The organism is Baekduia sp. (assembly GCF_035685985.1).
In the GTDB taxonomy this organism is placed as follows: domain Bacteria; phylum Actinomycetota; class Thermoleophilia; order Solirubrobacterales; family Solirubrobacteraceae; genus Baekduia.
In genome coordinates, this window is sequence record NZ_DASRZV010000012.1 from 54,191 (window position 1) to 110,605 (window position 56,415).

52 protein-coding genes and 1 pseudogene (2 of these 53 only partly in view) are annotated in these 56,415 nt (G+C 74.1%); 24 read left to right on the plus strand and 29 right to left on the minus strand.

Features of this window, described 5'->3' with window-relative positions; all coding sequences use genetic code 11:
• The 3 genes in view from VFG42_RS04720 to VFG42_RS04730 are tightly spaced (each overlapping or abutting the next) and all read right to left on the minus strand, a layout consistent with a single transcriptional unit that may run on beyond the window.
• Positions 1–642 carry the 5' portion of a cytochrome c oxidase subunit I gene (locus VFG42_RS04720; RefSeq protein WP_324905779.1) on the minus strand. Its footprint begins 948 nt before the window's first position, so the window shows 642 of its 1,590 coding nt (coding positions 1–642); the start codon lies at positions 640–642; its stop codon lies beyond the left edge, outside the window.
• The gene (locus VFG42_RS04725; protein WP_324905781.1) at positions 639–1,325 is read right to left on the minus strand and encodes a cytochrome c oxidase subunit II; all 687 of its coding nucleotides are present in this window, start codon (positions 1,323–1,325) and stop codon (positions 639–641) included. Before VFG42_RS04725 ends, VFG42_RS04720 begins: the two co-directional genes overlap by 4 nt.
• Positions 1,322–1,699, minus strand: a complete 378-nt coding sequence (locus VFG42_RS04730; protein WP_324905783.1) for a hypothetical protein — start codon at positions 1,697–1,699, stop codon at positions 1,322–1,324. The genes VFG42_RS04725 and VFG42_RS04730 overlap by 4 nt, the downstream gene beginning before the upstream one ends.
• Before the next feature lie 180 nt (positions 1,700–1,879).
• Between VFG42_RS04730 and VFG42_RS04735 the strand changes: the two genes are divergently transcribed.
• From VFG42_RS04735 to VFG42_RS04740, 3 genes and pseudogenes are all read left to right on the plus strand, one after another.
• Positions 1,880–2,080 carry a hypothetical protein gene (locus tag VFG42_RS04735; RefSeq protein ID WP_324905785.1) on the plus strand — a complete coding sequence of 67 codons (201 nt, stop codon included), beginning with the start codon at positions 1,880–1,882 and terminating at the stop codon, positions 2,078–2,080.
• 95 nt (positions 2,081–2,175) lie between these two features.
• Positions 2,176–2,495 (plus strand): annotated as a pseudogene (locus VFG42_RS27400) (alcohol dehydrogenase catalytic domain-containing protein); the annotation flags it as partial.
• Between the two features lie 174 nt (positions 2,496–2,669).
• Positions 2,670–2,921: a hypothetical protein gene (locus VFG42_RS04740; protein ID WP_324905787.1), complete on the plus strand. Its 252-nt coding sequence runs from the start codon at positions 2,670–2,672 to the stop codon at positions 2,919–2,921.
• On the opposite strand, the gene VFG42_RS04745 is transcribed toward VFG42_RS04740, so the two are convergent.
• On the minus strand, positions 2,908–3,489 hold the full coding sequence (locus VFG42_RS04745; protein ID WP_324905789.1) for an HD domain-containing protein: 582 nt from the start codon (positions 3,487–3,489) through the stop codon (positions 2,908–2,910). The two genes, VFG42_RS04740 and VFG42_RS04745, sit on opposite strands and share 14 nt — an antisense overlap.
• Before the next feature lie 10 nt (positions 3,490–3,499).
• Entirely contained in the window at positions 3,500–5,731 is a 2,232-nt protein-coding gene (locus VFG42_RS04750; protein ID WP_324905791.1) for a bifunctional diguanylate cyclase/phosphodiesterase, read from the minus strand.
• Between the two features lie 123 nt (positions 5,732–5,854).
• Between VFG42_RS04750 and VFG42_RS04755 the strand changes: the two genes are divergently transcribed.
• The 6 genes from VFG42_RS04755 (at position 5,855) to VFG42_RS04780 (ending at position 13,095) form a co-directional block, all read left to right on the plus strand.
• Positions 5,855–6,232, plus strand: coding sequence for a PRC-barrel domain-containing protein (locus tag VFG42_RS04755; protein ID WP_324905793.1), 378 nt, complete (start codon positions 5,855–5,857; stop codon positions 6,230–6,232).
• A 40-nt stretch (positions 6,233–6,272) separates the two neighbouring features.
• On the plus strand, positions 6,273–6,923 hold the full coding sequence (locus VFG42_RS04760) for a response regulator transcription factor (protein ID WP_324905795.1): 651 nt from the start codon (positions 6,273–6,275) through the stop codon (positions 6,921–6,923).
• A gap of 89 nt (positions 6,924–7,012) precedes the next feature.
• The gene (locus VFG42_RS04765) at positions 7,013–7,891 is read left to right on the plus strand and encodes a universal stress protein (protein ID WP_324905798.1); all 879 of its coding nucleotides are present in this window, start codon (positions 7,013–7,015) and stop codon (positions 7,889–7,891) included.
• 36 nt (positions 7,892–7,927) lie between these two features.
• Positions 7,928–10,309, plus strand: coding sequence for a phosphoketolase family protein (locus tag VFG42_RS04770; RefSeq protein ID WP_324905800.1), 2,382 nt, complete (start codon positions 7,928–7,930; stop codon positions 10,307–10,309).
• On the plus strand, positions 10,306–11,361 hold the full coding sequence (locus VFG42_RS04775; protein ID WP_349260388.1) for an acetate/propionate family kinase: 1,056 nt from the start codon (positions 10,306–10,308) through the stop codon (positions 11,359–11,361). Before VFG42_RS04770 ends, VFG42_RS04775 begins: the two co-directional genes overlap by 4 nt.
• Positions 11,362–11,373: 12 nt before the next feature.
• Positions 11,374–13,095 carry a GAF domain-containing protein gene (locus tag VFG42_RS04780; RefSeq protein WP_324905804.1) on the plus strand — a complete coding sequence of 574 codons (1,722 nt, stop codon included), beginning with the start codon at positions 11,374–11,376 and terminating at the stop codon, positions 13,093–13,095.
• A gap of 91 nt (positions 13,096–13,186) precedes the next feature.
• On the opposite strand, the gene VFG42_RS04785 is transcribed toward VFG42_RS04780, so the two are convergent.
• Complete coding sequence (locus VFG42_RS04785) at positions 13,187–14,581, minus strand: hypothetical protein (RefSeq protein WP_324905806.1); 1,395 nt, start codon at positions 14,579–14,581, stop codon at positions 13,187–13,189.
• Between the two features lie 47 nt (positions 14,582–14,628).
• Positions 14,629–15,018, minus strand: coding sequence for an arsenate reductase family protein (locus VFG42_RS04790; protein WP_324905808.1), 390 nt, complete (start codon positions 15,016–15,018; stop codon positions 14,629–14,631).
• 38 nt (positions 15,019–15,056) lie between these two features.
• On the opposite strand from VFG42_RS04790, the gene VFG42_RS04795 reads away from it, so the two are divergent.
• Positions 15,057–15,716, plus strand: coding sequence for a DUF3159 domain-containing protein (locus VFG42_RS04795; protein WP_324905810.1), 660 nt, complete (start codon positions 15,057–15,059; stop codon positions 15,714–15,716).
• Here the strand turns inward: VFG42_RS04795 and VFG42_RS04800 are convergent.
• The 3 genes from VFG42_RS04800 to VFG42_RS04810 are packed head-to-tail and all read right to left on the minus strand — an operon-like array spanning position 15,695 to position 17,539.
• A complete protein-coding gene (locus VFG42_RS04800; protein WP_324905812.1) occupies positions 15,695–16,453 on the minus strand; it encodes an SDR family NAD(P)-dependent oxidoreductase in 759 nt (252 codons plus the stop codon). The genes VFG42_RS04795 and VFG42_RS04800 overlap by 22 nt on opposite strands.
• Positions 16,454–16,473: 20 nt before the next feature.
• Positions 16,474–17,208, minus strand: coding sequence for an SDR family oxidoreductase (locus VFG42_RS04805; protein ID WP_324905814.1), 735 nt, complete (start codon positions 17,206–17,208; stop codon positions 16,474–16,476).
• The gene (locus VFG42_RS04810) at positions 17,201–17,539 is read right to left on the minus strand and encodes a cupin domain-containing protein (protein ID WP_324905816.1); all 339 of its coding nucleotides are present in this window, start codon (positions 17,537–17,539) and stop codon (positions 17,201–17,203) included. Before VFG42_RS04810 ends, VFG42_RS04805 begins: the two co-directional genes overlap by 8 nt.
• 30 nt (positions 17,540–17,569) lie before the next feature.
• Here VFG42_RS04810 and VFG42_RS04815 point away from each other — a divergent pair, with 30 nt between their 5' ends.
• The 5 genes from VFG42_RS04815 to VFG42_RS04835 are packed head-to-tail and all read left to right on the plus strand — an operon-like array spanning position 17,570 to position 22,767.
• Positions 17,570–19,345 (plus strand): thiamine pyrophosphate-binding protein, encoded by a 1,776-nt coding sequence (locus VFG42_RS04815; RefSeq protein ID WP_324905818.1) that lies wholly within the window; start codon positions 17,570–17,572, stop codon positions 19,343–19,345.
• Positions 19,342–20,151, plus strand: a complete 810-nt coding sequence (locus tag VFG42_RS04820; RefSeq protein WP_324905820.1) for a class I SAM-dependent methyltransferase — start codon at positions 19,342–19,344, stop codon at positions 20,149–20,151. The genes VFG42_RS04815 and VFG42_RS04820 overlap by 4 nt, the downstream gene beginning before the upstream one ends.
• Positions 20,148–20,660 (plus strand): VOC family protein, encoded by a 513-nt coding sequence (locus VFG42_RS04825; RefSeq protein ID WP_324905822.1) that lies wholly within the window; start codon positions 20,148–20,150, stop codon positions 20,658–20,660. The genes VFG42_RS04820 and VFG42_RS04825 overlap by 4 nt, the downstream gene beginning before the upstream one ends.
• Positions 20,657–22,093, plus strand: coding sequence for an FAD-binding protein (locus VFG42_RS04830; protein WP_324905824.1), 1,437 nt, complete (start codon positions 20,657–20,659; stop codon positions 22,091–22,093). The genes VFG42_RS04825 and VFG42_RS04830 overlap by 4 nt, the downstream gene beginning before the upstream one ends.
• On the plus strand, positions 22,090–22,767 hold the full coding sequence (locus tag VFG42_RS04835; RefSeq protein ID WP_324905826.1) for an SDR family oxidoreductase: 678 nt from the start codon (positions 22,090–22,092) through the stop codon (positions 22,765–22,767). The genes VFG42_RS04830 and VFG42_RS04835 overlap by 4 nt, the downstream gene beginning before the upstream one ends.
• On the opposite strand, the gene VFG42_RS04840 is transcribed toward VFG42_RS04835, so the two are convergent.
• The 8 genes from VFG42_RS04840 to VFG42_RS04875 all read right to left on the minus strand — a co-directional run bounded on the left by VFG42_RS04840 (position 22,754) and on the right by VFG42_RS04875 (position 31,789).
• Positions 22,754–24,127, minus strand: a complete 1,374-nt coding sequence (locus VFG42_RS04840; RefSeq protein ID WP_324905828.1) for an FAD-binding oxidoreductase — start codon at positions 24,125–24,127, stop codon at positions 22,754–22,756. The two genes, VFG42_RS04835 and VFG42_RS04840, sit on opposite strands and share 14 nt — an antisense overlap.
• Positions 24,124–24,876 carry an SDR family oxidoreductase gene (locus tag VFG42_RS04845; protein WP_324905830.1) on the minus strand — a complete coding sequence of 251 codons (753 nt, stop codon included), beginning with the start codon at positions 24,874–24,876 and terminating at the stop codon, positions 24,124–24,126. The genes VFG42_RS04840 and VFG42_RS04845 overlap by 4 nt, the downstream gene beginning before the upstream one ends.
• Positions 24,873–25,289 (minus strand): VOC family protein, encoded by a 417-nt coding sequence (locus VFG42_RS04850; protein WP_324905832.1) that lies wholly within the window; start codon positions 25,287–25,289, stop codon positions 24,873–24,875. Before VFG42_RS04850 ends, VFG42_RS04845 begins: the two co-directional genes overlap by 4 nt.
• Entirely contained in the window at positions 25,286–27,331 is a 2,046-nt protein-coding gene (locus VFG42_RS04855; RefSeq protein ID WP_324905834.1) for an ABC transporter permease, read from the minus strand. Before VFG42_RS04855 ends, VFG42_RS04850 begins: the two co-directional genes overlap by 4 nt.
• A gap of 4 nt (positions 27,332–27,335) precedes the next feature.
• Complete coding sequence (locus tag VFG42_RS04860) at positions 27,336–28,604, minus strand: ABC transporter substrate-binding protein (RefSeq protein ID WP_324905836.1); 1,269 nt, start codon at positions 28,602–28,604, stop codon at positions 27,336–27,338.
• 74 nt (positions 28,605–28,678) lie between these two features.
• Positions 28,679–29,407 (minus strand): ABC transporter ATP-binding protein, encoded by a 729-nt coding sequence (locus tag VFG42_RS04865; RefSeq protein ID WP_324905838.1) that lies wholly within the window; start codon positions 29,405–29,407, stop codon positions 28,679–28,681.
• Positions 29,400–30,167 (minus strand): ABC transporter ATP-binding protein, encoded by a 768-nt coding sequence (locus tag VFG42_RS04870; protein WP_324905841.1) that lies wholly within the window; start codon positions 30,165–30,167, stop codon positions 29,400–29,402. Before VFG42_RS04870 ends, VFG42_RS04865 begins: the two co-directional genes overlap by 8 nt.
• Positions 30,168–30,307: 140 nt before the next feature.
• Positions 30,308–31,789: a carboxylesterase family protein gene (locus VFG42_RS04875; protein WP_324905844.1), complete on the minus strand. Its 1,482-nt coding sequence runs from the start codon at positions 31,787–31,789 to the stop codon at positions 30,308–30,310.
• 138 nt (positions 31,790–31,927) lie between these two features.
• On the opposite strand from VFG42_RS04875, the gene VFG42_RS04880 reads away from it, so the two are divergent.
• A complete protein-coding gene (locus VFG42_RS04880; protein WP_324905846.1) occupies positions 31,928–32,704 on the plus strand; it encodes a GntR family transcriptional regulator in 777 nt (258 codons plus the stop codon).
• A gap of 278 nt (positions 32,705–32,982) precedes the next feature.
• Here VFG42_RS04880 and VFG42_RS04885 read toward each other — a convergent pair whose 3' ends face one another.
• Positions 32,983–33,855 carry a fumarylacetoacetate hydrolase family protein gene (locus tag VFG42_RS04885; protein WP_324905848.1) on the minus strand — a complete coding sequence of 291 codons (873 nt, stop codon included), beginning with the start codon at positions 33,853–33,855 and terminating at the stop codon, positions 32,983–32,985.
• A gap of 156 nt (positions 33,856–34,011) precedes the next feature.
• On the opposite strand from VFG42_RS04885, the gene VFG42_RS04890 reads away from it, so the two are divergent.
• The 3 genes from VFG42_RS04890 to VFG42_RS04900 are packed head-to-tail and all read left to right on the plus strand — an operon-like array spanning position 34,012 to position 36,952.
• A complete protein-coding gene (locus tag VFG42_RS04890; RefSeq protein ID WP_324905850.1) occupies positions 34,012–35,058 on the plus strand; it encodes a quercetin 2,3-dioxygenase in 1,047 nt (348 codons plus the stop codon).
• Positions 35,058–36,011, plus strand: coding sequence for a fumarylacetoacetate hydrolase family protein (locus VFG42_RS04895; RefSeq protein WP_324905852.1), 954 nt, complete (start codon positions 35,058–35,060; stop codon positions 36,009–36,011). The genes VFG42_RS04890 and VFG42_RS04895 overlap by 1 nt, the downstream gene beginning before the upstream one ends.
• Positions 36,008–36,952, plus strand: a complete 945-nt coding sequence (locus VFG42_RS04900) for a flavodoxin family protein (protein ID WP_324905854.1) — start codon at positions 36,008–36,010, stop codon at positions 36,950–36,952. Before VFG42_RS04895 ends, VFG42_RS04900 begins: the two co-directional genes overlap by 4 nt.
• On the opposite strand, the gene VFG42_RS04905 is transcribed toward VFG42_RS04900, so the two are convergent.
• Positions 36,906–38,333, minus strand: coding sequence for an FAD-binding oxidoreductase (locus VFG42_RS04905; RefSeq protein WP_324905856.1), 1,428 nt, complete (start codon positions 38,331–38,333; stop codon positions 36,906–36,908). The two genes, VFG42_RS04900 and VFG42_RS04905, sit on opposite strands and share 47 nt — an antisense overlap.
• 67 nt (positions 38,334–38,400) lie before the next feature.
• On the opposite strand from VFG42_RS04905, the gene VFG42_RS04910 reads away from it, so the two are divergent.
• Positions 38,401–38,844 (plus strand): MarR family winged helix-turn-helix transcriptional regulator, encoded by a 444-nt coding sequence (locus VFG42_RS04910; RefSeq protein WP_324905858.1) that lies wholly within the window; start codon positions 38,401–38,403, stop codon positions 38,842–38,844.
• A 6-nt stretch (positions 38,845–38,850) separates the two neighbouring features.
• On the opposite strand, the gene VFG42_RS04915 is transcribed toward VFG42_RS04910, so the two are convergent.
• Together VFG42_RS04915 and VFG42_RS04920 are read right to left on the minus strand one after the other, a co-directional pair.
• Positions 38,851–39,375 carry an FMN-binding protein gene (locus tag VFG42_RS04915; RefSeq protein ID WP_324905860.1) on the minus strand — a complete coding sequence of 175 codons (525 nt, stop codon included), beginning with the start codon at positions 39,373–39,375 and terminating at the stop codon, positions 38,851–38,853.
• 18 nt (positions 39,376–39,393) lie between these two features.
• Positions 39,394–40,854: a ferredoxin reductase family protein gene (locus tag VFG42_RS04920; protein WP_324905863.1), complete on the minus strand. Its 1,461-nt coding sequence runs from the start codon at positions 40,852–40,854 to the stop codon at positions 39,394–39,396.
• A gap of 98 nt (positions 40,855–40,952) precedes the next feature.
• Here VFG42_RS04920 and lhgO point away from each other — a divergent pair, with 98 nt between their 5' ends.
• A complete protein-coding gene (lhgO, locus tag VFG42_RS04925; RefSeq protein ID WP_324905865.1) occupies positions 40,953–42,155 on the plus strand; it encodes an L-2-hydroxyglutarate oxidase in 1,203 nt (400 codons plus the stop codon).
• Here lhgO and purU read toward each other — a convergent pair.
• On the minus strand, positions 42,152–43,015 hold the full coding sequence (gene purU / locus VFG42_RS04930) for a formyltetrahydrofolate deformylase (RefSeq protein ID WP_324905867.1): 864 nt from the start codon (positions 43,013–43,015) through the stop codon (positions 42,152–42,154). The two genes, lhgO and purU, sit on opposite strands and share 4 nt — an antisense overlap.
• A 93-nt stretch (positions 43,016–43,108) precedes the next feature.
• Here purU and VFG42_RS04935 point away from each other — a divergent pair, with 93 nt between their 5' ends.
• On the plus strand, positions 43,109–43,870 hold the full coding sequence (locus tag VFG42_RS04935; protein ID WP_324905869.1) for an FAD:protein FMN transferase: 762 nt from the start codon (positions 43,109–43,111) through the stop codon (positions 43,868–43,870).
• Positions 43,871–43,881: 11 nt separating this feature from the next.
• Entirely contained in the window at positions 43,882–45,348 is a 1,467-nt protein-coding gene (locus tag VFG42_RS04940; RefSeq protein WP_324905871.1) for a DHA2 family efflux MFS transporter permease subunit, read from the plus strand.
• Between the two features lie 863 nt (positions 45,349–46,211).
• Here the strand turns inward: VFG42_RS04940 and VFG42_RS04945 are convergent.
• Genes VFG42_RS04945 through VFG42_RS04955 form a run of 3 tightly spaced genes read right to left on the minus strand, consistent with a single transcriptional unit; the run spans position 46,212 to position 49,055 of the window.
• Positions 46,212–47,045 (minus strand): p-hydroxycinnamoyl CoA hydratase/lyase, encoded by an 834-nt coding sequence (locus VFG42_RS04945; protein ID WP_324905873.1) that lies wholly within the window; start codon positions 47,043–47,045, stop codon positions 46,212–46,214.
• An 18-nt stretch (positions 47,046–47,063) separates the two neighbouring features.
• Positions 47,064–48,587, minus strand: a complete 1,524-nt coding sequence (locus VFG42_RS04950) for a class I adenylate-forming enzyme family protein (protein WP_324905876.1) — start codon at positions 48,585–48,587, stop codon at positions 47,064–47,066.
• Positions 48,588–48,611: 24 nt separating this feature from the next.
• Positions 48,612–49,055: a MarR family transcriptional regulator gene (locus tag VFG42_RS04955; RefSeq protein ID WP_324905878.1), complete on the minus strand. Its 444-nt coding sequence runs from the start codon at positions 49,053–49,055 to the stop codon at positions 48,612–48,614.
• A gap of 40 nt (positions 49,056–49,095) precedes the next feature.
• On the opposite strand from VFG42_RS04955, the gene VFG42_RS04960 reads away from it, so the two are divergent.
• Positions 49,096–49,638: a TetR/AcrR family transcriptional regulator gene (locus VFG42_RS04960; protein WP_324905880.1), complete on the plus strand. Its 543-nt coding sequence runs from the start codon at positions 49,096–49,098 to the stop codon at positions 49,636–49,638.
• A 9-nt stretch (positions 49,639–49,647) separates the two neighbouring features.
• Here VFG42_RS04960 and VFG42_RS04965 read toward each other — a convergent pair whose 3' ends face one another.
• The 3 genes in view from VFG42_RS04965 to VFG42_RS04975 are tightly spaced (each overlapping or abutting the next) and all read right to left on the minus strand, a layout consistent with a single transcriptional unit that may run on beyond the window.
• On the minus strand, positions 49,648–50,457 hold the full coding sequence (locus tag VFG42_RS04965) for a hypothetical protein (RefSeq protein ID WP_324905882.1): 810 nt from the start codon (positions 50,455–50,457) through the stop codon (positions 49,648–49,650).
• Positions 50,454–55,076 (minus strand): hypothetical protein, encoded by a 4,623-nt coding sequence (locus tag VFG42_RS04970; RefSeq protein ID WP_324905884.1) that lies wholly within the window; start codon positions 55,074–55,076, stop codon positions 50,454–50,456. Before VFG42_RS04970 ends, VFG42_RS04965 begins: the two co-directional genes overlap by 4 nt.
• On the minus strand, positions 55,073–56,415 hold the 3' portion of the coding sequence (locus tag VFG42_RS04975) for a hypothetical protein (protein WP_324905886.1). Its footprint extends 331 nt past the window's final position; only the last 1,343 of its 1,674 coding nucleotides appear in the window; the start codon falls outside the window, past its right edge; it ends in the stop codon at positions 55,073–55,075. The genes VFG42_RS04970 and VFG42_RS04975 overlap by 4 nt, the downstream gene beginning before the upstream one ends.

The window sequence follows — 56,415 nt, forward strand, 5'->3', positions numbered from 1 at the left end:
CATCAACACGATCAGCACGGGGAACGCGAAGATCATCATCAACGTGGTGCCGATCATCGTCCACGTGAACGGCGGCATCCGCATCAGCGTCATCCCGGGCGCGCGGCGCCGCAGCGCGGTCGTCAGCACGCACATCCCGATCAGCCACTCGCCGAGCGTCGCCAGCAGCACGCCGACGATCCAGAAGTCCTGGCCGCTGCCCGGCGTGCGCTGCAGCTCCGACAGCGGCGCGACGCCGATCCATGTCGCGCGGCCGGGTCCGCCGACCGTCAGCCACCCCGACTGCATGATGATCCCGCCGAGCACGAACAGCCACAGGCCGGCGAGCGCGACGCGCGGCCACGCGACGCTCTTGGCCCCGACCTGCAAGGGCACCATGTAGAGCCCGAGGGCCAGCGCCAGCGGCGTGATGACCAGGTAGATCATCGTCGAGCCGTGCATGGTGAACAGCGCGTTGTAGGTCTCGGTCGAGACGACCTGCAGGCCCGGCTCGGCCAGCTCGGTGCGCATCAGCAGCGCCATCACGCCGCCGCCGAGGAAGAAGAGCAGCGAGAACGCCAGCAGCCGCCGCGCGATCGACTTGTGGTCGACCGAGATCAGCGAGTCGACCAGCGGCGCGGGCGCGGGCAGCGTGGCGCTCACGACCGCGCCTCCGCCCGCCGCCGTGCCAGCCAGCGGTCGAACTGCGCCACCGGCACGACGTGCGCCACGAAGTGCATGTTCTGGTGGTAGAGCCCGCAGAACCAGGCGCAGACGCCGGTGAACCAGCCGGTCTTCGGGAACGTGAGCGCCCAGCGCTCGGTGTGGTCGGGCCAGACCTGGCGCTGGAACTTCAGGTCGGGCAGCCAGAAGTCGTGCAGCACGTCCTGGGAGCGGCCGGTGAACAGGACCGGCCGCCCCACCGGCACGACGAGCTGCGTCGGCGTGCCCTCGGGCGCGACCTGCTCGACGGTCGGCTCGCCGGGGCGGGTGGGCGGATAGCGGAAGCGCCACAGCCACTGCGCGCCGATGACGTCCACGCGCAGGGCCCGCGGGTCGCGCGCGGCGGCGGGCGTGAGGCCGTTGACCGAGCTGAGGCTGTGGAACGTCAGCGTGAGCAGGACGGCGGCGACGACCGCCAGGCCGACGGCGTAGATCCCCTCGGTGCGCTCGGCGTCGACCCTCTCGCCGGGCGCGCGCTCCGGGTCGCGCCCGGAGCGGTAGCGCACCGAGATGTACAGGATGATCAGCGCGACGATCGCGAAGACGATGCCCGCGACCCAGAGGTAGATCGCCGCCAGCGAGTCGTAGAGCGAGCGGGTGTCGGAGGCCGCGACGAGGCTCACGAGGGCCCCTCGATCTGCCACCCGTTGGAGACCTGGGTCACCGCCACCCGCGCCGGGAGCGTGCCGCCGCTCGCGGGCCGGACCACGAAGCGCGCGGTGGACCCGTCGAACGCGGTGAGGCGCACGCGCGCGGCGCGCAGCGCGCTCGCGGTCCACGCCTCCGGGGACGCCCCGAGCACCGTCGAGCATCCGCGCGGCGCGCCGCCGGCGTCGATCAGCGTCGTGCGCGCCGACGGGTTGAGCGTCTCGATCACGCGCGTCCCGCGCCCGGCGGCGCACTGCGCGAGGAACGTCTCGACGGTCCCGCGCGCGGTGTCCTGGTCGGAGATCTTCCCGTTGGCGCAACCACCGAGCGCCGCACTCAGCACAGCCACGACCGCGCATCGGCGACGGGACGTCATGCGCCACCCCTTACCCCGGTTGACAGGCAACCCAGTCGCAACTTCTGAAACCTGTCGCAGTCAGCTCCCGGACCGCGCATGCGGGCCGAACGGACATAGGGCGTTAAGGTCGGCGACGTTCACCGGGGATTCCGGATCGGGGAGGACTGGCAGTTGGCTCCGAAGGACGAGCAGCGCTTCATCCCGGGCTCGCGCCCGCGCAACGACCCGCAGTCCGAGCTGGTGCGCCGGTACGCGCGCATCCTCCGCTCGGCGCCCGCCGAGGCCTGGCGGCCTCGCGCGCCCGACGGGTCGGTCATCCCGCCGCGCTTCGGGCGGCCTGGGCCGCGGGACCAGCCCGCGACCGACCACTAGCACTTCAGATCGCGGCCCGCGCGTCGCGGATCTCGGCGCGCATGTCGATCTCCATCATCCGCAGCGCGGCCTCGGCGAGGCACGGCAGGCGCGACGTGCGCGTCGACGCCGTCGACGACCCCAAGCTCCAGCCGCCGACCGACGCGATCGTCCGCGTCCCCCGAGGTGAAGCACATCGCCCCGGGCGACCGCGTCGTCATCCCCTTCAACATCTCCCGCGGCCGCTGCCACATGTGCGACCTGGGCCTGCAGACGCAGTGCGAGACCACCCAGAGCCGCGACCAGGGGATGGGCGTCGCTGTTCGGCTACACCAAGTTGTACGGGCAGGTCGCGGGCGGTCAGGCCGAGTACCTGCGCGTGCCGCAGGCCCAGTACGGGCCGATCAAGGTACGAGATGTTCCAGAAGAAGGACGACGGCAGGTTCAAGGTGGTGTTCAAGCCGTAGTCGATGGCCTCAGACGCCCGTGCGGGCGCCGACGCCGGTCCGGATCGCGTGCCGGCGGAAGCGTCCGCCGGCGTCGGGATCTCCGCGGCCGCGTCGCGCTGGAAGATCAGCCCCGGCCGCAGCCGCACGATCCGCATGTGCCCGTGGCCCCGACGATCGCGGCCTTCATGGTGGCCGGCCTGCCCGTGTGGGCGGCGCGGCCGTCGTGGGTGGCGCTTCGGAGCGAGGGCGGTGCGCCGCGGCGGATGTCCCGCCCGCCGCGACGCGCCCTCGAAGCCCGTGGTGGAGGAGAAGGTTGCACCGACGGGGTTCTTGTCGGCGGCGAGAGGGTCAAGCTCGACCGCGCGTCACCAAGGGAAGCGAACGCCGGCCGGATCGCCGTCAAGATCCTGTGAAAGCGGGCGGCAGCAGCGCCAGGGCCTCCAGCTCGAAGCGCAGTTGGCGCACCAGCGGTACCTGACCCAGCCGCTCCTCGAGCAGCGTCAGGCAGGCCCAGTAGTGGTCGAGCTTGTCGGTGTCGATCGCGCCGTGGCCGCCGTCGCGGACCAGCCCCAGGCGGAACTCGCGGGCCTTGGCGACCTTGTCGGCCGCGAAGACCGCGGCGGCGTCGGCCGACGCGCAGGCGACCCGATCGCGCAGGCGTGCCTTGCGCTCCGCGTAGGTGCCCTCACCGTCGGGCTCGGAGACCGACTCCACCAACTCGGCGACCCTGGCGCCGAAGCGCTCGCGCAGCTCGTCCCCGCCGACGTCGGTGTCCTCGATCACGTCGTGCAGGACCCCGGCGGCGACCACCTCGTCGGGGTAGTCACGACCGCGCAGCAGCTGCGCCACCTCCAACGGGTGCAGGATGAACGGCGCCCCGTCGGTGTCGCGGCGCTGGCCGGCGTGGTGCTCGGCCGCGAAGTCCAGCGCGGCGCGCGTGATCGGGAGGTCGGCGACGAACGTCGGGAAGCTCGGGGACACGCCGTCCACGCTACCCGCGCGCCGCCGCGCCGTCTGTGACGATCCAGAGCCGGGCCTGCTCGACCGGCCCCGGCCGCCCGAAGCGCCAGCCCTGCGCCAGGTCGCAGCCCGCGTCGCGCAGGAAGCGCTCCTGCACCGCGTCCTCGACACCCTCGGCGACCATCGTCAGCCCGAGCGCGTGGCCCAGCTCGACGATCGACCGCACGAGCGCGGCGTCGCGGGCCTGCTCCCCCAGCCCGGCCACGAACGAGCGGTCGATCTTCACGCTGTCGACGTCGAGGTTGCGCAGGTAGCTCAGCGACGAGTAGCCGGTCCCGAAGTCGTCGACCGACAGCGCGACGCCGAGCGCCCGCAGCGACCGCAGCGCGACCGCGACCTGCTCGCCGCCGGCGAAGACCGACTCGGTCAGCTCCAGCACGACGTCGCCCGCCGCCGCGCCGGTGCGCTCCAGGATCGCGGCGACCTGCGCCGGGAAGCCGGGCTCGCGCAGCTGCACGGCCGACACGTTGACGCTGACGCGCACGTCCGGCGCCGGCGCCTTCAGCGCGGCCAGGTCGCGGCACGCGCGCTCCAGCACCCACGCGCCGAGGCCGACGATCATCCCCGACTCCTCGGCCACCGGGATGAAGCGCGCCGGCGACACCGAGCCCAGCTCCGGATGCGTCCAGCGCAGCAGCGCCTCGACCGCCGTCGGCCGCCCGTCGCCGAGCCCGACGATCGGCTGGTAGTGCACCGACAGCTCGCCGCGCTCCAGCGCGCCGCGCAGGTGCTCGCGCAGGTCGAGCCGCTCGCGCGCCTGGTCGAGCATCCGCGGCTCGAAGGCGACCAGGTCGTCGCCGCCGCGGCCCTTGGCCTCGTACATCGCGATGTCGGCGTTGCGCACGACGTCCAGCGGCGAGACCGTCGGATCCTCGGCGACCGCGACGCCGACCGACGCCGCGACGTGCAGCTCGCGCCCCTCGATCGGAAACGGCCGGTCCAGCGCGACGCGCAGCCGCTCGGCGACCTCGGCCGCCACCGCGCCCACGTCGCCGCGGTCCTCGACCAGGACCGCGAACTCGTCGCCGCCCAGCCGCGCCGCCGTGTCGGTCGCGCGCACCAGCGCGTCGAAGCGCCGCGCGCACGCGATCAGCAGCTCGTCGCCCGCCGCGTGCCCGAGCGAGTCGTTGACCGCCTTGAAGTCGTCGAGGTCGACGAGCACGACCGCGACCTGCCCGTCGCCGCGCCGCGCGCGGGCCAGCGCCTGGGCGAGGCGGTCGTCGAACAGCGTGCGGTTGGGCAGGCCGGTGAGCCCGTCGTGGAAGGCCTGGTGGCGCAGCGCGTCCTCCATCGCGCGCCGCTCGCTGACGTCGCGCAGCGTGAGGACCAGGCCGCCGACCGCGGGCAGGTCCAGCAGGTTGTTGCCGACGGCCTCCAGGTGGACGACGCCGCCGTGCACGTCGCGGAGCGCGACCTCGAAGCCGGGGCGCGGGGTGGCGCCGCGCAGGAGCCGCTCCAGCGCGGCGCGCACGCGCGGCGCGTCGGCGGCCTCGACGAGCTGGTCGACGCGCCGGCCGAGCAGCGGCGCGGCCTCCCAGCCGAGCGTCCGCCGCACGGCGGCAGCCGTGACGTCGGTGATGCGCCCGGCGTCGTCCAGCACCAACAGGATCTCTCCGGACTGCTCGACCAGCGCGCGGAAGCGCTCGTCGCCGCGGCGGCGCACGCGGCGGATCACCAGCAGGAAGACGGCGGTGAGCACGGCGGCGACGCCGACGACCACCAGCCCGCCGCGCAGCAGCCGGGCGTTGGCCGCCGCGGTGCGGGCGATCGCGTGGCGCTCGGCGACGTCCAGCGCGGCGTCGAGCAGGTCGCTGGTGCCCTGCAGCGTGGTCGAGGCCTGGAGGTCCTGCAGCTCGCCGTCGACGGCGACCAGCAGCTCGCGGACCAGCCGCTCGACGCGCTCGCGCTCGTCGGGGCCGCCGGGCGGCGTCGGCAGCGCCGCCGCCTCGTCCTCCACGCGCGCGCGAAGCGTCCGGGCCTGCGTGGCGATCGTGAAGTCGGGCGCGCCGAGCGCCAGGCCGTGCCACCCGAGCGCCTGCACGCGCACGAGGTCGGATCGCAGCCGCTGGATCCGCGTGCGCTCGTCGACGCGGCGGTGGGCCTCGCGGCTCAAGGCCAGCAGGCCGATCGCGGACGCCAGCAGCGCCAGGGCGACGATCGCGGGGAAGGCGGCGCGGGGCAGCGCCGAAGCGGGACGGGGCACATCCGGTTCGGTCGGCCGCGCCCTCGGCCCAGTTGTTACCCGCCTGTGAAGTCGACCGGAACGGCCCATTTCCCATCGCATCAGTGCAGTTCATGGCGAGGCGTGGGCGGGGAGCCCGTGGTCATGGCATCGTTCCGCGTCACCACGATCGCCGTCGAGGACGTCAAGGACTGGTGCGGCCAGGACGTCCTGGACCCCACCAGCGACAAGCTCGGCAAGCTCGACGACGTCTACTACGACGTCGAGACCGACCGCCCGGCGTTCGCCGCCGTCCGCAGCGGGACGCTGTCCAAGCACCTGACGCTCGTGCCCCTGGACGGGGCGACCGTCGGCCGCGACTACGTCCGCGTCGCGATCGCCAAGGACCGCTTCAAGGGCGCGCCGAGCTTCTCGCCCGACATGGAGATGATCGCCGACGAGGAGGCCAAGGCCTACGAGTACTACGGGCTGGACTACGCGCCGGGCGGCCTGGGCTCCGCGCGGCGCCTCGCCCGGCACTGAGCCCCGTCGCCTCCGCCGCGACGGGTAGCATCGCCGCGCCATGGCCGACGCCGACGACACCATCTCGATCGTCCTCGCCGACGACCACGCGGTCGTCCGCCGCGGGCTGCGCCTGGTCCTCGACGGCGAGGACGACCTGGAGGTGCTCGCCGAGGCGGGCACGATCGACGACGCCGTCCGCCTCGTGAAGGCCCACCGACCCGACGTCGTGGTGTTGGACCTCAACATGCCCGGCTCGGTCGCGTCGAGCCTCGACGTCCTCCCCACCCTGGCGTCCGAGGCCCCGGACACGCGCGTCGTCGTGCTCACCATGCAGGAGGACCCGCAGTACGCGCGCACCGCGCTGGCCGCGGGCGCCAACGCCTACGTGTTGAAGGAGGGCGCCGACACCGAGCTGGTGGAGGCGATCCGCCACGCGGCCGCCGGCCAGGTCTACCTGCACCCGCAGCTGGGCGCCCGGATCGCCGCCGCGCCGGCCGAGCCCTCCGGCCCGCCCGACGACCTCACCGAGCGCGAGGTCGAGGTCCTGCGCCTGATCGCGCTCGGCCACACCAACGCCGAGATCGGCAAGCAGCTGTTCCTCTCGGTCCGCACCGTCGAGTCCCACCGCGCGCACATCCAGCAGAAGCTGCGCCGCACCACGCGCGCCGAGCTCGTGCGCTACGCGCTCGACCACGGCCTGGTGGGCTAGACCATTTGCCGCGGGTTCCGTAGAAATCCGCAATGTTGATGGGCCGCTGACCGGATGACGGGCGCCCGGCCGGGGCGTACGGTTGGAGCATGAGCACGTTCACGAAGGTCATCGTCGGCGACGACCGGCAGGACGGCGGCGCGGATGCGCTCGCGCTCGCCCGCGCGCTGGCCCCCGGCGCGGAGCTGATCCTCGCGACCACGCACCCCGGCGACCCGGTCCTGAGCCGGGCGCGGCAGCCCGCCTACGACGCGCTGCTGCACGACGACGCCGAGGCCGCGCTGGCCCGTCGCCGCGACGAGGCCGGGCTGCCCGCCGACACGCGCTTGCTCGTGCGGGCCGACTCCTCGCCCGCCCGCGGCCTGCACCGCCTCGCCGCGGCCGAGGAGGCCGGGCTCATCGTCGTCGGCTCGGCGCGCCACGGCGCCGTCGGCCGCCTCCTGCTCGGCAGCGTCGGCCGCGCCGTCCTCTACGGCGCGCCGTGCCCGGTCGCCGTGGCGCCGCGCGGCTTCGCCGCCCGGGCCGCCGCGCCGCGCACGATCGGCGTGGCCTACGACCACGGTCCCGAGGCGCGCCACGCCCTGGACGTCGCGATCGACGTCGCGCGCGACGTCGGCGCCGCGGTCACGATCCGCGAGGTCGTCGCGGCCGACCTCCTGCCCGCGGTCGCCGGCTACCCGATGATGAACGTCGCGGAGATCTCCCGCGACCTGCTCGACAACGCGCGCACGCGGCTCGACGCGGTGGTCGCCGAGCTTCCCGCCGACGGCGTGGAGGTCACCTCCGAGGCCGTGCTCGGCACGTCCGCCGAGCGCCTGGAGGAGCTCGCGGACGAGACGGACCTGATGATCACCGGCTCACGCGGCTACGGCCCCGTCCGGCGCGTGATGCTCGGCAGCACCGCCGATCGCCTGATCCACCACGCGCCGTGCCCGGTGCTCGTGGTGCCGCGCGGCGCCGACGACTGAGGGGACGTGCGGACCGCGCGCGGGTAGCGTCGGATCATGGCGACCCACCCCACCCCGCTGGACGCCGAGGAGCTGGCGCTGATCGACGCCTACTGGCGCGCGGCCAACTACCTCTCGGTCGGCCAGATCTACCTGTTGGACAACCCGCTGCTGCGCGAGCCGCTGAAGCTCGAGCACGTCAAGCCGCGGCTGCTGGGCCACTGGGGCACGACGCCCGGGCTGAACCTGCTCTACGCCCATCTCAACCGGCTGATCCGCCGGCGCGACCTCGACGCGATCTTCGTCACCGGCCCGGGCCACGGAGGCCCGGGCCTGGTCGCCAACACCTACCTCGAGGGCACCTACTCCGAGGTCTACCCGCACATCGGCCCCGACGCCGAGGGCCTGCGGCGCCTGTTCCGCCAGTTCTCGTTCCCCGGCGGGATCCCCAGCCACGTCGCGCCCGAGACGCCCGGCTCGATCCACGAGGGCGGTGAGCTGGGCTACGCGCTCGTCCACGCCTACGGCGCCGCGTTCGACAACCCCAACCTGCTCGTGCTGTGCGTCGTCGGCGACGGCGAGGCCGAGACCGGCCCGCTGGCCGCGTCGTGGCACGCCGACAAGCTGCTGAACCCCGCGCGCGACGGCGCGGTCCTCCCCGTCCTGCATCTCAACGGCTACAAGATCGCCAACCCCACCATCTTGGCCCGGATCCCCGAGGACGAGCTGCGGGCGCTGATGGTCGGCTACGGCCACGACCCGATCTTCGTCACCGGCGACGACCCGGCCGACGTCCACCAGCAGCTCGCCGCCGCGATGGAGCGCGCCGCGGACAAGATCGCCGAGATCCAGCGCGCCGCGCGCGGCGACGGCCTGGCCGAGCGCCCGGCGTGGCCGATGATCGTCCTGCGCACGCCCAAGGGCTGGACCGGCCCCAAGGAGGTCGACGGCCTGAAGACCGAGGGCACGTTCCGCTCCCACCAGGTCCCGCTGGCCGGGCTGCGCGACAACCCCGAGCATCTCCACCAACTCGAGCGGTGGCTGAAGTCCTACAGGCCCGAGGAGCTGTTCGACGACGCCGGGACGCTGCGCGCGGACCTCGCCGCGCTGGCGCCGGAGGGCGACCGCCGCATGGGCGCCAACCCGCACGCCAACGGCGGCCTGCTGCTGCGCGACCTGGAGCTGCCGGACTTCCGCGCCTACGGCGTCGACGTGCCCGCGCCCGCGGCGACCTCCAGCGAGGCCACGCGCGTGCTCGGCACGTGGCTGCGCGACGTCGTCGCCGCCAACCCGGACCGCTTCCGGATCATGGGTCCCGACGAGACGGCGTCCAACCGGCTCAGCGCGGTCTTCGAGGTCACCGACCGCGCCTGGATGGCCCAGCGCGTCGAGGGCGACGACCACCTCGCGCCCGACGGCCGCGTCATGGAGGTGTTGAGCGAGCACCTCTGCCAGGGCTGGCTGGAGGGCTACCTGCTGACCGGCCGGCACGGGCTGTTCAACTGCTACGAGGCGTTCATCCACATCGTCGACTCGATGTTCAACCAGCACGCCAAGTGGCTGAAGGTCACCAACGACATCCCGTGGCGGCGGCCGATCGCGTCGCTGAACTACCTGCTCTCCAGCCACGTCTGGCGCCAGGACCACAACGGCTTCTCCCACCAGGACCCGGGCTTCATCGACCACGTCATCAACAAGAAGCCCGAGATCGTCCGCGTCTACCTGCCGCCGGACGCCAACTGCCTGCTGTCGGTCGCCGACCACTGCCTGCGCTCGCGCCAGTACGTCAACGTGATCGTCGCCGGCAAGCAGCCCGCGCTCGACTACCTGACGATGGACGAGGCGGTCGCGCACTGCACGCGCGGCATCGGGATCTGGCCGTGGGCGTCCTCCGACGAGGGCGTCGAGCCCGACGTCGTCCTGGCCTGCGCGGGCGACATCCCCACCTTGGAGGCCGTCGCGGCCTCGGCGCTGCTGCGCGAGCACCTGCCCGACCTGAGGGTCCGGGTCGTCAACGTGGTGGACCTGATGCGGCTGATGGACGCGTCCGAGCACCCGCACGGCCTGGGCGACGCCCAGTTCGACGCGCTCTTCACGACGTCCGCCCCGGTGATCTTCGCCTACCACGGCTACCCGTGGCTGATCCACCGCCTCACCTACCGCCGCGCCAACCACCCCAACATCCACGTGCGCGGCTACAAGGAGGAGGGCACGACGACGACGCCGTTCGACATGGTGATGTTGAACGACCTCGACCGCTATCACCTGGTCATGGACGTCATCGACCGCGTCCCGGGCCTGGCCGAGCGCCACGCGGGGCTGCGCCAGGCGATGTCCGACACGCGCCTGCGGCTGCGCGCCTACACGCGCGAGGTCGGCGACGACGCGCCCGAGGTGCGCGACTGGACGTGGCCGCCGGCCTCCGCGCCGGCGTCATGAGGGTCCTGGTCGTCAACGCCGGGTCCAGCAGCCTGAAGCTGTCGCTGCTGGACGGCGACGACGAGGACGCGGTCCTGGCCTCCGCGAGCATCGACCCGGACGACGACGTCGCCGCCGCGCTCGACGCGCACGGCCTGTGCCGCGACGCCGAGGCGGTCGGGCACCGGATCGTCCACGGCGGGACGCGCTTCACCGCGGCGGCGCGGATCGACGCGGACGTCGAGGCGGGGCTGCGCGCGCTGACCGACCTGGCGCCGCTGCACCAGCCCAAGTCGCTGGCCGCGCTGGACGCGGTGAGCGCCGCGCTGCCGGCGCTGCCCGCCGTCGCGTGCTTCGACACCGCCTTCCACGCGACGCTGCCGCCCGCGGCGGCGACCTACGCGCTGCCGCGCGCGTGGCGCGAGCGCTGGGAGCTGCGCCGCTACGGCTTCCACGGGCTCTCCCACGCCTGGATCGCCCGGACCGTGCGGGCGCCGCGCGTCGTCTCCTGCCACCTCGGCGCGGGCGCGTCGCTGTGCGCGATCCGCGACGGCCGCTCGGTCGACACGACGATGGGCTTCACGCCGCTGGAGGGGCTGGTGATGGCGACGCGCTCGGGCTCGGTGGATCCGGGGCTGGTGCTGTGGCTGCAGCGGCACGAAGGCCTCGACGCGGACACGATCGCGGAGGCGCTGGAGCACGAGTCGGGGCTGCAGGGGCTGGCGGGCACCGCCGACCTGCGCGAGATCCTCGGCCGCGACGACGAGGACGCGGTGCTGGCGCTCGACGCCTACGTGCACCGCCTGCGCGGATCGATCGCCGCGATGGCCGCCGCGCTCGGCGGGCTCGACGCGCTGGTCTTCACCGGCGGCGTCGGCGAGCACGCGCCGGAGATCCGCCGCCGCGCCGCCGAGGGCCTGGCGTTCCTTGGTGTGGCGATCGACCCCACCAAGAACGCCGGCGCGGACACCGACCTGGAGATCAGCGCGCCCGGCGCCGCGGTCGCCACGCACGTGGTCGCCGCGCGCGAGGACCGCGAGATCGCCCGGCAGGTCCGGGCCGTCCTCGGTTGATACGTTGCGCGCGTGTCGCAGCGCGACGGTGTGCAGGGCGTCCTGGAGCTGGCCCGCAGCGTCCTCGAGGACCTCGACGTCGAGGTCGTCCTGGAGCGCGTCCTGGTCGCCGCGCGCGAGCTGACCGGCGCGCGCTACGCGGCGATCGGGATCCTCGACGAGGAGCGCACCGGCCTGGCGCGGTTCGTCACGCTCGGGCTGGAGCCCGGCGGGCGGGCGAAGATCGGCGCGCCGCCGCGCGGGCACGGCGTGCTCGGCGAGCTGATCACGCACCCGGTGCCGCTGCGCCTGACCGAGGTCGCCGACCACCCGCGCTCCTACGGCTTCCCGCACGGCCATCCCGAGATGCACTCGTTCCTCGGCGTGCCGGTGCTGGCGGCCGGCGAGCCCTACGGGAACCTGTACCTGACCGACAAGGCCGAGGGCGCGCCGTTCACCGCCGACGACGAGGCCGCGCTGACGCGGCTGGCGGACTTCGCGGGCGTGGCGATCGACCACGCGCGGCGCTTCACGGGCTCCGAGCACGAGCGCCTCCAGCTCAGCCGCACGGTCGCCGCGCTGGACGCGACCGTCCAGATCGCGCTCGCGCTCGGCGGCCAGACCGACCTGGACAAGATCCTCCAGCTGGTGGCCAAGCGCGGCCGCGCGCTGGTCTCGGCGCGGGCGCTGGCGATCGAGCTGCTCGACGGCGACGAGCTGGTCGTCGCCGCGACCGCCGGCGAGGTCCCGGCCGCGCTGCTGGGCCGGCGCGTGCCGGTCGTCGACACGGTCGCCGACGCCGCGCTGCGCTCGCAGACCACGCAGCGGCTGGAGGACGAGCCCAACCGCGAGCGCCTGAAGCACCGCGGGATCGGCCGGCTGGGCTTCAAGGCCGGCGCGGGCCTGGCGGTCCCGCTGGTCTTCCGCGGCCACGCCTACGGCGTGCTGCTGGTCGCCGACCGGCTCGACGACGGCCCGCAGTTCGGCGAGGACGACCAGCGGCTGCTGGAGTCCTTCGCGGCCAGCGCGGCGACCGCGGTGGCGACCGCGCAGAACGTGGCGCTGGAGCAGCGTCGGATGCGGCTGGCCGCCACCGAGGAGGAGCGGCGCCGCTGGGCGCGCGAGCTGCACGACGAGACGCTGCAGTCGCTGGCCGCGCTGCGGCTCGGCCTGTCGGCGGCGCGGCGCGCCAAGGACGACCCGGCGGCGCTGGACGGCCTGCTCGGCGACGCGGTGTCCCAGCTCGACGGCGAGATCGCCACGCTGCGCGCGCTGATCACCGAGCTGCGCCCGCCCGCGCTGGACGAGCTGGGCCTGGCGGCCGCGGTCGCCGCGCTGGCCGAGCGCTCCGGGCAGCTCGGCCTGGAGGTCGACGTCGACGTGGACCTCGGATCCGACGACGGCGACGACGGCGCCGGACGCGATCCCGAGGGCGAGATCGTGGTCTACCGGATCATCCAGGAGGCCTTGAACAACGCGCGCAAGCACGGCGCGGCACGGCGCGCGGTGGCGACGGTCGCGCGGGACGGCCGCAGCGTCGTCGTGACCGTGCGCGACGACGGGTGCGGCTTCGACCCGGCGACCGCGCCGAGCGGGTTCGGGCTCGTGGGGATGCGCGAGCGCGCGGAGCTGCTCGGCGGCTCGTTGGCGGTGCAGTCGCGCGTCGGCGAGGGCACGACGATCGTCGCGACGCTGCCCTTTCGGGCCGACGGCGCATCCCCGGTAGCGGGGATGCGCGACTCGACCACCCGCTGAGGCTCCGGCTCCGCGCTGACGCCGGCCGGGTCGGGCGCCCGATGCGGGTCGCGTGGTGACTGCTATGCAGCCACCAGGCGACCCGGACCGCCTACTTCGCGATCCCCTTCAGCCAGGGCACGAGCTTCTTGAGGAAGTCGTTCTTCGCCGGCGCCGCGGTGTTGGGGTCGTTGTGGGCGTAGGTGGTGTGCCGGTCCACGAGCGTCAGGTTCTTCGAGGGCACGTGCGACTGCTTGGCCAGGGCCTTGGCCGCGTCGAGGATCCGCTTGCCGCCCAGCGACGCGCCGAAGGCGTAGATCTTGATCCCCTTCGGCAGGTCCTTGCCGTGCGTCGCGTGCACGCCCAGGATCTTCTGCGCGGGGTTCGCGTTGCCCGCCGCCACGGCGCCGGCGTCGATCGTCAGGCGCAGCGGGTGGTACCAGGCGGTGCCGTCCAGGCCCTTCAGGCCCCAGCCCGAGAACGCCTGCGCGTAGCGCTTCAGCGGCGTCAGCGCGCCGGAGTCGTCCCAGCCGCGCGGGTCGCCGGAGGCGGCGAGCTGCCCCAGGTGCGCCTGCGCGGCGACGAGCCCGGACGGCGACGTCTTGACGTCCAGCGCGTAGCCGTACTGGCCCGCGTTGGTGACCGGGATCGGCGGCACGAGGTTCTCCGGCAACAGCCCCGAGGCCTGGCCGACCGAGGGCGAGTCGGGATCCATCAGCACGCCGAGCGACCCGGTGGAGTTGAACAGGCCCGTGAACGGCGCGGCGATCCCGCCGAACTGCAGCCACGGCGAGCCGTTGTTCACCGTGTCGAGGTTCTTCTGGGCATCGGCGGTCGAGACCGGCGTCGGGCCGCTGCCGCCGTCGATCAGCAGCAGGCCGTCCAGGCCCTTGGCGCCCGCGGTGCCGTGGAAGTCCCAGGTCGCGTAGGCGGTCGTGATCGTCCCGCCGAGCGAGTGCCCGCCGACGACGACCTTGCCGCCGAGCTTCTTGGCCCGCAGCACGACGCGGCGCAGGTCCTGGATCTCGGTGTTCATCCCCCAGCCGCGCGCGAACGTGACCTCGGAGTCCGGGATGAGCCGGACGTGCTGGGCGATCGACGGGTCCTTGATCCAGCCCAGGTAGTAGTTGAAGACCTGCAATGGCGTCGCCTTGCCCGCCTTGGCCTGGTCGAGCATCGTGTGGTCCTCGAGCAGGTTCTCGCGGCGCTCGACCGACCAGACCTGCCAGTCCTTGTCCTTGGCGACCAGCGACTCGGCCACGGGCGCGAAGTAGGCGGCGCTGGCCGACGTGCCCGGGTTGAGCACGAGCACGTTCTTGGCCTTGGCCGAGCCGATCTTGAGGATGCCGACCTTGTCGTACTTGGCCGGCGTGCCCGGCGAGGCGTAGCCGGCGATGCGCTCGAAGCGCGGCGCGGCGGTGGCGGCGTTGGCGGTGGCGGGCAGCGCGCAGGCGGCCGCGAGGGCGGTCGCCGCGAGCGCGCGACGACGATGGACCTGATGGGACATGGCGCGGGAGCCTACCCCCGTCAGGCAACGCTTTGGATTTTTGTTGCCTAGGACGCGTCCACGACGCGGCCCGCCTCCGCCCACGCGGCGGCGCGGGCGCGCGGACGGCCGATCATCGCCGCCGTGCCGTCGTCCAGGATCGGGCGCTGCAGCAGCGCGGGATGCTCGACGAGGATCGCCACGACCTCCTCGACGCCGAGGCCGTCGGCCTCCAGCCCGAGCGCCCGGTACTTCGCGTCGCGACGGATCAGCGCGTCCACCGGATCGCCCTGCAGCCGCTGGGCCAGCGACCGCAGCTCGTCCGCGTCCAGCCGCTCCTTGACCAGCAGGTACTTGCGGACCTCGACCTCGCGGCCGGCGGCCTCCAGCGCGTCCAGCGCGTGGACCGAGGTCGAGCAGTGCGGGTTGTGCAGGAGCGTCAGCGTGGGTGCGGGCACGGCGCGGATCCTACGAGGTGCGCCACAATCTGCCGTCCGTGGCCGCCGCCGACGCCGACGACATCCGACACGACGAGCCGCCGAGCATGATGGAGGCGCTCGGCGGGCCGCTCGGCATCGCCGAGACCTCGCTGCCCGCCGTCGCCTACGCGGCCGTCTATCCGTTCACCGACACGAACACGGCCGCGATCGTCGCGGTCGCCGTGGCGGTCGTCTTCGGCGCGGCGCGCCTCGTCCGCCGTCAGACGCCGCGCCACGCGCTCTCGGGCATCGTCGGCGTCGGCTTCGCCGCGTTCGTCGCCGCCCGCTCGGGCAAGGCCGAGAACTTCTTCCTCCCCGGCCTGCTGCTGAACGCGGCCTACGCGGCCGTGTTCTTCGTCAGCGCCTCGATCCGCCGGCCGCTGGTCGGCTACATCGTCGGCCAGCTCGACGGCGAGGGCACGGCCTGGCGCGAGGACCCGCCCCGCCTGCGCGCGTTCACGCGCGCGTCGTTCCTGTGGTCGGGCCTGTTCGGCCTGCGCCTCGCCGTGCAGCTGCCGCTCTACGTCGCGGGCGCGGTCGTCGCGCTCGGCGTCGCCCGCACCGCCATGGGCATCCCGCTGTTCGCGCTGGGGCTGTACCTCACGTACCGCCTCGTCCAGCGCCACCGCGCGACGCCCACGGCGCAGCCAGGGCCTCAGGCCCCCAGCATCGAGTAGCCGCCGTCGCAGATCATGTAGGACCCGGTGATGTGGATCGCGTCGTCGGTGCCGAGGAACAGCGCCGCGGCGGTCAGGTCCTCGGGCGGCGGGATGCGCCCCATCGGCGTGTCGCGCGTGATCTGCTCGCCGCGGCCGGCCTGGAAGTCCGGGCGGGTCAGGACGGCCTCGGTGGCCATGAAGCCCGGCGCGAAGGTGTTGACGCGGACCTCCGGCGCCAGCGCCTTGGCGTAGGACTTGGTGATGCCGAGCAGCCCGTACTTGCCGGCGGCGTAGATCGGCGCGCGCGGGCTGCCGCGCACGATGACCGTCGAGCCGATGTTGACGATCGCGCCGCGGCCGCGGGCCTTCATCGCCTTGCCGAACTCGTGAACCATCAACATGGTGCCCTTGATGTCCACCGCGAGGCAGTGGTCGATGACCTCCTCGCTGAGGTCGTCCCAGCCGTTCTGGTCGGAGGCCATGTCGCCGACGTTGTTGACCAGGACGTCGACGGCGCCGGCCTCGCTCACCATGCGCTTGATCTCCTCCCAGGAGGAGATGTCGCCCTGGACGAGGCGCGTGCTCGCGCCGAGCGCCTCGACGCGCCGCGCCGTGTCCTCCGCGCCGTCCTTGGACGAGCGGTAGTGGACGACCACCGTCGCCGCGCCCTCCTCCGCGGCCTTGACCGCCAGCTCGGCGCCGAAGCCCGTGCCCGCGCCGGTGACCATCACCGTCTTGCCGTCGAACCGACCCATCTCGCTCCCTTGGATTGACGTCAGACGACCGTGCGGCCGCCGTCGATGTACAGCACCTGCCCGTTGACGAAGCTCGCCTGGCGCGAGGCCAGGAAGAGCACCGGGCCGACGACCTCCTGGAGTTGCCCGAAGCGCCGGGCCGGGATGAGGTCGATCAAGGCCTTGCGCTTCTCCGGGTGGGCCTCCAGGTAGGCCTGGGTCAGCGCGGTGTCCATGTACCCGGGCGCGACCGCGTTGACCGTCACGCCGTGCTCGGCGTACTCGTGGGCCATGACGCGCATCAGCTGGTTGATCGCGCCCTTGGTCGCCGCGTAGGGCCCGTGCAGCTTGTGGCCGCTGCGCCCGGCGACGCTGGAGAAGAACACGATCCGCCCGTGGCCCTGCTCGCGCATGCCGGGCAGCGCGGCCTGCGCGGTCGCGAAGGCCGACGTCAGGTTGATGGCCACGAACCGCTCCCAGTCGGCGGCCGAGTAGTCCTCGATCGGGCGGCGGTCGTTGATGCCGACCGCGTGGACGAAGACATCGACGCCGCCGAGGCCCTCGCGCGCCCGCGCCATCGCGTCCGCGCCCGCCCGCACGCCGCTCAGGTCGGCCGTGACGCGCACCGCGCCGTGCTCGGGCCGTAGGTCGATGTTCGCGACCCGCGCGCCCGCCTCCTCGAAGCCCGCGACCAGCGCGGCGCCGATCGTCCCGCTGCCGCCCGCGACGACGACGCGCGCGCCGTCGAGGCCCAGCCAGCCGTCGGGCTCAGGCACGCGGCGCCTGCTCCCGGTGCGTCAGCACGTTGATGGTGATCGCCATGCCGCCGGCGGGCACCGTCGCGCTGTGCGGCGTGCCGCCGGGCAGCGTCGCGGTCTGGCCGGCGGTGAGGCGGACGGGCTGCCCGTCGACGACGAAGTCGACGGCGCCCATCATCACGGTCGTCACCTGGTCCTGCGGGTGCTGGTGCTCCTCCCAGGCCGAGCCCGGGCCGTAGCGGTAGAGCGTCGCGGTCAGCTGGGGTGTGTGCACCGTGGCGCCGAAGATCCCCGGCCGCACCTCGGTGAACTCCTGCGCGTCCCAGTCGACCTTCCGCGAGTTGCCCATGGGACGGACTATCGCATACAGTCCGTCCTAGTGCATCCAACTCTGGAATCCGTCGCGGGATCGCCGACGGTCCGCCTCGGGATCGGCGCGGCGCTGACCCGGCTGCTGGTCGCCGCCGGCGTGCGCGAGGTCTTCGGGATCCCCGCGGGCAAGCTCGCGCCGTGGCTGCGGTCGGTCGGCGAGGAGCCGTCGCTGCGCCACGTCGGCGTCCGCCACGAGGCCGCCGCGTCGTGGATGGCCGCGGCGATCCACGCGTCGACCGGCCGGGTCGCGGTCGCCTACTCCGAGAGCGGGCCGGGCTCGCACAACCTCGTCAGCGGCCTCGGCTCCGCGTACGCGGACAACCTCGCCGTGCTGGTCGTCACCTCCGGCGTTCCGACGCACGTCGCCTACCCGTTCGACGGGCTGGTGATGGAGACCGACAACACCAAGCTGTTCGCCGCCTCCACGAAGTGGGGCGCGGTCGTGCGCGACCCGGCGCGGCTGCCCGCGCTCGTGCACCGCGCGCTGCGCGAGGCGCTCGCCGGACGGCCCGGCCCGGTGCACCTGGAGATCCCGGCCGATGTGCTCACGATGGAGGCCGAGTACGCGGTCGCCGAGTTGGATGCACCGCTGGATCATGTGCTCCCCGCGCCGCCTGCATCCGACGTCGGCGCGATCGCCCGCGCCGCCGATCTGCTCGCGGGCGCGCGGCGCCCGCTGGTGATCGCGGGCGGTGGCGTCGCCCGCGCGCAGGCCGAGGACGAGGTCCGGGCGCTGGGCCTGCCCACGACCGCCACGCAGATGGGCCTCGGCGTCGTCTCGACCGAGGACCCGCGCTTCTTCGGCCACGGCGGCTTGATCGGCGGCGACGCCGTGCTGCGCGCCGTGCGCGAGGCCGACGTCGTGCTCGCGGTCGGGTGTCGGCTGTCGTCCTGGTGGTGGGAGGGCAGCGCGCCGCCGATCGCCGGGGCTCTCATCCACGTCGACGTCGACCCGCAGGCGATCGGCCGCCTCGTCACGCCGGAGGTCGGGATCGTCGCCGACGCGCGCGGCGCGCTGCGCGACCTCGTCGCGGCGCTCGCCGGCCGATCCGCCGCCGACCCGGCGTGGCTCGACGGCCTGGTCGCCGAGCACCGCGCCGCGCGCGCGGCGTACCTCGAGGCGGCGGCCGCCGGCGGCGGCGCGCGAGACGGCGACGCCATGCGAAACGACGGCACCGACGGCGACGGTGACCGGCTCGCCGGCGCCGCGCCGCTCCACCCCGCCACGCTGGCCGACGCGATCGGCCGCGCGTTGCCCGACGACGCGCTGGTCGTCTACGACGGCGCGCACACGTCGTTCTTCTCCAACGACCTCACGCCCGCGACCGCGCCGCGTACGCGCTTCCACGAGCCGGGGATGGGCCACCTCGGCTTCGGCCTCCCCTACGCCAACGCGCTGGCGCTCGCCCACCCGGGTCGGCCGGTCATCAACATCACCGGCGACGGCGCGTTCGGCTTCACGCTGACCGAGCTGGACACCGCGCGCCGCCACGGGCTGCCGACGGTCACGATCATCCACAACAACTCGGCGTGGGGCGTCATCCGCCTCGGCCAGGAGCGCGGCGGCTTCGAGCTCGGCACCGACCTGGAGGGCACCGACCACGTCGCGATCGCCCGCGCGTTCGGCTGCCACGCCGAGCGGATCGAGCGCGCCGACGAGGTCGCGCCCGCGCTGCGGCGCGCGCTGGCCTCCGGCCGGCCCGCCGTCATCGACGTCCCGACCCGTCTCGTCCCCCACCCCGGCCTGCCGCGCTTCGGCGCGGCGGGATCGAGGACATCATGAACGCCACGGCCGCCGCCACCGCCGCCGCCACGCAGGCCGCCCTCTGGGGCCGCCGTCCCGCCGACTGGGCCCGCCTGGCCGAGCCCCAGAACGTCCCGCTCTTCTCCGCCGTCCTGGACGCGCTGGACGTCGGGCGCGGCACGCGCCTGGTCGACCTCGGCTGCGGCTCCGGGCTGGCCGCCCGGATGGCCGCCGAGCGCGGCGCGACGGTCGCCGGGATCGACGCGACGCCCGAGCTGCTGGAGATCGCCCGCGAGCGCGTGCCCGACGGCGCCTTCCACGTGGCCGCGCTGGAGGAGACGCCGTTGCACGACGGCGCGTTCGACGCCGCCACCGGCTTCAACGCCTTCCAGTTCGCCGCCGACCCGGTCGCCGCCGTGCGCGAGGCCGCGCGGATCGTCCGCGGCGACGGCGGACTGGTCGCCGCGTCGGCGTTCGCCGAGCCCGAGCGCTGCGAGTCCACCGCCCTGCACCTCGCGATGAAGGCGGCGGTCGGCGCGCGCGACGACGGCTACGCGCCCTACGCGCTGTCCGGACCGGAAGGCCTACAACAGCTGCTCGCCGACGCCGGCCTGGAGCCCGTGGCCTCCGGCGAGGTCTCGCTGGCCTGGGCTCACGGGTCGGTGCAGGACACCATCTTGTCCGTGCTCTGCTCGGCGGGCGGCGCTCGCGCGATGGAGGCCGTCGGCGAGGCCGCGGTCCGCGCGGCGCTGGAGCCCGCGATCGCGCCGTTCGCCCGGCCCGACGGCAGCGTCTCCATGGACAACGTGTTCCGCTACGCCATCGGGAGGGTCACGGTCGCATGAGCGACATCCATCACATCGGCTACGTCGTCGAGGGCGACCTGCGCGACGCGCTGCCCGGGTTCATCATGGCCTTGGACACCGGCCCGTTCTTCCTCATCGAGCACCTGCGGTTCGACGAGACGACCTACCGCGGCGCGCCCGCCGAGTACGACCACTCCTCGGCCTTCGCGGCGACCGCGAGCGGGATGCTCGTCGAGGTCAGCCAGGTGCATTCGGCCTCGCCGCCGGAGCTGCGGGACCTGCTCGGTCGACCGGGCTTCGGCCACGTCGGATGGCTGGCCGACGACCTCGAGGACGAGACCGCGCGCCTGCGCGCCCGCGGCCTGGAGCCGTTCCACACCGGGCGCACCGGCCCGGCCGACGCGGTCTGGTTCGACGCGCGCGCGACGCTCGGCCACCACGTCGAGGTCCTGCGGTCGGCGCCGCCGTTGTTGGGGTTCTACGAGAGCGTCCGCGCGGCCGGTGCCGAGTGGGACGGCGTCACCGACCCGATCCGCACGCGCGGATGACCGACGTCCTGGTCGTCGGGTACGGCCCCGCGGGTGCGGCCGCCGCGATCGCCGCGCACGACGCGGGCGCCGAAGTGCTGGTGGTCGAGAAGACCGCGGCGGGCGGCGGCAACGCCCGGTACTCCGGCGGCTTCCTCTTCGACGCGCCCGACCCCGACGCCGCCGAGCACGTCGACGCGCTCTGCTTCGGACGCACGCCGCGCGACGTGATCGACGCCTACGTCAACGGCCTGCACGACCTGCAGCCGTGGCTGACCGCGCTGGGCGGGACGATCGAGGCGTTCGGGCCGGACGGAGTCGGGTTCGGCGGGCGCTTCCCCGCCTCGTTCCCGTCGTGGCCGTCGTTCCCGGCGGGCAAGTCCATCAGGTACGCCGTCGTCGGCGGCGGCGAGGGTCGCCGCGGCGAGGCGCTGTGGCGCCTGCTCGACGCGGCGGTCCGCGAGCGCGGGATCCGCGTGGAGCACGAGACGCGCGCGGTCGCGCTGCTCCACGGGAGCGACACGCCCGCGCCGAGCGACCCACCCGCGCCCGGCGACACGCCCGCCCCTCCCGCGGTCACCGGCGCGATCGTCGAGCGCGACGGCGAGCGACGGCGGATCGCCGCGCCCGGCGGCGTCATCCTCGCCTGCGGCGGCTTCGAGGGCGACCCGGGCCTGGCCGACGCGCACCTCCCGCTCGGCCCCACGACGCCGGTCGGCCACGCCGCCAACACCGGCGACGGCCTGCGGATGGCGCAGGACGCCGGCGCCGCGCTGTGGCACATGTACGGGTTCTTCGGGTGGTTCGCCTTCCACGCGCCCGGCTTCGCCGCGCCGTTCGCCATCGACTTCTACGCGCCGGGCCACATCCTCGTCGACGCCGACGGCCGCCGCTTCGCCGACGAGACCGGCTTCGAGGTCCACGACCGCCTGCGGTCGCTGTCGACCTACCTCCCGCACCACGCCAACCGCCCGCGCCTGCCGACGTGGGCGATCTTCGACGACGCCACGCGCCGCGCAGGCCCGCTCAACGGCCTGCTCGGCACGCCCAACGACCACGTCTGGTCGGCCGACAACCAGGCCGAGATCGACGCCGGGTGGATCGTCGACGCGCGCGACGCCGGCCTCCCCCACCTCGCCCAGACGATCGAGACCTACAACTCCTACGCGCGCGCGGGCTCCGACCCCGACTTCCACCGCGACCCCGAGACGCTCACGCCGCTGGAAGACAAGCTGTACGCCATCCCGACCTGGCCCGGCGTCGCCGGCACGACCGGCGGCCCGCGCCACGACGCGCGCGCCCGCGTCCTCGACCACGACGGCGCGCCGATCCCCGGCCTCTACGCCGCGGGCGCGGTCTCGCTGATCTGGGGCCACCTGATCGACCACGGCGGCGGGCTGACCGACGCCATGGTCTTCGGCCGGATCGCGGGCGAGCAGGCGGCGGCGCGATGAGCGGCGCGCCCGGGCGGACCGCGGTCGTCACCGGCGGCGCGGGCGCGATCGGCGCGGCGATCGCCGACGCGCTGCGCGCCGGCGGGCACGAGGTGGTGGTGTTGGACCGCGGCGAGGTCGACCTCGCCGACGCCGACGCCGTCCGCCGCGCCGCGGCCGCCATCCCGCGCTGCGACGTGCTCGTCCACGCCGCCGCCGCGTTCGACCGCTTCACGCTCGCCGGCCTCGACCTCGACGCGCTGCGCCGCGTGCTCGCCGTCAACGTCGAGGCCGGCCTGCTGCTCGCCCACGCGTTCGCGCCCGGCATGGCGCGGCGCGGCTTCGGCCGGATCGTCTTCGTCGTCTCCGACACCTTCTACGGACCGCCCGCGCCCGACCTGCTGCCCTACGTCGCCTCCAAGGCCGCGCTGATCGGGATCACGCGCACGCTCGCGCACGAGCTGGGCCCGGCCGGGATCGCCGTGACCGCCGTCGCGCCCGGCCTCACCGACACGCCCGCCGCGCGCGAGGGGATGCCGTCAGCCGCCTTCGACGCCGTCCGCGCACGGCAGGCGCTCCCGCGCACGCTCACGCCCGACGACGTCGCCCAGACCGTCGCGTTCCTGGCCACCGACGGCGCCGCCGCGCTGACGGGTCAGACGCTCGTGCCCGACGGCGGGCTCATGCCGCGTTGAGCGGCACGCCCTCGGCGACCAAGTACCCGCAGATGCGGCCGTCCGGGTCGCGCGCGGCCCGGATCGCCTCCAGGCGCGCGTAGTTGTCATCCGTCATGAAGCGGTCGCAGCGCCGCGTGAAGTCCGTGTCGCCGAGGTAGACGCCGCGGCCGCCGTCGCCCGCGGCCGACAACGCGGCGGTGCGCTCGTGCACCCAGGACCGATGACGCTCGTCGTCGTCCGGATCGGTGTAGATCACGTACGTCGCGCAGTAGACGTTGGCCTCGATCGAGAACGCCATGTCGGGCAGCGCGCGCGTCGGCGCCCAGCCGTACCAGATCGAGAACGAGTGCTCGGTCGGCAGCCCGCCCCACAGCTCGCGCAGCGCGGGCGCCAACTCCTCCGCGGTCGCGTCGGTCCACGTGCAGTCGACCGCGTAGCGATGGTCCTCGGGGTTCTGGATCGCCTGCGCCGCGTTCTCCTCGGCGATCGTCGTGAGGCCCCGGACGTGTCCCAGGGCGTGGCCGGCCAGCCCTGCCGGCGGCGTCAAGGGCTTCAACAACTCGTCGGCCAGCGCCTCGCTGTCGCACATCGCGGTCGTGTGCAACAACAACACCGGGCCGTCCGGCCGGACCGCCCACTCGTACAGCGGCACGCCGGGCAGCCGCGTCGCGGCGACGACCGGCTCGACGATCACGTCCAGCCGCGGCAGCGCGTCGTGCAACCACGACAACAGCTCCTCGAGGTCGTCCAGCGCGAACGTCCAGGTGTCCTGCACCATCGCGCGCGGGCGCTCATAGGTCTTGAGGTGGAAGCGCACCACGACGCCCGGGAAGCCTGGGCCCGACCCGCGCGCCGCCCAGTACAGGTCGGCGTTCCGCTCGGCGTCGCAGCGCACCAGCTCGCCCGCCGCGGTCACGACGTCGACCGCCACCACGTTCTCGCAGCCCCAGCCCCAGCGCCGCGAGTTCCAGCCCTGGCCGCCCTGCAGCAGGAAGCCGCCGATCCCGACGCTCTCGCAGTGCCCGCCGGGGAACATCCGGCCGTGGCGCTCCAGGAACGGGTCGAGGTCCATCCCGCCGCGCACCGCCGGGCTCGCCGTGGCGATCTCCGTGACCGGGTCGTAGGTGATGTCCTTCATCGACCCGAGGTCGATCAGCAGCGCGTCGTCGCGGACCGACCACACCGCCCACGAGTGGCCGCCGGAGCGGACCGCGACCTGCCATCCCTCCTCGCGCGCGAGCCGGACGCCCGCGACCACGTCGTCGACCGACTCCGCGAGCAGCACCGCCGCCGGATGTCGCTCCGGCCGCCGCGCGTTGAAGACGCGCCCGACGCGCGCCTCCTCGTAGCCCTCGTCGCCCCGCCGATGCAGCCTCACACGATCACCGATTGCCCGCCGTCGACCACGATGTCGATGGCATTGAGATACGCGGCGTCGTCCGACGCCAGGAACAACGCGACCTTGGCCACGTCCTCGGGTTGCCCGAGGCGCTTGAGCGGGTGCGCGGCCTCCATCCCGTGCATGGGATGCGACGGGTCGTCCAGGAACGCCTGGATCTGCGGCGTCACGGTCAGCCCGGGCGAGACCGAGTTGGCGCGGACGCCGTGCCTGGCGCCCGACGCCGCGAGATGGCGCGTGAGCGCGAGCACCCCGCCCTTGGCCGCGCCGTGGGCGGCCTGCTCGGTGAACGTCGCGCCGCGCCAGGCGGAGACCGACGCCGTGTTGACGACCAGCCCGCGCGCCGCGACCAGATGCGGCCAGGCCGCGCGCGTCACCGTGAAGATGAGGTCCAGCTCGTTGTGCAGGGTGAAGCGCCAGTCGTCCCAGGTGACGTCCTCGAACGGGCCCACGCGCGGCGCCGACGCGTTGTTGTACAGGACGTCGATGCCGCCCAGGACGCCGACCGCGTCGGCCACCCAGCGCGCCGCGCCGTCCGGGTCGGCGAGGTCGACCGGCGCGAAGGCCGTGATCCCGGCCTTCTCCGCGACCGCCCGCGCGCGCTCGGCGTCGAGGTCGCACCCGACGACGCGCGCGCCCTCGGCCGCGAACAGCCGCGCGGCCGCCGCCCCCTGCCCGCCCGCGGTCCCGGTGATCAGGACGCGCTTGCCCTCCAGGCGTCCGCTCACGCCGGCCGTCCGACCAACTCGATCAGGTTGCCTTCGGGATCCGCGACGAACGCGAAGCGGATCCCGGGCTCCGGCGACGGCCGCGGCGAGACGCGCTCGACCGCGCCCGCCCGCACCGCGCCCGCGTACACGTCGTCCAACCGGGTCGCCGGCACCGTCAGCGCGAAGTGCCCGTAGCCGCGGAAGGCGATGGTCTCGATCGGCGTCCGCCCGCGCTGCGCGCCGCCGTCGGCGCCCGGCCGCGAGAACAGCTCCAGCCGCGCGCCCTCGGGGTGCTTGAGCATGACCCCGCGGATCCCGTCCACGCCCAGCTCGAACGGGAACTCCGCGACGAAGCCGAAGGCGCGCGCGTAGAAGGCGGCCGCGCCGTCGAGGTCCTCGACGGTCAGCCCCGCGTGGTCCAGCGCGATCACGACTTCACCGCGGCGCGCGCGGGCGGCGTCGATGTCGCCGCCGGCGCGGCGGGCGGCGACGCCGCGCCGTTCCCACGCCCGGGATGGCGGGTGTTCCACTTCCCGTCGATCCAGTGCCACAGCTTGACCAGCGGGGGCGGCGGCGTCGCCGCGATCCCGTCGGGCTGCTTGATCGCCGTCAGCGTCAGCGCGACGCCCGCGACCAACAGCTGGTACTTGCCTACGCCGAAGGCCTTGTCCATCGCCGAGACGAACAGGCCGGTCGAGGACAGCATCACGCCCGCGACGACCGCGCCCGCGATCCGCCCGACGCCCGCGACGTAGGTCACGGCCAACAGCGACAGCGAGGCGAACGTCGCGAACGACGGCGAGGACACCGTCTGCTGCTGGTAGGCCAGCAGCCCGCCGCCCAGGCCCGCGATGAACGCCGACAGCCCGAAGGCCATCAGCTTGGTCCGCGCGACGTCGATGCCGATCGCCGCCGCCGCGCGCTCGTTGGAGCGCACCGCGATGAACATGCGCCCGGCCGAGCCGTTGCGCAGCCGCGCGACGAGCACGCCGACCGCGCAGACGATCGCCAGCGCGACGACGCCGAAGATCACGCGCGGGTAGGCGTCGCCGCTCGCGATCCCGACGTTCAGGCCGAACAGCTTCGGCGTCGGGACGTCGCGGCCCGCCAGGCCGCCGCTGTAGCTGTCGCTGTTGAAGACCAGCGCGTCGAGCGCGAACGCCGCGGCGAGCGTCACCACCGCGAGGTTCACGCCGCGCAGGCGCAGCGCGGGCAGGCCGATCAGCAGCCCGAGCGGCACCGCGACCAGCGCGGAGACCAGCAACGTGATGATGAACGGCGTGCTCGGCCCGAAGAGGTGCGTGACCTCGAACGCGCCGATGCCCGCGAACGACATCTGCGCCAGCGACACCTGGCCGACGTAGCCGGTCAGCACGACCAAGGACATGGCCATGCACGTCGTGCAGATCGACGCGGTCAGCGCGACGCGCAGCGACCCGTTGAGCAGGATCAGCGCGACCGTGCCGACGACGAAGCACATGACCGCCGTCGGCACCGGCCGCGTCGGCCGACCCAAGGACGGGTTCTTCAGCTCGGAGACCGTGCCGCGCGCGCCGACGCCGCGCGAGAACAGCGTCATCGCCAGCACGATCAGCAGGAACGGCAGCGCCTGCGGCAAGCCCTCCTGCGGCAGCCACGAGGCGACCGAGATCAACTTGGTGATCTCGCTCTGCAGCATGCCGAGCACCAGGCCGGCGCCCGCGGCGACCGCGAAGGACTGGAAGCGCGCCAGCAGCGCGCAGCCCAGCGCCGGCACGATGAACAAGGTGTAGGACGTGGGATCGACCGTCGAGACCGGCGCGATCAGGATGCCCGCGATGCCGGCGAGCACGGTCGCGATGATCCAGTTGCCCGCGGCGATCCGATCCGCGTTGAGGCCGACGAGCGCGGCGCCCTGCTCGTTCTCGGCGGACGCGCGCGTGGCCAGGCCGAAGCGCGTGAAGCGGTAGGTGGCGGCCAGCGCGGCGGCCAGGACGATGACGATGCCCGCGAACCAGAGGCGGTCGACCGGCACCGTGATGTCGCCGATCTTGAAGGGCCTGTCGGGCAGGATCGCCGGGGTCGACTGGGCGGTCGTGCCGAAGTTGAGGACGGCGATCGCCTGCAGCGCGAGCATCGTGCCGACCGAGGCGCACACGCGCGTGAGCGCGGTCGCCGTGCGCAGCGGGCGGTAGATCAACACGTACAGGATCGCGCCGAAGATCGCGGCGTAGACGAGCGAGACGGCGATCGCGGGCCACGTGCCCATCGCGCCGCCGAGGTCGATCGCGTGCGGGAGCCACAGCCACGGGAGCTGCAGCGTGCCGGTCTGGCGCAGCCCCAGGTAGACGTAGGCGATGAACATCGCGACGGCGCCGTGACCGAAGTCCACGACGCCGCCGCTGCGGTGCTTGAGCACCAGGCCCAGGGCCAGCATGCCGTAGACGGCACCCGACCCCAGGCCCAGCAGGAGGAACAGGATGTAGGAGGACACTGCCCTAGCTCTTGGGCTTGTACAGGGCGGCGCCCGTGACCCACTGGCCGTCCACGGTCGTCACCTTGCCGCCCTTGATCTGCTTGATCAACTGGTAGGCGTTGCAGACCGCCGTGTTGCCGGCCAGCTGCTTGCCGTCGCAGGTGTAGGGGTGGGCAAGGAAGTTGTCATGGGACTTGCCGTCCTTGAACGCCGCGAGGATGTTCTTCTCGTTGAGGTCCGAGACGCCGTTCAGCGCGGCCTGGACGTTCATCACCGAGCTGAAGCCGGCCTGCGCGATCGAGTCCAGCGCGATGTCGCTGCCGCCGTACTTGTTGATCGCCGCCATCATCAGGTTCGCGCCGGGCGTGCCGCTGTCCAGCGACTCGAACGGCTGGGCGAAGTACAGGCCCTCGGCCGAGCTGCCCGCCGCCTTCAGCGCCTGCGGCGAGGTGCACGGGTCGATGCCCATGAGCTTGCCCGAGTAGCCGACGGCCTTCAGGGCCTTCAGCACGGCCGGGCACGCGTTGGGCGTGTTGACGTAGACGGCGTCCGGCGAGCTGGAGATCGCCGCGGCGGCCGCCGAGGAGAGATCCGCCGCGCTCGGCGCGACCGGGATCGCCTTGACCTCGGAGCCGGCCGCCTTGAAGGCCGGGACGATCACGCCCAGGCCGGTGGCCTTGCCCTGCGAGTCGTCGGTGTAGATGACCGACGCCTTCTTGACGCCGAGCTTCTCGGTCGCGTACTGGACCATCGCGGCGTTGTCGCCGACCGACACGGAGTAGAACTGCACCGCGTTGGGGGCGTTGGACTCGACCGGCGTGAACGGGATGCCGCCCATGTAGGCCAGGTGCTTGCGCTCCCACACGGGGAACGCGCCGGGCGCGCCGGTGTCGGCGCCGCCGAGGATCGCCGTCGGATGGTCGTCGGCGATCTGGTTGGCGCAGCGGCCGGACGTGGCGGGCTGGCCGTCGGTGGCGCACGTCACGAGCTTGACCGGACGACCGCCGATGCCGCCCTCGTACTCGTTGATGTACTTGACCGCGAGCTGCGCGGCCTGGCGGTACTCGGGGAACGTGACCGGCCCGGACTCGAGGTTCAGGAGGCCGAGCGTGATCGGCTTCCCGGTGGCCTTGTCCGGCGTGCCGAGGACGTCGGCGCTGGGCGCCGCGGCCTGCGTGGACGCCGTGGTCGACGCGGCGGCGGCCGTCGTCTTGGCCGAGGCGGTGTCCGATGACGAGTTGTTGCTGCTTCCACAGCCTGTGGCGGCGACCGCCGTCAGCGAGAGCGCCACGAGCGCTCCCGACCATCTACGACCCGACATGTACCTCTTCTCCTCTGTGCGTGCTGAACGTGCGTGCTTGCGTGCTAGGCAACTGCCACCTCGCCGAGGTAGCTGGACTTCAAGAGATCGGGGCGCTCGCGCAGTTGCCGCGCGGTCCCCTCCAGGACCAGGCGCCCGTGGTTCAGGACGTAGGCCCGGTCGGCGACCTTCAGCGCGCTGGCCACGTGCTGCTCGACGAACAGGACGCCCGCGCCGAGGTCGGCGGCGACGCGGCGCAGGATCGGCAGCAGCCGCTCCACGATGACCGGCGCGAGCCCGAGGCTCATCTCGTCGACGAGCAGCAGGCGCGGACGGCTGACCAGCGCGCGCCCGACCGCGAGCATCTGCTGCTCGCCGCCCGACAGCACGCCGGCCTTGCGGTCCAGGCACTTCTCCAGCTCCGGGAGCATGTCCATCAACTCGGCCCGGGCCGGCTTCTGGCGGCCCTCGGCGAGCTTCAGGTGCTCCCGGACGGTCAGGTTGAAGAACAACGAGCGCCCCTCGGGCACGAGCGCGACGCCCTCGCGCGCCAGCCGGTGCGCGGGGCGGCCGGCGATCGGCTCGCCGTCGACGGAGATCGCGCCGTCGATCGGCGGCTGCAGGCCGGCGACGGTGTTCAAGGTGGTGGTCTTGCCGGCGCCGTTGGGGCCGAGCAGCGCGACGACCTCGCCGGGCGCGACGGTCAGGTGCAGGTCGCGGACGACCGGGATGCCGTCGTAGCCCGCGGCCAGCGCGTCGAGCCGGAGCCGGTGCGCGATGTCCGCGTCAGGCATGCGCCGGCTCCTCGGTGCCGAGGTAGGCGGCCAGGACGGCGGGGTCGCGGCGGATCCGCTCGGGCGTGTCGTGCGCGATCAGCTTGCCGAAGTCCAAGACGTAGATGTCGTCGCAGATGCCGAGGACGAGGCCCATGTCGTGGTCGACGAGCAGGACGCTGACGCCCTCGCCCGGCATCGCCTTGAGGCGGCGGCCGAGCTCCAACGACTCCTCGGTGTCGAGGCCCGCGGCGGGCTCGTCGAGCAGGACCAGGCGCGGGCGGCGGGCCAGCGCGCGGGCGACGCCGACGAGCTTGCGGCGGCCGTGGGAGATCTCGGTCGGCCGCGCGGCGGCGATGTCCTCCAGGCCGCAGACGTGCAGCGCCCAGGCGACGTCGTCGCGCCGGGCGCGGGCGCGCGCGGCGGGCAGGAAGACGTCGCGCAGCGCGCGGGTGACGCCGACGTCGTCGGCGGCGACCTGCAGGTTCTCCTCGACCGTGAGGTCGTCGAACAGCTCGACGGACTGGAAGGTGCGGATCATCCCGCGGCGCGCGCGCAGGTGCGGGCGCATCCTGGTGATGTCCGTCCCGTCGAAGGAGACGTCGCCGGCCGACGGCAGGTGGTAGCCGGTGAGGCCGTCGATCATGGAGGTCTTGCCGGCGCCGTTGGGCCCGATCAGCCCGACGACCTTCGCCTCGGGCACTTCGAGGTCCACGTCGTTGACGGCGACGACGCCACCGTAGGTGACGCGCAGGCCGCGGACCCGCAGCAGCGGGGTCATGCGAGGGCTCCTGAGCGGAGGGGCGCGACGGGGTTCGCGGGACAGCGGGTGACCATGTCTCTCCTCTCGCGGTGTGTGTCGGGGGACACACTGCGCCGCGGGAGCCAGAACGTACACGAACCGCCAAAGTGTGTCCAGCCTTAGTTTGCGGACACAGTTTCCCGCGCCGCGCCGAAGACCGCGACGTCCTCGGTCGACCAGCCCGGGGCCTCGCCACGAGCGAACGCGCCGCAGGCCGACATGTAGGCGTCGGACGCCGCGGCGGCCGCGGGCGTGTCGCCCGCCAGGCGCGTCCCGGGACCGCCGTCGCCGTAGGTGCCGAACAGCAGCGGGACGTCGACCGAGTGCATCGCGCCAAGGTCGGGATCCGGGCCCGGATGGTCGATCCGGAAGCGGTGCACGACGCCGCCCGCCGCCGCGCGCGCCCGCGCCCAAGCCGTGGCGGGCCGCACGACCATCGCCTCGCCGGCGATGCGGACGAGGAGCGAGTTGGTGTCGATGGGGCCGGCGGCGCCGTCGTGGGGCTCGCCGGAGCCGGGGCCGGTCGCGGACGCTCGCTCGCGGGCGATCCCCTCACGAGCGATCTCCTCGCGGGCGCGCGCGATCTCGGCGTCGGCGTCGGCGACGTGCGGCAGGCGGGCGACCATCGCGCGCAGGCCGTCGGCGTCGGGCTCGGGCCGGCGGCCGGCGGCGCGGAAGAAGAACGCGCCCTCCTGGGCGGTGGTGCCGACCATCACGGGGACGTCGAGCCGCGCGCGGGCCGCGTCGTCGGGCCCGAGCGGGAGCGACGAGCGGTCGAGCATCGGCAGCGCGCCGCCGCGCGTGCCCACCCAGGCCGGGTCGGTGAGCAGGTCTTCGGCCAAGGCCACCAAGTCGCTCGTGGGCAGGCGCCGCAGCGCCGCGACGTCGAAGGGGCCCTCGCCGCCGGCGCGCGCCGACAGCGCCTCGGCCCAGCGGGTGCCCAGCGCGGGGTCGTGCGCGGCGTCGTGCAGCGGCGGCGAGGTGAGGATCGCGCGCGCGAACGGCGCCTCGTCGGCCGACACCGCGAGGTGGTCGATCCCGCTCAGCGCGCCCGCCGACTGGCCGGCGAGCGTGACGCGGTCCGGGTCGCCGCCGAACGCGGCGACGTGCTCGGCCACCCAGCGCAGCGCCAGGCGCTGGTCCAGCAGCCCCCAGTTGCCGCCGCCGAGCGCCGGGTGGTGCAGGAAGCCGAGCGAGCCGAGCCGGTAGTTGATGGTGATGACGATGAGCCGCTCGCGCGCGGCCAGACGCGCGCCGTCGTAGAGCAACGCGCTCCCCCACCCCACGCCGAAGCCGCCGCCGTGGATCCACACCAGGACGGGCAGGCCGTCGGCGTCGCGGGGCCGCCAGACGTTGAGGCTCAGGCACTGCTCGTCGGCGGCCGGCGGCTCGCCGTGGGTGAAGACGCCGATCGGCCGGCGCGGCTGCGGCGCGATCGGGCCGGGCCGGTCGGCGTCGCGGACGCCGTGGAAGGCGACCGCGCGCGGCGGCGCGAACCGCCGCACCTGTCCGTACGGAACGCCGAGGAACGCGTCGCCGTGCGCGGTCTCGATCCCGCGGACGGCGCCGTCGCCGAGGGACACCACCGGACGGACACCCATGCGCGCGAGCGTACAGCTTTGGCAAGTGCATGCAGGATCGTCCAGTGTCCGTCGCGGACATCTGGCAGAGTGTGCGCATGGCGAACCTTGAAATTGGATGTAGAGTGAGCTTGTGCATCCACTGAGCATCGCCAGCGCATGAGCGACACCGCCCCCGCACGACAGAGCGTCGAGCACGTTCACCGGGTCATCCGCGAGTCGATCCTCGACGGGTCGCTGGAGCCCGGCGAGACGATGTCGCAGGTCGCGCTCGCCGACGAGCTCGGCGTCAGCCGGACCCCGCTGCGCGAGGCACTGCGCATGCTGCAGGGCGAAGGCCTGATCCTGTCCGAGCCCAACCGCCGCGTCCGCGTCGCGCCGCTGTCGCTGGCCGACGTCGAGGAGCTGTACGCGATCCGCATCCCGCTGGAGGTCACCGCGCTGCGGCTGTCGCTGCCGCGGATGACGCCGGAGGACATCGCCGACCTCGAGGGCTCGATGGCCGCGATGGCGCACTTCGCCGAGGCCGACGACTACGCGCGCTGGTACGTGCCCCACCAGGCCTTCCACCGCGGGCTGACCCAGCGCGCGGGCGCCCGCTTCGACGCGCTGCTGCAGCAGCTCTTCGACCACGCCGAGCGCTACCGCCGCATGCACTTCGGCCGGCGGTTCTCCGCGCAGTCGACGACCGACCATCGCGAGATCCTCAACGCCGTCAAGGGCGGCGACGCCGATCGCGCCAGCGCCCTGCTCGGCGTCCACCTCGCCCGCACGGTCTTCGGGATCATCGAGGTCGTCGACCCCGACTACGAGCCCGCCGCCCTCGACCAGGTCCTCGCCGACCTCTCGCACACGACCGGCTTCACCCCCGCGATCGACCGCAAGCCCAGCGGCAAGAAGAAGGCGGCCGGGCGGCGGAAGTCGGCGGCGGCCTGAGGCGCCGGGCGCCGGCGCCCGGCTCCCGGCGACATGCCGTTGGCACCCGACTCGCCCGTATGGCGGGTCAGGTGCCGCGTGGACGCGGGCCGTGCCCGTGGATACGCGCGCATGCGCCGTGATCGCCGCGGCGCGCGGTGCAGCGCGGCGAGACGCGGCGCGGCGCGGCGCGACTGCAGTGCGGCGCGACTGCAGTGCGGCGCGACACGGCGCAGCTGCGGCGCGACACGGCGCAGCTGCAACGCGGCCGCCGTGGCGCGCGGCGCGGCACCGCGCGGCTACGCCGCCGCGCCGGTGGCCGAGGCCTGGGCCTCGGGGCGCTGGTCCCAGCCGATGACCGGGTTGCGGAGGGTGCCGACCTTCTCGATCTCGGCCTCGACGACGTCGCCGGGCTTGAGGTAGTTGGCGAACGGGTCGTCGGAGAAGCCGGCGACGCCGGAGACGGTGCCGGTGGAGATGATGTCGCCGGGGTTGTAGCCCATTGGCGAGTAGTGCGACAGGATCTCGGCGACCGTCACGGACATGTTGCCGGTGTGCGACTTCTGACGCTCGGTGCCGTTGACGCGCAGCGACATGTTCAGGTCAGCCGGGTCGCCGACCTCGTCGGGCGTGACGATCCAGGGGCCCAGGGGGCAGAACGTGTCGATGGACTTGCTCAGGCAGAAGACGCCGGACTTCATCTCCTCGCGCTGGATGTCGCGCGCGGTGATGTCGTTGAACACCACGTAGCCCGCGATGTAGTCCTCCGCCTCCTCGGGCGAGAAGAACTTGCCCTTCTTGCCGATGACGACCGCCAGCTCCAGCTCGTAGTCCAGCTCCTTGGTCAGCGGCTCCGGGTAGACGATCGGGTCGTCGGGGCCGATGATCGCGTCGACGTTCTGGAAGAACACGATCCACGGCAGCACCGGGTGCGACCAGTTGACGTTCTTGGACTCCTCGTGATGCTCGCGGAAGTTGCCGGCGGTGTGGAAGAACTTCTTGGGGATGATCGGCGCGCGCAGGCGGACGTCGGCCAGCGGGACCTCGAGCCCGGTGGGCTCGACCTGACCCTCCAGCTCGAAGTAGCGCCGCATGTCCGGCACGTCGAGCTCCACCACCAGGTCGCCGACGACCTTCCCGACGCGGCCGTCGTCGAACGTCACCAACTTCATCAGGTTCGCCTTTCAGGCAGGGAAACAGACCGCGATCAGTCTACACAGATCGTCGATCTGTATGCAATTGCATCTTCGGACACATGCTGAGAGGTTGCTGACCAGGCCGTCGATTGCCCTTGCCAGTCGTGCACAGTCGCGGTTACTGTGCACACTATGTCCGCGACGCCCGACCCCACCCTCGTGTCCGCACCGGCCGCGCCCCCGCTGCCGGATGCCGCCGTCCCCTACGTCCAGCCGGCCGGAACGGGCCGCGGGCACCTGCTGCTCGGGCAGGTCGCGCGGGCGATGCTCGGCGCCGAGCAGTCCAACGGCCAGCTGTCGTTCATGACCAACTGCGGTCCGAAGGGCCGGCCGATCCCGCTGCACTTCCACGACCGCGAGTTCGAGGTCTTCCTGTGCACGCGCGGCCGCGTGCAGGTCTGGGCCGACGGCGAGTCGCGGGTGCTGTCGCCGGGCGACGTCGCGATCGTGCCGCCGGGCGTCGTGCACGCCTACCAGTTCCACAGCCACTTCAGCGAGTTCGTCGGGCCGATCACGCCCGGCGGGTGGGACCGCTTCTTCGACCTCTGCGGCACGCCCTACGAGGCGCCAGCGTTCCCGCCCGAGGACCACTCGCCGCCGCCGTTCGCGAAGTTCGCGCAGGCCGAGCAGCAGTACAACATGAAGTACCTGCCGCCGGACACGCCCTATGCGCCGCCGACGTGGGACGCGGCCGACGACACGCTGCCCGGCGCGATGAAGCCCTACTTCCTGCGCTCCGGCGAGGGGCCGCGCCACCTGCTCGGCGGCCAGATGGTCACCACCATGATCACGTCGGACGAGTCCGACGGCGACCTCGGCATGTGGACGGTCCAGGGCACGGTCGGCGGCGAGATGCCCGCGCACGTCCACGAGCGCACGCACGAGGCGATCTACGTGCGCAACGGCACCGTCCGCGTCACGCTCGACGGCGAGTCGCACCTGCTCGCCCCCGGCGACTGCGCGTCGATCCCGGCGGGTTGCGTGCACACCTACGCCTTCGAGTCGGCGGTCACGCGCGCGATCGTCATGTCCTCGCCCGGCGGCCTCGAGCGGCTGTTCGCGCTGGCCGGCGAGCCCTACGCCCACCACGTCTTCCCCGCCACGCCCGCGGCGTTCCCGGACGCGGCGGCGATGGAGGCCGCCGCGGCGGAGCTGGACGTGCACTTCGTGGACGCCTAGTGCCGCGCTTCGCCTCGCTGCTGATCGACGGGCGGCCCGTCGCCGCCCGGATCGAGGAGGACAACTCGACGGGGAAGGCCGCGACGACGGCGGCGGCCGCGACGACAACAACGGCCGCGACGACCGCGACGGCGACGACGGCCGCGACGACGACAACGGCGACGACCGCGACGGCGGTCCCGCTGCGCGGGATCGCCGAGCTGGGGCGCGACACGCCCAGCGACGTGCTGGCCGACGACTCGCTGCTCGACCGCGACGCGGCGGTCGCGCTGGACGACCCGTCGGTCACGATCCGCCCCGTCGTGCCGCGCCCCGACAAGGTCATCTGCGTCGGGCTGAACTACCGCGAGCACGTCGCCGAGTCGCTGCGCGACGAGCCCGAGTACCCGGTGCTGTTCACGAAGTGGGCCTCGACGCTGACCGGTCCGACCGACCCCATCGCCTTGCCCGCCGAGTCCACCAAGATCGACTACGAGGGCGAGCTGGTGGTCGTGATCGGCCGCCGGGCGCGGCGGGTCGCCAAGGCCGACGCGCTGTCGGTCGTCGCCGGCTACGCCGTGGCCAACGACCTGTCGATGCGCGACTTCCAGCACAAGTCCCACCAGTGGCTGCAGGGCAAGGCGTGGGACGCGTCGACGCCGGTCGGCCCGTTCCTCGTCACGCCCGACGAGGTCCCGGACCCCCAGGCGCTGCGGCTGCGCACGATCGTCAACGGCCGGACCGTCCAGGACGCGACGACCGACCTGATGATCTTCGACGTCGCGACGCTCGTCGCCGCGGTCTCGGAGTTCGCGACGCTGCAGCCCGGCGACCTGATCCTCACCGGCACGCCGGGCGGGGTCGGCGTGCGGCGCGACCCGCCCCTGCTGCTGGGACCCGGCGACGTCGTGGCCGTCGAGGTCGACGGCGTCGGCCGGATCGAGAACACCATGAAGGAGGAGGACCGCCGATGACCGCCCGGCGCGTGCTCGGGCTCGGCTGCGGCCGCGCCGACGGCAACGCGGACCTGCTGCTGAAGGCCGCGCTGCGCGGCGCGCGGGACGCCGGCGCCGAGGTCTCGCACGTCCGCCTCGACGACCTGCGGCTCGGCGCCTTCGACGAGGACGCCGCGTGGTTCTGGGACCAGCTGATGGAGCACGACGGGCTGATCATCGGCGCGCCGATCCACAACCGCACGGTGCCGGGCAAGCTGAAGCTCTTGCTCGACGCGATCCTCGGGCCCAAGGCCGACGTCGCCTTCGCCCTGGAGTACGTGCGGATGCGCGACGCCGGCCAGGAGGCCGCGGTCCGGTTCCCGTTCGACGAGCGCGTGCTGCGCCCGCGCGTCGGCGGCTTCATCGCGGTCGGCGGCGCCAACACCGACCGCTGGAAGGCGCTCGCGCTGCCGTTGATGCACCACATGACGTTCTCGATGCAGATCGGCGTGGTCGACCAGGTCGTCCTCGGCGGCGCGGGCACGCCCGCGTCGATCGTGCTCGACGAGCCCGCGCTGGAGCGCGCGACGCTGCTGGGCGCCAACGTGGCGGAGCAGCTCGGCCGCGCGTTCGACGACGTCGAGTACCGCGGGGCGCCCGGCGCCTGCCCGCTGTGCCACCTCGACGCGGTCGTCCTGCATCCGGGCGGCGCGATCGAGTGCGCGACCTGCGGCGCGGGCGGCACGCTCGCGGTCGACGACGACGGCGTCCCGGTCGCGCGCTTCGACGCCGACGGCGCGCGCCGCTCGGTCCTCACCGTCGCCGAGAAGCACGAGCACTTCCTGGAGGTCCAGGAGACCGCGGTCGCGCAGCTCGCCCGCGCCGACGAGGTCGCCGCGGGCGTCGCGCGTCACGCCGACGTCGAGCCCCCGCTCACGCCGGCGGCGCCGGCGGGGGCGCCGGCGCCCCCGCCGGCCTGACGTTCTGGTTGAGCGCGAAGACGTTGTTGGGGTCGTAGGTCGCCTTGACCGCGGCCAGCCGCCGCAGCGTGCGGGCGTGCGCGCCCGTGCCGGCGGCGGCCGCGCCCTCCTCGTCGCCCGCCATGAAGTTGACGTAGGTCCCGCCGGTGAGGTGGGGCACGAGCGAGGCGTAGGACTCGCGCGTCCACGCGATCTCGCGCGCGTCCTCGGCCGGGTCCCGCCACATCGCCGGGAGGTTGACGAGCCACGCGGCGTCGCGGTGCGGGTAGGCGGTGGCGTCGGCGTCCACGCGCGCGATCGCGCCGCCCTGGGCGAGGATCTCGATCTGCGACAGCGGCGAGACGATCCGCGCCGCCGCGGCGAGCAGCGCCTCGATCAGCCCGTCGGTCAGCGCGGTCGCGTAGCCGGCCTTGATGTAGGTGCGCTGCCCGTGGGCGAAGATCTCGTCGGTCAGCGTCTGGATCTCCAGGAACGGCCAGAGGTCCAGCGACGACGCGGCGGGGGCCGGCTCGTCCCGCAACGACGACAACAACGCCTCGCCCTCGGCGCGGTCGCCGGTCCACTCGATCAAGGACATGATCCCGGGCGTGCCGACCAGCTCCTCGGGCATCCACGGCAGCGGCGGCGCCTGGCGCAGGAACGAGGTCCACAACAACGCGTCGGGCGCGGCGGGGTCGGCCATCGCGTCGCGGCCGCGCTCCAGGACGGCGCGGGCGCGGTCGGCCGGGTGGAACATGCCGAGGATCAGCACCTCGCGCAGCGGGTGGCAGGCGAACGTGAACGACGTGACCACGCCGAAGTTCCCACCGCCGCCGCGCAGGCCCCAGAACAGCTCGGGGTGCGAGGTGGCCGAGGCGGTCAGCACGTCGCCGTCGGCGGTGACGACCTCGGCGCCCAGCAGCGAGTCGATCGTCAGCCCGAAGCGCCGCATCAGCCGCCCGACGCCGCCGCCGAGCGTAAGCCCACCGACGCCGGTGTGCGAGACGACGCCGGCCGGGACGACGAGGCCATGCGCCTGCGTCGCGCGGTCCAGCTCGCCCAGCAGCGCGCCGCCGCCGACGGTGGCGGTCCGCGCGTCGGCGTCGACCGCGACGTCGTCGAGCGCGCGCAGGTCGATCACGAGGCCTTCGTCGCAGACGCTGTGGCCGGGCATCGAGTGCCCGCCGCCGCGGACCGCGATCGGGAGATCGTGCGCGCGGGCGTGGCGGATCGCCGCCGCGACGTCGGCGGCCGACGTCGCGCGGGCGATCAGCGCCGGGCGCCGGTCGTGCATCGCGTTCCAGATCGCGCGCGCCGCGTCGTAGGCCGGGTGGTCGGGCGTGACCACCTCCCCCGCGAAGCCGGGGATCGTCGTCGTCTCGGTCGTGCCGCCCATCGCCATCGCGCTCCTCCTCCGGACAGATATCTATAGATTCATATCTATATGCGAGCAGGCTAGCATCGGCGCCATGACGAGGCAAGGCGCCAAGGACCTCGCGGTCGTCCTGCAGGACCTCGCCTGGCTGCTGCCGCGCACGATCGGCGCGGCGGAGCTGGAGCGCGAGGCGCTGCCGCTGTCGGAGCTCGAGGTCATGCGCCTGCTCGTCCGGCGGCCCGGGCTGAGCGTCGGCGAGGTCGCGGGCGAGCTGGGCCTCCACGGGCCCAACGCGTCGGCGGCCGTGCGCGGGCTCGCCGCGCGCGGGCTGCTGGAGCGACGCCGCGACCCCGACGACGGCCGGATCGCTCGCCTGCACCCGACCCGTCGCGCGATCGCCACGCGCGACCGCCGCGAGGACGGATGGGCGACCGCCATGGCCGACGCGCTGGACGACCTCTCCCCCGCCGACGCCGACGCGCTCCTGGCCGCCGCGCCCGCGCTGCGCGCGCTGGCCGAGCGACTCGCCGCGTCGTAGCGCTAGCTAGCCCCGCGGCGGCGCGAAGCCGGGAGGCGCGCCGTCGTCGCCGTCGAACCCGCCGTGGTCGCCGTGCTTCTCGACGTTGGGGATCGTCGACGAGCCGCGCGCGCCGTCGGCGGCCGTGAACCCGGCCCGGTCGAGCGCGGACTGCAGCGAGGCCTCGTAGCCGGCGGAGGTGATCGTCGCGCCGGTGACCGCGTCGATGGCGGCGGTCTGCTTGGTCAGCGCCTCCTGCTTGAGCGTCGGCTCGGCCTGCGTGGAGATCGCCACCGACTTGGGCTCGTCGTCGGGCAGCGCCACCGCGACGATGTTGGTGATCTTGCCGTTCACGACGGTGACCTCGACCTGCGCGGTGCCGTAGCGCGTGGCGATCGCCGAGCCGGTGAACGTGTCGTGGCCGTCGCTGGTGGCGGGCGTCGAGGCGGAGGCCACCGCCTTGCTGACGCCCGACTCGTGGGGCTTGAAGCTCAGCACGGCGGCCAGTCCGGCGACGGTGCCGGCGATGACGATGGGAGCGCGACGGGGCAACGTGATGTCCTTGTTTGGTCAGAGCGAGAACGACTCGACGTGGATCCGGTCGGACGGGACGCCGAGCGCGCGGGCCGACGCGATCACCGCGTCCGAGAAGCCGTCGGGGCCGCAGATGTAGATGTCGCGACGGGCGACGTCGGGGATCAGGCGCCGCAGGGCCTCGGCGTCCAGCGGCACGCGGTCGCGCGGGCCGATCAGCTCGTGCACGCGCCCGCCGATCCGGCCCGCGTGGTCGGCGACCTCGTCGGCCAGGACGAGGTCGCCGCGCGTGCGGCCGCGCAGGATCACGTCGACGTCGGTCCCGACCGGAAGCTCCTGCAGCAACGCGCGCACCGGCGTGATCCCGACGCCGCCGCCGATCAGCAGCAGCCGGTCGCCGCGGCGCGCGTCGGCGGTGAAGGCGCCGTAGGGACCCTCGATCGCCACGCGCGTGCCGGGCGCCATCGCGACCAGCGCGGCGCTGTGGTCGCCGAGGTCCTTGATCGTGATCCGCAGGCGCGTGCGGTCGGGCGCGGCCGACAGCGAGTAGGGGTGCGCCTGCCACCACAGGCCGCGGCGCAGGAAGCGCCACTGCAGGAACTGGCCGCCGGCGGCCGGCAGGCGGTCGAGGCGGCGGCCCTCCAACAGCACGCTGTAGGTGTCGCGTCCCTCGGGGCGCACGCCGACCACCCGCACTTGGTGGCGCAGCGAGCGCCACAGCGGCAGCAGCACGCGGCAGCCGACGACGAGCGCGAGCGTCCCGACCCACAGCGCCGTCCAGTACATGCGGTTGGTCGGATGGCCGACGAACGACGCGCCGGTGTGCACCTGGTGCGAGAAGGCCAGGAACAACGCGAGGTAGGTGTACAGGTGGACCGACCACCAGGTCTCGTAGGCCATCCGCGCGCGGGCCTTCCGGTAGGACGTCACGCCGGCGGCGATCAGCAGGCCGAACGCGACGACCGACGCGAGGATCCCCGGGTAGGTCCAGATCAGCCGGCCGAGCTGGTGCAGGACCCCGTCGTGGGCCGCCTGCGCGTAGCCGATCGTGATCAGCGTGCCGTGGGCGACCAGGAGGTAGAGCGGCCACGGGCCGAGCCTGCGGTGCCAGACGACCAGGCGGTCCTGGCCGATCGCGCGCTCCAGCGGCGGCAGCCGCGCGACGAGCACGACGACCACGATCATCAGGTAGGCCGCGGCCAGCCCGGACAGGCGGCCGGCGGCGGTCGCCCAGCCGCCCGCGGCGCGCAGCGAGCCGGAGGACTCGGCCTCGACGCCGAGCGCGAGCGTGACGCCGAAGCCGATCCCGCCCAGCGCGGCGAGGCCGTCGACGACCCACGGGCGGCGGCGGGCGGGCAGGCGGCGCCGGGAGGCGGAGGGCGCCGAGGGCGCGGAGGGCGCGGGCGGCCTGGCGGCGACGGGCGCGGCGGGCGCGGCGGACGCCGGCGCCGGCTCCCCGTGGTCGGCCCAGAGGCTCCTCCGCGCTCGGTCAGGCATCGGCGGGATGATCGGCACCGTCGATGAGAGCGACCTCAGCCGATCCTGAGCGAAAGCTGAGGACGACCGCCTCGCACGCCTGCGATCCTTTCGCGCCGATGAACGGCACGGAGCGGATCGGCGTCGTCGGCGCGGGGATCGTCGGCCTGGCGGTCGCGCGGCGGATCGCGGAGGTCGCGCCCGGCGCGCGGGTGACCGTGCTCGACAAGGAGCACGCGGTCGCCGTGCACCAGACCGGCCACAACAGCGGCGTCGCCCACGCGGGCCTCTACTACCAGCCGGGATCGTTGAAGGCGCGGCTGTGCCGGCGCGGGATCGAGCTGTTGAAGGCCTTGTGCGAGGAGCGCGGGCTGCCCTACGACGAGTGCGGCAAGCTCGTCGTCGCGCGCGACGAGAGCGAGATCGGGCGGCTGCGCGACATCGAGCGGCGCGCGACCGAGAACGGCGTGCCGGGCCTGCGGTGGCTGGAGGGCGCCGCGCGGATGCGCGAGGTCGAGCCCAACGTCGTCGGCGTCGCGGCGGTGCACTCGCCGGCCACCGCGATCGTGGACTTCAAGGCCGTCGCGGGCGCCTTCGCCGACGACGTCCGCGCCGCGGGCGGCGAGCTGCGCCTGGGGCGCGAGGTCACGTCGATCGCCCAGCGCGGCGACGAGGTGCGCGTCGTCGCCGGCGGCGAGGAGCACGCGTTCGACCGGCTGATCCTGTGCGCAGGGCTGCAGTCCGATCGCGTCGCGCGGCTGGCCGGCGACGACGACGGCCCGGCGATCGTCCCGTTCCGCGGCGAGTACCTGCGGTTGAAGGACGGGCGCTCGGACTTGGTGAAGGGGTTGATCTACCCGGTGCCCGACCCGGCGTTCCCGTTCCTCGGCGTGCACTTCACGCGGCGCGTGGACGGCGGGCTGGACATCGGGCCCAACGCCGTGCTGGCCTTCGCCCGCGAGGGCTACACGTTCGGGCGCGTGGTCCCGCGCGACCTGGCCGCGACGCTCGGGTACTCCGGGTTCCGCAAGCTCGCGGTCAAGTACTGGAGGACGGGCCTGAAGGAGATGCGCGGCTCGGTGGCGCCCGGCGTGCTGGTCCGCGAGGCCCGGACGTTCGTGCCGTCGCTGCGCCGCGAGGACGTCGAGCGCGCGCCCGCGGGCGTGCGCGCGCAGGCGATCGACCCCGACGGGTCGATGGTCGACGACTTCCGCGTCAACCACGTCGGCCGCGTCGTGGCGGTGCGCAACGCGCCGTCGCCCGCCGCGACGTCGTCGCTGGCGATCGCCGAGCACGTCGTCGGACTCGCGCTGGGCTCCTAGCGCAGCACCACGGTCTTCGCGCCGTTCAGCGCGATGCGGTTCTCGGTGTGCCAGCGCACCGCGCGGGCGAGCGCGCGGCACTCGACCTCGCGCCCGCGCGTCTCGTAGTCCTCGGCGGTCATCGCGTGGTCGACGCGCTCCATCTCCTGCTCGATGATCGGGCCCTCGTCCAGCTCGGGGGTCACGTAGTGCGCGCTGGCGCCGATCACCTTCACGCCGCGGTCGTAGGCCTGGTGGTAGGGCCGGGCGCCCTTGAACGACGGCAGCATCGAGTGATGGATGTTGATCGCCCGGCCCTCCAGGACGCGGCAGGCGTCGGCGCTGAGGATCTGCATGTAGCGGGCCAGGACGACCAGCTCGACCTGCTCGACCTCGACGATCTCCAACAGCTTGGCCTCGGCCTCCGGCTTGGTGTCCTCGCTCACCGGGATGTGGTGGAAGGGCACCTGGTGGTCCTTGGCCATCCGCTCGAGGTCCGGGTGGTTGGAGACGACCGCGACGACGTCGAGGTTCAGCTCGCCGACCGAGGTGCGGAACAGCAGGTCGTTGAGGCAGTGCGCGTACTTGGACACCATGATGAGCACGCGCTGGCGCTCGGAGGCGTCGACCATCCGCCAGGTCATCCCCCACGCGTCGGCCATCGCGGCGAACGCCGCGCGCAGGGCCGGGACGTCGAGGTGCCGGCCGTCGGCGTGGGCGAAGCGCACGCGCATGAAGAACGTGCCGGTCTGGGGGTCGTCGAACTGCTGGCTCTCCAGGATGTTGCCGCGGTGCTGGACCAGGAAGCCGGAGACCGCGTGGACGATGCCGGGCGCGTCCGGGCAGGAGAGGGTCAGGACACAATGCTGCGCGACGCTCATGTGCCGCAACCCTACGACGCGGTCGGCGCGCGGCGCCAGGGCCGCGGGCGCACGAGGACGTTGACGCGGCGGCAAGGCCGTACCGTGAGCGGGGTGCGGCGCGAGGTGATGGTGGACGAGGTCATGGGGACGGTCGTCTCGCTCGACGCGCGCACGCCGAGCGCGCCGAGCGCGCCGGCGGTCGACGGCGCGTTCGCGCGGGCGATGGCGTGGCTGCGCGAGGCCGACGCGCGCTTCAGCACCTACCGCGACGACAGCGAGATCCGGCGGCTGGACCGCGGCGAGCTGCGCCTGGAGGAGACCCATCCCGACGTGCGGACCGTGCTCGCGCGCTGCGAGCGCCTGCGCGCCGAGACCGGCGGGGCGTTCGACGTGCGCGCGACCGGGCGGCTGGACCCGTCGGCACTGGTCAAGGGCTGGGCCGTGCAGCGCGGCGCCGACCTGCTGGCGGCCGAGGGGCTGACCGACTTCATGCTGGCGGCGGGCGGCGACGTCGTCGTGCGCGGCGGCGCGCGGCCGGCGGCGACGTGGCGCGTCGGCGTCCAGCATCCGCGCGACCGCGGCGCGGTGGCCGCCACGTTCCCGGCGACCGACCGCGCGATCGCGACGTCCGGGCTGTACGAGCGCGGCGCGCACCTGATCGACCCGCGGACCGGGGCGGCGCCGGTCGGCGTCCTGTCGGTGACCGTCGTCGGCGAGGACCTCGGGCTGGCCGACGCCTACTCGACGGCCGCCTTCGCGCTCGGCCCCGACGGCCCGGCGTGGACGCTGACGCTCGACGGCTACGAGGCGCTGACGATCCTGTCCGACGACCGCGTGCTGAGGACGCCCGGGTTCCCGGCCTTCGACCGTTAGCCTGCAGGGCCATGGCCGCCTCCCCCGCCTCCCCTGCTCCCGCGGCCGCGCCGGACGAGGGTCTGGACCGCGAGCTGCTGCTCGTGGCCGCGACCGTCGTCGTCGGCGCGGTGATGACGATCCTCGACACGACGGTCGTCAACGTCGCGATCCGCACGCTGCAGGCCGACTTCCACACGTCGCTGGCGACGATCCAGTGGGTGGCGACCGGCTACACGCTCGCGCTCGCGACGGTGATCCCGCTGACCGGCTGGGCCGCCGAGCGGTTCGGCACCAAGCGCCTGTACCTGACGTCGATCGCGCTGTTCTTGTTGGGGTCGATGCTGTCGGGCATCGCGTCCAGCTCGACCGAGCTGATCGTCTTCCGCGTGCTGCAGGGTCTCGGCGGCGGCATGCTGATGCCGGCCGGGATGACGATCCTCACGCGCGCGGCGGGCCCGCAGCGCGTCGGGCGCGTCATGGCGATCATGGGCGTGCCGATGATGCTCGGCCCGATCGCGGGCCCGATCCTCGGCGGCTGGCTGGTCGACAGCTTCTCGTGGCGCTGGATCTTCTTCATCAACGTGCCGGTCGGGATCGTGGCGCTGATCCTCACGACGCGGGTGCTGCCGCGCGACGTCCCGCAGCCGGGGCACAAGCTCGACTGGATGGGCCTGGGGCTGCTGTCCCCCGGGCTGGCGCTGTTGATCTACGGGTTGGCCAAGACGTCCTCGGAGGGCGGCTTCGCCTCGGCGAAGGTGCTCGTCCCGATGGTCCTCGGCGTGATCGCGCTGGCGGCGTTCGTCGCGCACGCGATGCGCGCCGGCGAGGACGCGCTGATCGACCTGCGCCTGTTCGCCAACAAGACGTTCTCCGCGGCGGCCGGGACGATGATCCTGGTGATCATCGCGGTCTTCGGCGGCATGTTGTTGTTGCCCTTGTACCTGCAGACCGTGCGCGGCGAGTCGGCGATGGACTCCGGCCTGCTGCTGGCGCCGCAGGGCGTCGGCGCGATGCTCGCGATGCCGATCGCCGGGTCGCTGGCCGACAAGACCGGCATCGGCAAGATCGTCCCCGGCGGCCTGGTCCTCGTCGGCGCGACGTTCCTGGGCCTGACGCAGCTGGAGGCCGACACGAGCTACTGGCTCTTCGGCGTCGACCTGTTCTTCATGGGCATCGGCATGGGCATGACGATGATGCCGACGTTCTCGGGCGCGATGCAGACGCTCAGCCAGGCGGCGATCCCGAAGGCGTCGACCACGTTGAACATCAACCAGCAGGTCGGCGCCTCGATCGGCACCGCCGTGTTGTCGGTGCTGTTGGCACATCAGCTGCAGGGCGCGAGCACCCCGGCGGCGCAGGCCGACGCCTACGGGTCGACGTTCGTCTGGGCCTTCGTGCTGGTCGCCGTGGCGTTCGTGGTGGCCCTGGTGCTGCTGCCCAAGCGGAAGCCGGCGGCGCCGGCGGACCCGGGGCCGGCGGCGCACGTGATGGCTTAGGGGGTTCAGCGGCGGCGGCGGGGCCGGCGTTGGCCCGCCGGGGCCTGGGCCGGCGTTGGTCGGCCGGCGTGGGTGGCGTCTCAGTGCGGGGCGTTGGGGGGCGGGTGCGGGGTGCTGGTGGGTTCGGCATCGAGGGCGGCGGGCAGGGGTGGGCGACGCCGGCGCCTGGGCTCTCCGTCGTCGCTGGGGGCGGGCGCCTGCGCAGGGCCGGGATCCCGCGCAGGGAAGGCGTCCAGACATCAGACCGGGCCGCCTTGGTGTCCTCGGCCGGGATTTCATCGAGACCCATCCGGGGTTCGGGCCCGAACCGACAACCAACGGCGCCTTGATGTCGCATGCCGACACCAAGGCGCCATCGGTTCCCCGGAAGGCGGGTCAGATGCGATCCGTGCTTCGAGGGTGCGCCACCGACGCCGGGATTCAGGTCTGGACGCCGTCCCTCGACCCGGCCCCGAAGCGGCGCAGGCACCCGCCCCCGACGCCGACGGAGAGCCCGAGCGCCGGCGTCGCCAACCCCTGCCCGCCGCCCTCGATGCCCAACCCACCAACGCCCCGCAGCACCACCCAACGCCCGCGCTGAGGCGCCACCGTCTACCGCGTCCCTACGGCCCGCCGAGCGGGCGTCGACGGCGGCCGGCGCTGAGGCGTCCCAGCCCGGGCGACAGGGTCCGTCTCCGGCCCTCGGGAGGCGATCGTCGCGGCGCCGCCGTCGGCTCGGCGTCGGAGGTCCACGCGTCCCTGCGCGTCGGGCGACTCGGCCCGCTCCGCTCGAACGCCTGTGGGACCGGAAGCGCGTCAGCGAGCCGGCCGTCGGTGCCGCGTCGCGCCGGTCGACGACCCCAAGCGCCGCCGCGCGCGAAGGCCTACGCCTCGCCGCGCTGGTAGGCCTGCAGCCCGGGGCGGATCGCCTTGTCGTCGAGGAACTGCTTGAGCCCTTCCTCGCGTCCGTGGGAGCGGTCGTTGAACTGCGATTGCTCGAGCTTGGCGTACAGGTAGTCCAGCGCGCCCTCCCAGGACATCTCGGCGGCGTGCTTGTAGCCGTTCTTGGCGGCGTCCATCACGACGGGGTTCTTGTCCAACAGCGTCTTGGCCAGCGTGACGGTCTCCTCGCGTAGGCGGGCGAGGGGGACCGACCGGTTGACGAGGTTCATCTCGGCCGCGCGGCGGCCGTCGAAGGTCTCGCCGGTCATGATGTACCACAAGGCCTGGCGGGAGCCGACGGTGTCGGCGAGGCAGCGGGAGACCATGCCTCCGGGCGGGATGCCCCAGTTGATCTCGCTGAGGCCGAACGTCGCCTCGTCGGCGGCGATCGCCAGGTCGCAGGAGACGAGCGGGATGAACGCGCCGCCGAAGCACCAGCCGTTGACCATCGCGATCGTCGGCTTGGAGAAGTACCGCAGGATCCGGAACTGCCAGGTCTGCGACTGCTCGCGCACCTCGCGCTGGCGCCACAGCGGGCCGCCGTCGACCTCGCGGAAGTACTCCTTGAGGTCCATGCCCGCCGACCACGCGTCGCCCGCGCCGGTCAGGACGACCACGCCGACCGCGTCGTCGCGGTCGAGCGCGCGCAGCGCCTCGGCCATCTCGACGTTGAGCGTCGGGCTCATCGCGTTGCGCTTGTCCGGGCGGTGGAGCTCCAGCCACCCGATGCCGTCCTCCACCGTGACGCGGACCGTCTCCCACTGGCTCTCGCTCATGCGAGCGAGAGTATCAGTTCAACTGATATTGCGCGAGTGTCCGACCCAGAACGGCGCGCGCAGCTCGTGCTTGAGCAGCTTGCCCGCGCCGGACTTCGGCAGCGGCTCGCGCGTGACCTCGATCCCGCGCGGGACCTTGAAGCCCGCGATCGCCGCGCGGCAGTGTGCGATCAGCTCCTCGGGCGTGACGTCGGCGGTCACGCTGACCACCGCGTGGACGGCCTCGCCCCAGCGCTCGTGCGGGACGCCGAAGACCGCCGCCTCGGCCACCGCCGGATGGTCGGCCAGGACCGCCTCGACCTCGACCGAGTACACGTTCTCGCCGCCGCTGATGATCATGTCCTTGAGGCGGTCGACCAGGTACAGGTAGCCGTCGGCGTCGGCGCGGGCGGCGTCGCCGGTGCGGTACCAGCCGTCCTCGGTCAGCGCGGCGGCGGTCGCCTCGGGCTGCCGCCAGTACCCCAACATGACGTTGGGGCCGCGGACCCACAGCTCGCCGATCTCGCCGACCGGCAGCGCGGCCGCCGTCTCCGGATCCCGGACCTCGGCCTCGACGCCGACGACCGGCGCGCCGATCGAGGCCAGCCGCGCGCCGTCGGGGCGGCGGTGGTCGGCGGGCGTGCACGTCGTCACGGTCGGCGCGGCCTCGGTCATCCCGTAGAACTGCGCGACGTCGACGTCCGGGAAGCGCTCCAGCACCCGGCGCTGGAGGTCGGGCGTGATCGGCGAGGCGGCGTACTGGATGTGCCGGAGGCTGGAGAGGTCGGCGGCGGCGGCGTGGGACGCGAGGTGGTCGAGCAGCATCCCCAACATGGTCGGGACCACCACCATGTGGGTGATCCCGTGCTCGGCGACCGCCGCGCAGACCGCCGCCGCGTCGAAGCGCGGCAGGACGACCTGGCGGGCGCCCACCCACGTCGCGGCGACCACGTTGGCGGTCCCGGCCACGTGGAACATCGGGCAGACGTGCAGCCAGCGATCCTCCGGCGCGTGGCCGGTGGCCATGATGTTGTGGCGCGCGTTGGCCAACAGGTTGCCGTGGGAGAGCATCACGCCCTTGGCGCGCCCGGTCGTCCCGCCGGTGAAGGAGATCGCGGCCAGCGCGCCGGCGTCCGGCCCCGGCGCGTCGCCACGATCGCCGGGCCCGCCGTCGCGCGACAGGTCGCGCACGTGGATCCGCCGCGGCACGTCGAGCGCGCCCGCCGCCTCGGCGTGGTCCTCGTCGAAGACGAGCGCCGACAGCCCGGCGTCGGCGACCAGCGCCCGCAGCTCCTCGACCGCCAGCCGCGTGTTGAGCGACACGACCACGCCGCCGGCCGACGGGACGCCGAGGAACAGCGCGAGGTGCGCCAGCGAGTTGGCGGCCAGGACGCCGACGCGGGCGCCGGGCTCGCCGACGAGCGTCCCCACCGCGGCGACCCGCTCGACCAGCCGGGCGTAGGTGACCTCCTCCCCGCTCGCGACGTCCACGACGGCCGTCGCGTCGGCGTGCAGGCGCGCCGCGCGGCGCAGCGGCCAGGCCAGGTTCTCGCTCGCCCCCATGGCCCGCCAACGTATCAGGTGGCCTTACACGTCGTCGAGGCCCGCGCCGAGCCGCCGGACCATCGCCAGCAGCGTCTCGCGCAGCTCGTCGCGCTGCTCGCGCGAGACGTCCGCGAGCATCGCCCGCTCCATCCGGGTCACCGAGCGGTCGCAGGCCGCGAGCACCGCGCGCCCCTTCTCGGTGATCTCGGTGCGCAGGATCCGGCCGTGGTCGGGATCGGGCGCGCGCTGGATCAGCCCCTCGCCCTCGAGCTTGGAGATGACCTGCATCATCGACTGCGGCCGAACGAACGTCCGGCGCGCGAGCTGCGCGTTGGAGAGCCCGGGGCGCATGCGCAGCACCGACAGCGCGGTGTACTGCGGCAGCGTCAGGCCGTGGGCGGCCACGCGCTCCTCCACGGCGAGCGACAGGGCGCGATCCAGGCGCCCGACGACGTAGCTGATCCGCGGCTGAGGGCTCTTGCTCACGGGCGGCGACGCTATCAGCGAGCCGGTAGCGTTCCCGGTCATGCACGAGGCAAGGGGGCTTGGCTCGCGCGCCGACGAGGTGCTGCAGGCGGCGCGACAGCTGCTGGAAGAGCGCGGCCACGACGGCCTGCGCATGCGGCTCCTGGCCGACCGCCTGGGCATCAAGGCGCCGTCGCTGTACGCGCACTTCGCCGGCAAGCGCGACATGGAGAACGCGCTGATCGCCGTCGGCCTCCTGGAGCAGGCGCAGGCGGCCGCCGACGCGCTCGGCGACACGCCGCCCGAGGAGGACGTGGCACGCATGTGGGCGGCCTACCGCGCATGGGCGCTGCGCAACCCGGCCCTGCACCAGCTGATCGGGGCGCGGGCGCTGGACCGCGACGACCCGGCGATCGTCGCCGCCGAGCGGCCCGGCCGCGCGATGGTGCTGCGCTCGGCCCGCGGCGACCGCCCCACGGCGACCGCGTGCTGGGCGTTCGCCTACGGGATGGTCGCGCTGGAGCTCAACGAGCGCGTCCCGCCCGGCGCGGACCTCGACGCGATCTGGCGGGCGGGGCTGGCGCGGATCGTCCGCGAGGACTAGGACTCGCGGCTAGTCCTCGCTCGCCACCACGCCCTGCACCTTGTTGAAGGCGCAGCGGAACTTCTCGGGCCTCCCGACCGGCGCGCCGCCGGCGAAGCCGCCCAGGTCGTGGTTGTCGTAGACCGTGACGTAGTCGAGGCTGCCCGGCATCGGGTCGGCGGGCTGCGGCACCGGGTTGGGCTCGTTCTGGCGCGGGTCGCCGAGCGAGCCCGCGGTGACGCCCTCGCTGCCCGCGGCGCTGTCGCCGGCGGTCGTCGTGAAGAGGTCCGACGTCATCTCGCGGGCGTCCTTGAGCCCGTCGCCGGGGCCGATGTCGATCGAGGCGGTCGACTCGTTGTCGTCGATCGTGGACTGCAGCTTGATCCGCGGCGCGGCGCCGATCAGCTGCGCGGCGGACGGCAGCCAGCCGCCCTGGTCGACGCACGTGCGGGCCGCGTAGGCGAAGTCGTTCTTGCCGATCTGGTCGTTGGGGACCGTGTAGGTCGCGGTCTGCAGGCACCACGTGCCGAGATCCGCCGTGTCCCCCGGGCAGTTGAGCACGAGGTCCTGGCGCTTGGCGCCGCCGAGCGTGTCGGCGCGCTTGGCGGCCGCGACCTTCGGGATGACCTTGGCGGGGAACCTCTTGGCCTTGGTCAGGCGCTGGATGCCGTAGGGCTTGGGCGTCAGCGACGCCGCCGTCGGGAGCTTGACCGTCTGCGGCGGCGCGGCGGTCGAGCTGCTGCCCAGCGAGACGAACAGCGCGATCAGCGAGATCGCGAGCGCCGCGCCGGCGAGCAGGCGGGTCAGCGGGTCGGCGCTCGGGCCGGCGTGCAGGTTCATCGCGGCGTCCTTCTCGGGTCTCGGCGGTCGTTGGTGATGGTGTTGAAGGCGGGCCGGCGCCGGGGGCGCGGCCGCAGGTCGGTGCAGGCGAGGCCGGCGAGCGCGATCAGCAGCAGCGCGCCGCCGCGGGAGACGAAGGCCGGCAGCGGCCGGTCGGCCTCGTAGCGCACCGCGTTGCTCTGCGTCTCCAGCTGGTGCTCCTCCTCGCGCTGGCGCTCGGGAGCCACGGCCGACTGGTACACGTTGGCCGACGACGTCCCGCTCGGCGGCGCCGGGCGCGCCGCGGTCGGCGGCGGAGGCGGCGCGACGCCGATCACCTGCGTCAGGCCGGAGGTGACCGGGACGAACGGCGCGAAGGCGGGCGCGGTCGGGACGGCCGGCGGCTTGGGCGACGCCGGCTTGGCGGCCGCCTTGACGGCGGCGGGCGCGGGCGGCGGCGGCAGCGGGCCGGCACCGCCCGCGGGGCTCGGCTCGACCGCGGGCGGCGGCGCGTCGGGCGCGATCTTCTCGCTGCCGTCCCCCGGGTCGGTCGCCGGCACGGGCCTGGCCGGGACCGTGCCGCACGGGCGCTGCACGCTGCCCGCCTGGACGGTCACCTTCTGCGAGGACGACAGGCCGCCGCTGGTCAGCGTGATCGTGGTCGTGCCGGCGTTGTAGGCGCACAACAAGCCGCTCGTGGCGCTCGGCACCGGATCGCCCTTGGCGTCCAGCAACGGCCGCCGCGGGTTCGTCGAGGCCGGGTCGCGCGCGACGAAGTCGGCGACGCTCGGGTCCGAGGACGTGAACGTGTACTCGGGCGCCAGCGTCGTCGCGCAGGCCTGGCCGGTGCAGTCGTCGGGGATCGGCGTGTAGGGGTCGGGGACGATCTCGCAGGCCGGGCTCCCCATGCAGCCCTGCCCGGCGCGCGGACGCCGCGCGAGCCCGTCGAACAGCGCGATCTGGCTGCGCCGCAGCAGCGTGCCGTCGGTGGCGTCGACCGCCAGCTCGGCGACGTTCGGGATCAGGCGCACCGCGACCGGCGCGCGCAGGGGGTTCGCGGCAAGCCGGCTCCCCGGCCGGGTGTCGACCTCGGCCAGCAGGAACCCGCTGTTCGGCGGGCGGTCGGGCTGGACCGGCAGGAGCTTGATGTAGCCCAACGACCCGGTGCCGTAGGCCGGGATCGCGTCGCTGCCGTACGTCACCGCCCCGCTGCGGTTGACCTCCAGCGAGTTGTAGAAGTATGCCGACGCGGTGCCCGGGCCGCTGGGCAGCGGGCACGCCGTCGTCGTCGGCGCGGCGCCGGACACGAGCGTCGCGGCGACGACGTCGGCGTTGGAGAGCTCGTCCATCCCGAGGCTGCCGACGACGATCGCCGCCCGGCTCAGGCCGGCCGCGCCGGACAGCTCCTGGGCCAGCCAGCAGCGCTGGGCGTCGTCGATCGCGCCCGTGGAGGTGTCGAGCACGATGACCCGGACCGGGTCCGCGCTGTCGGCGGTGCCGGTCGAGTCGAAGGCGTAGTACCCCTGACCGGTCGCGCTCCGCGCGACGTCCGCGCTCGCGATCCCCGTCGCGGCGCGCTGCCCCTGCGGCACGCTCGCCGCCTGGAACGCGTCCTGGAAGGCGCTCAGCGAGCCGCCGTCGCGGTCGGTCCTGGCCGCCGCCGCGTACACCGGCAGCGCTCCGGCGGCCGACGTCAGCCGGTCGGCGGCCGCGGCCTGCTCGTGGCGGACGTCGTCGCTGATCGCCGGGTCCGCGGTCCCCGGCCCCGTGTAGAGGAACGCCCGCACCCGGCCCATCGCGGCGACGCGGCCGACCGCCGCCGGCAGCCAGCGCCACGGGGCGGCGCCGACCGGCTCGAGGTCCGCGCAGTCGCTCAGGCAGCGCGCGCCGCCGCCGATGGCGAAGGTGGCCTTCGCCTGGTCGTCGGCGATCGGCGCCGTCGTGGCGCCGGGGGCCGACTGCCCGTCGTCGGGGTAGCGCACGACGCTCGCGGTCTGCACCTCCGGGTCGCCGCCCACCGCCCATCCCGCTCGCCCGAACGGATCGGTCAGGAACGCCAGCACCGGGTCGGGGCGCTCGGGCAGGTCATAGTCCTTGGTGCCCGGGGCCAGGTTGATCCAGGCCTGGTGCTGCTCGTCGTGCCACCCGTGCGCGGTCTGACGCAGCACGTACCCCGAGGGCGGCAACCCATAGGGGTCGATCAGGACCGGGGCCTGGCCGGGCGGCGCGGGGCGCAGGATCGTGTCCTGGTCGATCTTGAGCTCCTGCTGCGCGTAGGGCAGGTCGTTGGTGAGCGCCGACTGCGCGGCGACCGAGACCAGCGCGCGCACGGCGCCGTCGGCGTCGTGGAAGGCGCTCAGCGCGGCGGGGAAGCCGACCGGGTCGACGTCCGCGGCGTGCCAGGCGCCGCCCGCGCCGTCGCGGACCGCCAGCGCGCCGGTCATCGTCGCGACGATCGCGCTGCCGTCGGCGAGGCCGGCGACGCGCTCGGGCACGGCCTCCACCCCGACGACCGCGCCGTCGGTGTTCCCCTTCGGCAGCGCCGCCGCGAGGCTCGGGTCCTCGTGCCAGCCGGAACCGTCGTCGACGATGATCCCGCCGCGGTACCCGAAGCCCGTGTCGGTGCGGATCGGCGTCTTGTAGGTGACGATCGCCTCGCGGCCGGCGAACGCGATCGACGTGAAGTTCGCGTCGCCGAGCCCGTCGGGCAGCGGCTCCTGGGTCCACTCGCGGTCGTAGCCGAGCAGCACGCCCTGCTTGCCGACCGCGTAGCCGCGGCTCGGGTCGTCGGGGTCGAACGCGATGCCGGTGAAGCTCGCGACGGCGGCGGCCGCCGTCGTGGGCTTGCCCGGGTCGGGCTCCCAGAGGCCCGTCGCCTGGCGCCACATCCACATCTCGCCGCCGTCGCCGACGGCGTAGGCGCGGTCGGGCGCGGGCCAGGCGACGCCGCGCAGCCGCGGCGTGGCCCGGCGGCCCGTGGCGCCCAGCAGCGCCTCGGGCGACCAGCCCTGGCCGGGCGTGTACCGGACGACCTCGCCCTGGTCGCCGACGCCGAGCGCCCGCGCGTCGATCGCCCCGACCGCCTTGCCGGGCTCGGCCGCGATCGCGGTCAGCGGGTGCCGGAACGGCACCGGCCACTGGTGCAGCTGGTTGGGCTCGGAGGTCCGGCGGTACCGGGCGACGATGCCGTTGGCGCCCAGCCAGCCGTCGTCGGGCGCCGCGAACGCCGCGCCGTGGTCGGCGCCCGCGCCGCGGCCCGCGGTCGGGACGCGGTGGAAGGCGTCGCCGTCCAGCCGCAGCATCGCGCCCTGGTCGAGGCCGGTGATCAGGCGCGTGCCGTAGGGCGAGCCGTCGGCCCAGGCGAAGCTGCGGCCGGCGCCCGCGCTGAGCTGGATGCTGAGCGACCGGTCGCAGAGCGCGGGCTCTCCGCACCAGGCCTGGGCCACCTGGCCGGCGGACTCGTCGTAGAACAGCGTGGCGTCGGAGGGGCCGGGGTCGGCGACCGCGATCGTCGCGTCGGCCCACACGCCCTGCGCGGTGGCGACCAGCGGCTGCCCCTTCAGGCGCGGACCGAGCGTGGCCGACCGCGGCGGGCCGCCGGGGCTCAGGGACGGAAGCGCGGCGGTGCGCCGCGCGAACGGCGAACCGCCGAGCGAGACCGGGCGCCAGACGGGGTCGCCGCCCTCGATCGCGCGGTGGACGAGGATGACCCCGGCCGAGCCGCCGGTGGCCAGCAGCCAGGCGTGGCCGACGCCCGCGGCGTCGATGGCGACGACCTTGAGCCCGGACGGCAGGTCGGCGGCGTCGCAGGAGGGCGCGGCGCCGAAGCAGATCGGCTCGCGCGTCCACGCCGTGCCGTCGAAGTGCAGCACCGCGCCGGGCACGGTGGCGCCGGAGGCCGTCGGGACGACGAACGCGCCGGCGCGGCCGCGCTCGGACAGCGCGGCGACCAGCGGCTGGGCCCCGTACAGCTTCTCCCCCGCGCGCAGCGGCGGGCCGGCCGCGGCCGTGGTGGTCGCGTCGGCCACGGTCGCGGTGGTGGTGGCGGGCTCGGCGGAGGAGGCGGGCGCCGACGTGGACGCCGGCTGCGAGGTGGTCGCGGGCGCCGACGTCGAGCCGGGCACGTCGGTCGACCCCGGCGCGCTCGTGCTCGCGGGCGCCGTCGTCGTCGCGGTTGCGCCGTCCGCGGCCCGGTCGGCGGCCGGCGCGGCGTGGAAGCGATCGCCGCCGGGGTCGCGCACCAGCAGGGTGTCGTTGGCCAGCAGCGCGACCGCGCCGTCCCGCGTCGCGCGGCCCTGCAGCGGGTTGTTGGGGGCCTTGAGCGTGGCGATCGGCCTGCCGTCGGCGTCCAGCGGCGCCGGCATCGCGGTCCACCCGTCCGCGTCGGTGTAGCGCAGGATCCGGCCGTCGCCGACGGACCAGACCTCGCCCTGGGCCTCGTCGGGCGAGGCGTCGATGAGCGTGCCGCCCTGGTCCAGCACGCCCAGCCACGGCTGGGCGGACGGCGCGGCGGCCGGCTCCTGGCCGGTGCTGCGCGACGCCTGCCCGACCACCAGCAGCGCGGCGGCCGACAGCAGGAGCAGCGGCGCGATCAGCCGCCGTCGGCGACGGCGACGCATGCGGGCGCGCGCGGCGCTCACGCGGCGCCCTTCGGCTTCTGGTACGGCTCGGCGCGCAGGTCGAGCTGCGTCGGCCAGCGCCTGCGGTCGAGCGTCAACTCGATCCGGTGCCTGCCCTTGGCCAGCGTCCGGCGCTTGGACCGCGCCACGACCTTGGACCCGCGCTTGGCCAGCAGCTGCACGCGCGCCTTGGCGGTCAGCGTGAACGTGAGCCGCAGCGTCGTGCGCGAGACCATCTTCCGTGTGACGCCGGTGACCAGCTTCTTGGCCTTGGCCTTGGTGCTGCTCTGCTTCGGCGGCGTGTAACCGACCGGCGGCGGCTGGGAGAAGACCGGCGGGGCGATGCCCGAGTCGTCGTCGGGCAGCGTGTCGGGCGAGACGATCGGCGTCGCGCCGTCGCTGGGCCGGTAGGTGATCAGGCGGTGCAGGCCGGGGTCGTCGTCGCGCGGCAGCGGGCCGCCGAGGTGGAACAGCCACCCGCTGTTGGTGGCCATCCAGCACTGGCCCGCCGCCGCGCAGGCGACCTGGTCCGCCGCGCCCTTGCGGGCGATGTCGTCGTCGGCGGACGGCAGCGCGGTCGCGTCGTCGACCGTCCCGTCGCCGTGGACGCGCACGAGGCGCGCGAGCCGCGAGAGGCTCCCGCCGCCCTCGCCCGGGGGCGTGTAGGCGACCCAGGCCGAGTCGGTCCCCGGCTCGGCGGCGGCCGAGGTGACGAACCCGCCGGGCGCCAGCGTCCGATCGGGATCGGTGAGCGTCAGCGCCGTCGGCTCGCCGCCCTGGAACCGCACGACGACCGGGCCCGCGCCGCGGACGGTCGGGTCCTTGCCGCCGGCGACGCCCCAGAGCGTGGCGCCGTCGCTGGAGAGCATCAGGCCCTCGACGTCGCTCGGACGGGCCGTGCCGTAGTCGACCTGGGGGCTGGCGAAGAGCGGCGTGAACGCGGGCGGCGTCCCCGCCTGGATCGCGTGCAGGAGGAACGGATGGTCGTTGGGCTCGTCGGCGACCGGGTTGTCGTCGACGGTCACCGACTCGTAGAGCGCGCCCTGGAAGGCCGCGATGTCGGAGACCGCGCGGTCCGGGTCGGAGACCGACGGGTCGTGCGCGACCAGCGACGGCCACGGGGTCAGCGACGCGCCGTCCCAGTGCAGGTGGAAGGCGCCGGCGTTGGTCGTGCCGGGCAGGCGCGCGCCGCCGAACCAGCAGTCGTTGGGCGCCAGGCAGGCCGCGCCGCGCATCGGCAGGTACGAGCCGGCCTGCCCCATCGGCTGCGCGTAGGAGGCGACGACCGCGCCGTTGACGAAGTGGCACAGCGAGCGCCCGGCGCGGCTCTCGTTGGTGGGGTTGGGCTGGCCGACCGGCT

Coding starts and splice junctions, on each gene's coding strand:
- VFG42_RS04835 (WP_324905826.1), top strand. CDS start 22,090: ATGAGCGGCGCGCCCGGGCGGACCGCGGTCGTCACCGGCGGCGCGGGC.
- VFG42_RS04820 (WP_324905820.1), top strand. CDS start 19,342: ATGAACGCCACGGCCGCCGCCACCGCCGCCGCCACGCAGGCCGCCCTC.
- VFG42_RS04800 (WP_324905812.1), bottom strand. CDS start 16,453: ATGGGTCGGTTCGACGGCAAGACGGTGATGGTCACCGGCGCGGGCACG.
- VFG42_RS04945 (WP_324905873.1), bottom strand. CDS start 47,045: ATGAGCGAGAGCCAGTGGGAGACGGTCCGCGTCACGGTGGAGGACGGC.
- VFG42_RS04940 (WP_324905871.1), top strand. CDS start 43,882: ATGGCCGCCTCCCCCGCCTCCCCTGCTCCCGCGGCCGCGCCGGACGAG.
- VFG42_RS04765 (WP_324905798.1), top strand. CDS start 7,013: ATGAGCACGTTCACGAAGGTCATCGTCGGCGACGACCGGCAGGACGGC.
- VFG42_RS04825 (WP_324905822.1), top strand. CDS start 20,148: ATGAGCGACATCCATCACATCGGCTACGTCGTCGAGGGCGACCTGCGC.
- VFG42_RS04755 (WP_324905793.1), top strand. CDS start 5,855: ATGGCATCGTTCCGCGTCACCACGATCGCCGTCGAGGACGTCAAGGAC.
- purU (WP_324905867.1), bottom strand. CDS start 43,015: ATGAGCGTCGCGCAGCATTGTGTCCTGACCCTCTCCTGCCCGGACGCG.
- VFG42_RS04880 (WP_324905846.1), top strand. CDS start 31,928: ATGAGCGACACCGCCCCCGCACGACAGAGCGTCGAGCACGTTCACCGG.
- VFG42_RS04760 (WP_324905795.1), top strand. CDS start 6,273: ATGGCCGACGCCGACGACACCATCTCGATCGTCCTCGCCGACGACCAC.
- VFG42_RS04905 (WP_324905856.1), bottom strand. CDS start 38,333: ATGGCGATGGGCGGCACGACCGAGACGACGACGATCCCCGGCTTCGCG.
- VFG42_RS04960 (WP_324905880.1), top strand. CDS start 49,096: ATGCACGAGGCAAGGGGGCTTGGCTCGCGCGCCGACGAGGTGCTGCAG.
- VFG42_RS04885 (WP_324905848.1), bottom strand. CDS start 33,855: ATGAAGTTGGTGACGTTCGACGACGGCCGCGTCGGGAAGGTCGTCGGC.
- lhgO (WP_324905865.1), top strand. CDS start 40,953: ATGAACGGCACGGAGCGGATCGGCGTCGTCGGCGCGGGGATCGTCGGC.
- VFG42_RS04775 (WP_349260388.1), top strand. CDS start 10,306: ATGAGGGTCCTGGTCGTCAACGCCGGGTCCAGCAGCCTGAAGCTGTCG.
- VFG42_RS04950 (WP_324905876.1), bottom strand. CDS start 48,587: ATGGGGGCGAGCGAGAACCTGGCCTGGCCGCTGCGCCGCGCGGCGCGC.
- VFG42_RS04865 (WP_324905838.1), bottom strand. CDS start 29,407: ATGCCTGACGCGGACATCGCGCACCGGCTCCGGCTCGACGCGCTGGCC.
- VFG42_RS04910 (WP_324905858.1), top strand. CDS start 38,401: ATGACGAGGCAAGGCGCCAAGGACCTCGCGGTCGTCCTGCAGGACCTC.
- VFG42_RS04810 (WP_324905816.1), bottom strand. CDS start 17,539: ATGGGCAACTCGCGGAAGGTCGACTGGGACGCGCAGGAGTTCACCGAG.
- VFG42_RS04770 (WP_324905800.1), top strand. CDS start 7,928: ATGGCGACCCACCCCACCCCGCTGGACGCCGAGGAGCTGGCGCTGATC.
- VFG42_RS04875 (WP_324905844.1), bottom strand. CDS start 31,789: ATGGGTGTCCGTCCGGTGGTGTCCCTCGGCGACGGCGCCGTCCGCGGG.
- VFG42_RS04785 (WP_324905806.1), bottom strand. CDS start 14,581: ATGTCCCATCAGGTCCATCGTCGTCGCGCGCTCGCGGCGACCGCCCTC.
- VFG42_RS04900 (WP_324905854.1), top strand. CDS start 36,008: ATGACCGCCCGGCGCGTGCTCGGGCTCGGCTGCGGCCGCGCCGACGGC.
- VFG42_RS04920 (WP_324905863.1), bottom strand. CDS start 40,854: ATGCCTGACCGAGCGCGGAGGAGCCTCTGGGCCGACCACGGGGAGCCG.
- VFG42_RS04830 (WP_324905824.1), top strand. CDS start 20,657: ATGACCGACGTCCTGGTCGTCGGGTACGGCCCCGCGGGTGCGGCCGCC.
- VFG42_RS04890 (WP_324905850.1), top strand. CDS start 34,012: ATGTCCGCGACGCCCGACCCCACCCTCGTGTCCGCACCGGCCGCGCCC.
- VFG42_RS04965 (WP_324905882.1), bottom strand. CDS start 50,457: ATGAACCTGCACGCCGGCCCGAGCGCCGACCCGCTGACCCGCCTGCTC.
- VFG42_RS04870 (WP_324905841.1), bottom strand. CDS start 30,167: ATGACCCCGCTGCTGCGGGTCCGCGGCCTGCGCGTCACCTACGGTGGC.